The organism is Stappia sp. TSB10P1A (assembly GCF_900185725.1).
Taxonomy (GTDB): domain Bacteria; phylum Pseudomonadota; class Alphaproteobacteria; order Rhizobiales; family Stappiaceae; genus Stappia.
The window spans coordinates 280307-335274 of record NZ_FYAU01000029.1; the positions used below are offsets into that span (position 1 = coordinate 280307).

55 protein-coding genes, 1 tRNA gene and 1 pseudogene (1 of these 57 cut by a window edge) are annotated in these 54968 nt (G+C 63.2%); 27 read left to right on the forward strand and 30 right to left on the reverse strand.

Annotated elements, in window-relative coordinates; all coding sequences use genetic code 11:
- Positions 1–345: 345 nt before the first annotated feature.
- Both cmk and aroA read right to left on the reverse strand, forming a co-directional pair.
- Positions 346–972, reverse strand: coding sequence for a (d)CMP kinase (gene cmk / locus TSB10P1A_RS15125; RefSeq protein WP_186388760.1), 627 nt, complete (start codon positions 970–972; stop codon positions 346–348).
- On the reverse strand, positions 969–2324 hold the full coding sequence (aroA, locus tag TSB10P1A_RS15130) for a 3-phosphoshikimate 1-carboxyvinyltransferase (RefSeq protein WP_186388761.1): 1356 nt from the start codon (positions 2322–2324) through the stop codon (positions 969–971). The genes cmk and aroA overlap by 4 nt, the downstream gene beginning before the upstream one ends.
- A gap of 255 nt (positions 2325–2579) precedes the next feature.
- On the opposite strand from aroA, the gene TSB10P1A_RS15135 reads away from it, so the two are divergent.
- From TSB10P1A_RS15135 to TSB10P1A_RS23780, 3 genes are all read left to right on the forward strand, one after another.
- Positions 2580–2972 carry a TIGR02300 family protein gene (locus tag TSB10P1A_RS15135; RefSeq protein ID WP_186388762.1) on the forward strand — a complete coding sequence of 131 codons (393 nt, stop codon included), beginning with the start codon at positions 2580–2582 and terminating at the stop codon, positions 2970–2972.
- A gap of 192 nt (positions 2973–3164) precedes the next feature.
- A tRNA-Ala gene (locus TSB10P1A_RS15140) sits at positions 3165–3240 on the forward strand.
- A gap of 145 nt (positions 3241–3385) precedes the next feature.
- Positions 3386–3766: a hypothetical protein gene (locus TSB10P1A_RS23780; protein ID WP_244293133.1), complete on the forward strand. Its 381-nt coding sequence runs from the start codon at positions 3386–3388 to the stop codon at positions 3764–3766.
- Positions 3767–3787: 21 nt separating this feature from the next.
- Here the strand turns inward: TSB10P1A_RS23780 and TSB10P1A_RS23785 are convergent.
- From TSB10P1A_RS23785 to TSB10P1A_RS15160, 4 genes and pseudogenes are all read right to left on the reverse strand, one after another.
- Positions 3788–4783: pseudogene (locus tag TSB10P1A_RS23785) on the reverse strand (recombinase family protein); the annotation flags it as partial.
- A gap of 5 nt (positions 4784–4788) precedes the next feature.
- Positions 4789–5151, reverse strand: coding sequence for a hypothetical protein (locus tag TSB10P1A_RS15150; RefSeq protein WP_186388763.1), 363 nt, complete (start codon positions 5149–5151; stop codon positions 4789–4791).
- 182 nt (positions 5152–5333) lie between these two features.
- Positions 5334–6173 carry a hypothetical protein gene (locus TSB10P1A_RS15155; RefSeq protein ID WP_186388764.1) on the reverse strand — a complete coding sequence of 280 codons (840 nt, stop codon included), beginning with the start codon at positions 6171–6173 and terminating at the stop codon, positions 5334–5336.
- Positions 6174–6402: 229 nt separating this feature from the next.
- Positions 6403–6915, reverse strand: a complete 513-nt coding sequence (locus TSB10P1A_RS15160; RefSeq protein WP_186388765.1) for a hypothetical protein — start codon at positions 6913–6915, stop codon at positions 6403–6405.
- A gap of 29 nt (positions 6916–6944) precedes the next feature.
- On the opposite strand from TSB10P1A_RS15160, the gene TSB10P1A_RS15165 reads away from it, so the two are divergent.
- Positions 6945–7232, forward strand: a complete 288-nt coding sequence (locus TSB10P1A_RS15165; RefSeq protein ID WP_186388766.1) for a hypothetical protein — start codon at positions 6945–6947, stop codon at positions 7230–7232.
- A gap of 23 nt (positions 7233–7255) precedes the next feature.
- On the opposite strand, the gene TSB10P1A_RS15170 is transcribed toward TSB10P1A_RS15165, so the two are convergent.
- The 9 genes from TSB10P1A_RS15170 to TSB10P1A_RS15210 form a co-directional block, all read right to left on the reverse strand.
- Positions 7256–7564, reverse strand: a complete 309-nt coding sequence (locus TSB10P1A_RS15170) for a hypothetical protein (protein WP_186388767.1) — start codon at positions 7562–7564, stop codon at positions 7256–7258.
- Positions 7565–7643: 79 nt separating this feature from the next.
- On the reverse strand, positions 7644–9146 hold the full coding sequence (locus TSB10P1A_RS15175) for a type IV secretory system conjugative DNA transfer family protein (RefSeq protein WP_186388768.1): 1503 nt from the start codon (positions 9144–9146) through the stop codon (positions 7644–7646).
- Entirely contained in the window at positions 9143–9532 is a 390-nt protein-coding gene (locus TSB10P1A_RS15180) for a hypothetical protein (RefSeq protein ID WP_186388769.1), read from the reverse strand. The genes TSB10P1A_RS15175 and TSB10P1A_RS15180 overlap by 4 nt, the downstream gene beginning before the upstream one ends.
- The gene (locus TSB10P1A_RS15185) at positions 9529–10005 is read right to left on the reverse strand and encodes a hypothetical protein (protein ID WP_186388770.1); all 477 of its coding nucleotides are present in this window, start codon (positions 10003–10005) and stop codon (positions 9529–9531) included. Before TSB10P1A_RS15185 ends, TSB10P1A_RS15180 begins: the two co-directional genes overlap by 4 nt.
- Positions 10002–10634: a hypothetical protein gene (locus TSB10P1A_RS15190; RefSeq protein ID WP_186388771.1), complete on the reverse strand. Its 633-nt coding sequence runs from the start codon at positions 10632–10634 to the stop codon at positions 10002–10004. Before TSB10P1A_RS15190 ends, TSB10P1A_RS15185 begins: the two co-directional genes overlap by 4 nt.
- Positions 10635–10746: 112 nt before the next feature.
- Positions 10747–11538, reverse strand: a complete 792-nt coding sequence (locus tag TSB10P1A_RS15195; RefSeq protein ID WP_186388772.1) for a hypothetical protein — start codon at positions 11536–11538, stop codon at positions 10747–10749.
- Between the two features lie 185 nt (positions 11539–11723).
- The gene (locus tag TSB10P1A_RS15200; protein WP_186388773.1) at positions 11724–12902 is read right to left on the reverse strand and encodes a hypothetical protein; all 1179 of its coding nucleotides are present in this window, start codon (positions 12900–12902) and stop codon (positions 11724–11726) included.
- A 546-nt stretch (positions 12903–13448) separates the two neighbouring features.
- Positions 13449–14198, reverse strand: a complete 750-nt coding sequence (locus tag TSB10P1A_RS15205; protein WP_186388774.1) for a GNAT family N-acetyltransferase — start codon at positions 14196–14198, stop codon at positions 13449–13451.
- Positions 14198–14515, reverse strand: a complete 318-nt coding sequence (locus TSB10P1A_RS15210; RefSeq protein WP_186388775.1) for a hypothetical protein — start codon at positions 14513–14515, stop codon at positions 14198–14200. Before TSB10P1A_RS15210 ends, TSB10P1A_RS15205 begins: the two co-directional genes overlap by 1 nt.
- A gap of 722 nt (positions 14516–15237) precedes the next feature.
- Between TSB10P1A_RS15210 and TSB10P1A_RS15215 the strand changes: the two genes are divergently transcribed.
- From TSB10P1A_RS15215 to TSB10P1A_RS15255, 9 genes are all read left to right on the forward strand, one after another.
- Entirely contained in the window at positions 15238–16377 is a 1140-nt protein-coding gene (locus TSB10P1A_RS15215) for a hypothetical protein (protein WP_186388776.1), read from the forward strand.
- Between the two features lie 5 nt (positions 16378–16382).
- Complete coding sequence (locus TSB10P1A_RS15220) at positions 16383–17369, forward strand: pentapeptide repeat-containing protein (RefSeq protein WP_186388777.1); 987 nt, start codon at positions 16383–16385, stop codon at positions 17367–17369.
- A 359-nt stretch (positions 17370–17728) separates the two neighbouring features.
- Positions 17729–19717: an ATP-dependent endonuclease gene (locus TSB10P1A_RS15225; protein ID WP_186388778.1), complete on the forward strand. Its 1989-nt coding sequence runs from the start codon at positions 17729–17731 to the stop codon at positions 19715–19717.
- Positions 19717–21585: a UvrD-helicase domain-containing protein gene (locus TSB10P1A_RS15230; RefSeq protein WP_244293134.1), complete on the forward strand. Its 1869-nt coding sequence runs from the start codon at positions 19717–19719 to the stop codon at positions 21583–21585. The genes TSB10P1A_RS15225 and TSB10P1A_RS15230 overlap by 1 nt, the downstream gene beginning before the upstream one ends.
- A gap of 756 nt (positions 21586–22341) precedes the next feature.
- Positions 22342–24273, forward strand: coding sequence for a ParB/RepB/Spo0J family partition protein (locus tag TSB10P1A_RS15235; protein WP_186388779.1), 1932 nt, complete (start codon positions 22342–22344; stop codon positions 24271–24273).
- Positions 24274–24659: 386 nt separating this feature from the next.
- Positions 24660–26141 (forward strand): N-6 DNA methylase, encoded by a 1482-nt coding sequence (locus TSB10P1A_RS15240; protein WP_186388780.1) that lies wholly within the window; start codon positions 24660–24662, stop codon positions 26139–26141.
- A complete protein-coding gene (locus TSB10P1A_RS15245; RefSeq protein ID WP_186388781.1) occupies positions 26141–27715 on the forward strand; it encodes a restriction endonuclease subunit S in 1575 nt (524 codons plus the stop codon). Before TSB10P1A_RS15240 ends, TSB10P1A_RS15245 begins: the two co-directional genes overlap by 1 nt.
- Positions 27712–29340, forward strand: a complete 1629-nt coding sequence (locus tag TSB10P1A_RS15250; RefSeq protein ID WP_186388782.1) for an AAA family ATPase — start codon at positions 27712–27714, stop codon at positions 29338–29340. The genes TSB10P1A_RS15245 and TSB10P1A_RS15250 overlap by 4 nt, the downstream gene beginning before the upstream one ends.
- On the forward strand, positions 29327–30181 hold the full coding sequence (locus TSB10P1A_RS15255; protein ID WP_186388783.1) for a hypothetical protein: 855 nt from the start codon (positions 29327–29329) through the stop codon (positions 30179–30181). Before TSB10P1A_RS15250 ends, TSB10P1A_RS15255 begins: the two co-directional genes overlap by 14 nt.
- Before the next feature lie 433 nt (positions 30182–30614).
- Here the strand turns inward: TSB10P1A_RS15255 and TSB10P1A_RS15260 are convergent, their stop codons facing one another.
- The 3 genes from TSB10P1A_RS15260 to TSB10P1A_RS15270 form a co-directional block, all read right to left on the reverse strand.
- Positions 30615–30902, reverse strand: coding sequence for a helix-turn-helix domain-containing protein (locus TSB10P1A_RS15260; protein ID WP_186388784.1), 288 nt, complete (start codon positions 30900–30902; stop codon positions 30615–30617).
- Positions 30899–31219, reverse strand: coding sequence for a type II toxin-antitoxin system RelE/ParE family toxin (locus tag TSB10P1A_RS15265; protein ID WP_244293135.1), 321 nt, complete (start codon positions 31217–31219; stop codon positions 30899–30901). The genes TSB10P1A_RS15260 and TSB10P1A_RS15265 overlap by 4 nt, the downstream gene beginning before the upstream one ends.
- Before the next feature lie 232 nt (positions 31220–31451).
- Positions 31452–32045: a recombinase family protein gene (locus TSB10P1A_RS15270; RefSeq protein ID WP_186388785.1), complete on the reverse strand. Its 594-nt coding sequence runs from the start codon at positions 32043–32045 to the stop codon at positions 31452–31454.
- A gap of 201 nt (positions 32046–32246) precedes the next feature.
- Here TSB10P1A_RS15270 and TSB10P1A_RS15275 point away from each other — a divergent pair, with 201 nt between their 5' ends.
- From TSB10P1A_RS15275 to TSB10P1A_RS15300, 6 genes are all read left to right on the forward strand, one after another.
- Positions 32247–32564, forward strand: a complete 318-nt coding sequence (locus TSB10P1A_RS15275; RefSeq protein WP_186388786.1) for a hypothetical protein — start codon at positions 32247–32249, stop codon at positions 32562–32564.
- Positions 32561–33292: a hypothetical protein gene (locus TSB10P1A_RS15280; RefSeq protein ID WP_186388787.1), complete on the forward strand. Its 732-nt coding sequence runs from the start codon at positions 32561–32563 to the stop codon at positions 33290–33292. The genes TSB10P1A_RS15275 and TSB10P1A_RS15280 overlap by 4 nt, the downstream gene beginning before the upstream one ends.
- 106 nt (positions 33293–33398) lie before the next feature.
- Complete coding sequence (locus TSB10P1A_RS15285) at positions 33399–33689, forward strand: DUF1778 domain-containing protein (RefSeq protein ID WP_067217549.1); 291 nt, start codon at positions 33399–33401, stop codon at positions 33687–33689.
- Positions 33686–34177: a GNAT family N-acetyltransferase gene (locus TSB10P1A_RS15290; RefSeq protein WP_186388788.1), complete on the forward strand. Its 492-nt coding sequence runs from the start codon at positions 33686–33688 to the stop codon at positions 34175–34177. Before TSB10P1A_RS15285 ends, TSB10P1A_RS15290 begins: the two co-directional genes overlap by 4 nt.
- Positions 34178–34277: 100 nt before the next feature.
- Positions 34278–34454, forward strand: coding sequence for a hypothetical protein (locus TSB10P1A_RS15295; protein WP_186388789.1), 177 nt, complete (start codon positions 34278–34280; stop codon positions 34452–34454).
- Positions 34455–34990: 536 nt separating this feature from the next.
- Entirely contained in the window at positions 34991–35905 is a 915-nt protein-coding gene (locus TSB10P1A_RS15300) for an ArdC family protein (RefSeq protein WP_186388790.1), read from the forward strand.
- Between the two features lie 271 nt (positions 35906–36176).
- Here the strand turns inward: TSB10P1A_RS15300 and TSB10P1A_RS15305 are convergent, their stop codons facing one another.
- The 3 genes from TSB10P1A_RS15305 to TSB10P1A_RS15315 are packed head-to-tail and all read right to left on the reverse strand — an operon-like array spanning position 36177 to position 38980.
- On the reverse strand, positions 36177–37208 hold the full coding sequence (locus TSB10P1A_RS15305; protein WP_186388791.1) for a CBASS cGAMP-activated phospholipase: 1032 nt from the start codon (positions 37206–37208) through the stop codon (positions 36177–36179).
- On the reverse strand, positions 37198–37692 hold the full coding sequence (locus TSB10P1A_RS15310; RefSeq protein ID WP_186388792.1) for a hypothetical protein: 495 nt from the start codon (positions 37690–37692) through the stop codon (positions 37198–37200). Before TSB10P1A_RS15310 ends, TSB10P1A_RS15305 begins: the two co-directional genes overlap by 11 nt.
- Positions 37682–38980, reverse strand: coding sequence for a nucleotidyltransferase (locus TSB10P1A_RS15315; protein WP_186388793.1), 1299 nt, complete (start codon positions 38978–38980; stop codon positions 37682–37684). Before TSB10P1A_RS15315 ends, TSB10P1A_RS15310 begins: the two co-directional genes overlap by 11 nt.
- Positions 38981–39113: 133 nt before the next feature.
- Between TSB10P1A_RS15315 and TSB10P1A_RS15320 the strand changes: the two genes are divergently transcribed.
- The 3 genes from TSB10P1A_RS15320 to TSB10P1A_RS15330 all read left to right on the forward strand — a co-directional run bounded on the left by TSB10P1A_RS15320 (position 39114) and on the right by TSB10P1A_RS15330 (position 40992).
- Positions 39114–39467, forward strand: a complete 354-nt coding sequence (locus tag TSB10P1A_RS15320; RefSeq protein ID WP_186388794.1) for a helix-turn-helix domain-containing protein — start codon at positions 39114–39116, stop codon at positions 39465–39467.
- Positions 39464–40348 (forward strand): ImmA/IrrE family metallo-endopeptidase, encoded by an 885-nt coding sequence (locus TSB10P1A_RS15325; protein WP_186388795.1) that lies wholly within the window; start codon positions 39464–39466, stop codon positions 40346–40348. The genes TSB10P1A_RS15320 and TSB10P1A_RS15325 overlap by 4 nt, the downstream gene beginning before the upstream one ends.
- 71 nt (positions 40349–40419) lie before the next feature.
- Positions 40420–40992 carry a hypothetical protein gene (locus TSB10P1A_RS15330; protein WP_186388796.1) on the forward strand — a complete coding sequence of 191 codons (573 nt, stop codon included), beginning with the start codon at positions 40420–40422 and terminating at the stop codon, positions 40990–40992.
- A 26-nt stretch (positions 40993–41018) separates the two neighbouring features.
- Here TSB10P1A_RS15330 and TSB10P1A_RS15335 read toward each other — a convergent pair whose 3' ends face one another.
- Positions 41019–42299 carry a relaxase/mobilization nuclease domain-containing protein gene (locus tag TSB10P1A_RS15335; protein WP_186388797.1) on the reverse strand — a complete coding sequence of 427 codons (1281 nt, stop codon included), beginning with the start codon at positions 42297–42299 and terminating at the stop codon, positions 41019–41021.
- Entirely contained in the window at positions 42296–42712 is a 417-nt protein-coding gene (gene mobC / locus TSB10P1A_RS15340; protein WP_186388798.1) for a plasmid mobilization relaxosome protein MobC, read from the reverse strand. Before mobC ends, TSB10P1A_RS15335 begins: the two co-directional genes overlap by 4 nt.
- Before the next feature lie 785 nt (positions 42713–43497).
- Between mobC and TSB10P1A_RS15345 the strand changes: the two genes are divergently transcribed.
- The 3 genes from TSB10P1A_RS15345 to TSB10P1A_RS15355 all read left to right on the forward strand — a co-directional run bounded on the left by TSB10P1A_RS15345 (position 43498) and on the right by TSB10P1A_RS15355 (position 45721).
- A complete protein-coding gene (locus TSB10P1A_RS15345) occupies positions 43498–43938 on the forward strand; it encodes a hypothetical protein (RefSeq protein ID WP_186388799.1) in 441 nt (146 codons plus the stop codon).
- A gap of 139 nt (positions 43939–44077) precedes the next feature.
- The gene (locus TSB10P1A_RS15350; RefSeq protein ID WP_186388800.1) at positions 44078–44899 is read left to right on the forward strand and encodes an alpha/beta fold hydrolase; all 822 of its coding nucleotides are present in this window, start codon (positions 44078–44080) and stop codon (positions 44897–44899) included.
- 54 nt (positions 44900–44953) lie between these two features.
- Complete coding sequence (locus TSB10P1A_RS15355; protein WP_186388801.1) at positions 44954–45721, forward strand: alpha/beta fold hydrolase; 768 nt, start codon at positions 44954–44956, stop codon at positions 45719–45721.
- 105 nt (positions 45722–45826) lie between these two features.
- Here TSB10P1A_RS15355 and TSB10P1A_RS15360 read toward each other — a convergent pair whose 3' ends face one another.
- The 4 genes from TSB10P1A_RS15360 to TSB10P1A_RS15375 form a co-directional block, all read right to left on the reverse strand.
- Complete coding sequence (locus TSB10P1A_RS15360) at positions 45827–47239, reverse strand: pilus assembly protein TadG-related protein (RefSeq protein WP_186388802.1); 1413 nt, start codon at positions 47237–47239, stop codon at positions 45827–45829.
- Between the two features lie 259 nt (positions 47240–47498).
- A complete protein-coding gene (locus tag TSB10P1A_RS15365) occupies positions 47499–48497 on the reverse strand; it encodes a helix-turn-helix transcriptional regulator (RefSeq protein ID WP_186388803.1) in 999 nt (332 codons plus the stop codon).
- A gap of 277 nt (positions 48498–48774) precedes the next feature.
- On the reverse strand, positions 48775–50460 hold the full coding sequence (locus TSB10P1A_RS15370) for a methyl-accepting chemotaxis protein (RefSeq protein WP_186388804.1): 1686 nt from the start codon (positions 50458–50460) through the stop codon (positions 48775–48777).
- A gap of 16 nt (positions 50461–50476) precedes the next feature.
- Positions 50477–51085 carry a hypothetical protein gene (locus TSB10P1A_RS15375; protein WP_186388805.1) on the reverse strand — a complete coding sequence of 203 codons (609 nt, stop codon included), beginning with the start codon at positions 51083–51085 and terminating at the stop codon, positions 50477–50479.
- 422 nt (positions 51086–51507) lie between these two features.
- Here TSB10P1A_RS15375 and TSB10P1A_RS15380 point away from each other — a divergent pair, with 422 nt between their 5' ends.
- Together TSB10P1A_RS15380 and TSB10P1A_RS15385 are read left to right on the forward strand one after the other, a co-directional pair.
- Complete coding sequence (locus TSB10P1A_RS15380; RefSeq protein ID WP_067223553.1) at positions 51508–51936, forward strand: Hsp20 family protein; 429 nt, start codon at positions 51508–51510, stop codon at positions 51934–51936.
- A gap of 77 nt (positions 51937–52013) precedes the next feature.
- Positions 52014–52271, forward strand: coding sequence for a DUF1150 domain-containing protein (locus tag TSB10P1A_RS15385; protein ID WP_186388806.1), 258 nt, complete (start codon positions 52014–52016; stop codon positions 52269–52271).
- 148 nt (positions 52272–52419) lie between these two features.
- On the opposite strand, the gene ptsN is transcribed toward TSB10P1A_RS15385, so the two are convergent.
- From ptsN to rpoN, 3 genes are all read right to left on the reverse strand, one after another.
- Positions 52420–52884, reverse strand: a complete 465-nt coding sequence (gene ptsN, locus TSB10P1A_RS15390) for a PTS IIA-like nitrogen regulatory protein PtsN (protein WP_186388807.1) — start codon at positions 52882–52884, stop codon at positions 52420–52422.
- Positions 52885–52972: 88 nt separating this feature from the next.
- Positions 52973–53551 carry a ribosome hibernation-promoting factor, HPF/YfiA family gene (hpf, locus tag TSB10P1A_RS15395; protein WP_186388808.1) on the reverse strand — a complete coding sequence of 193 codons (579 nt, stop codon included), beginning with the start codon at positions 53549–53551 and terminating at the stop codon, positions 52973–52975.
- A gap of 456 nt (positions 53552–54007) precedes the next feature.
- Positions 54008–54968, reverse strand: the 3' portion of a protein-coding gene (rpoN, locus tag TSB10P1A_RS15400; RefSeq protein ID WP_186388809.1) for an RNA polymerase factor sigma-54. The gene runs 599 nt beyond the window's last position; the window shows 961 of its 1560 coding nt (coding positions 600–1560); its start codon lies beyond the right edge, outside the window; its stop codon occupies positions 54008–54010.

Sequence of the window (54968 nt, forward strand, 5' to 3'; positions counted from 1 at the left end):
CAGCCAAATCTGGCTTGTCGCCGGCGGGTTTGTGTTGGTCCCAGGCGGTGTCCCCATCCGGCAGCCCCCGTTTCGGATGCTGCTTCCGCGCCAGTCCCGGACCTGTCGGTGCGAGCAAGGGGCGGGCCGGCGAGGCGGAAGGTGAAACCGCACGCTCAGTCATGTCTTAAAGCGGGAGATCCGTAGCCGCTCTTCGCCGGAAGGGAGAACGCGTCCGTGGTCCGCCAGTCGTCGCCCCGGCCGGTCGCGGGCGAGCCGGACCTTGACGCCGATGGGCGCGGATGCCGCGCCAGGCGGACAATCCGGCTCTCCGAAGCCACGGAAAATGCGCCGATCTCGTGACCGCTACCTTGCGTTCACGCTATCGACGATATCCACAGCCGCCTTGAACGCGGTTTCTATATCCATTTCCGACGTGTCGAGCAAGTCCGCATCGTCCGCCGGCTTCAACGGCGCCACGGCGCGGCCGGCATCGCGCCGGTCGCGGCGCTCCAGATCCGCCAGCACCCGCGCATAGTCGGCGTCCTGCCCCTTGGAGATGAGCTCCTGGGTGCGCCGCCGCGCCCGCTCGGAGGCGCTCGCCACCACATAGAGCTTCACGTCCGCATCCGGGCACACCACCGTGCCGATGTCGCGCCCGTCCAGCACGGCGCCCGGCGGCTCCTGCGCGAAGCGCCGCTGCGCCCGCACCAGTTCCTCGCGCAGGCCCGGCAGCACCGCGATGCGCGAGGCCGCCTCGCCGATCTCATGCGCCGACAGCACGTCGCGGTCGAGACGCGACAGATCGAGATTGCGCGCCGTCGCCACCGCCACCGCCTCGTCGCCGAGCGGCAGGCCGCGCGCCAGCAGCGCGGCCGCGACCGCGCGATAGGTGAGGCCGGTGTCGAGATGGCGCAGTCCGTAATAGTCGGCCAGCCGGCGTGCCAGGGTGCCCTTGCCCGAGGCCGCAGGCCCGTCGATGGCGATGATCATGCGGCCTGCTCTCCCGTCTCGCCGATGTCGCCGCCGAGCTCTGCAAACAGCGCCTCGAAGGTCGGGAAGCTGGTGGCGATGACGCCGCCGTCGTCGACCGTGACCGGGTGGTCGGCGGCAAGGCCGAGCACGAGGAAGCTCATGGCGATGCGGTGGTCGAGATGGGTGGCGACCGTGCCGCCGCCGACCGGCCCCTTGCGCCCGTGCACCCGCAGGCTGCTCTCGCCCTCCTCGCAGTCGATGCCGTTGGCGCGCAGGCCCGCGGCGACCGCCGCAAGGCGATCCGATTCCTTGACCCTCAGTTCTTCCAGACCGAGCATGGTCGTGGTGCCTTGCGCGAAGGCCGCGGCAACCGCCAGCACCGGATATTCGTCGATCATCGAGGGTGCGCGGTCCGCCGGCACCTCGACGCCGGTCAGCTTCGAATGGCGCACGCGCACATCGCCGAGCCGCTCGCCGCCGGTCTCGCGAATGTTGGTGATCTCCAGATCCGCGCCCATTTCCTGCAGCGTGGTCAGGAGGCCGGTGCGGTGCTCGTTGAGCAGCACGTCGGCGACGGTCACCTCGGAGCCCGGCACGATCAGGCCCGCGACGATCGGGAAGGCGGCGGAGGAGGGGTCGGCCGGCACGGTGACGTCCTGCGCCTGCAACTCGCCCTGGCCGGTGACGGTGATCACCCGCCCGCCGGCGTCGTCGTGGTCGACCTGGATCGTCGCGCCGAAGCCGGCCAGCATGCGTTCGGTATGGTCGCGGGTCGGGATCGGCTCGATCACCGTGGTCTGGCCCGGTGCGTTGAGGCCGGCCAGCAGCACCGCCGACTTGACTTGGGCGGAGGGCACCGGCACCCGGTAGCTGATCGGCGCCGCGGTGCCGGGACCGTGCACCGACAGCGGCAGCCGGTCGCCGGAGCGCGAGATCACCCGCGTGCCCATCATCCGCAAGGGTTCCAGCACCCGGCCCATCGGCCGCTTGATCAGCGAGGCGTCGCCCGTGAAGGTGGCGGAGATCGGATGGGTGCCGACGATGCCGAGGGCCAGGCGTACGCCGGTGCCGGCATTGCCGTAGTCGATCACCGTCTCCGGCTCGATCAGGCTGCCGAGCCCGGCCCCGTCGACGCTCCACAGGCCGGTGTCGTCGCGCCGGATGCGGGCGCCGAAGGCGCGCATGGCGGCGGCGGTGTTGAGCACGTCCTCCGATTCCAGCAGGCCTGAAACGGTGGTCCGGCCGACGGCCAGCGCGCCCAGCATCAGGGCGCGGTGCGAGATGGATTTGTCGCCGGGCACGGTGACCCGACCCTTGAGCGCGGCGCCGGAGCGGGCCGTCAGCGGCCGGGCGGAGGTGGACTGGGACATGCTGGATTTCCGGAAGCTTGAAGCCGACTGTTGCGTTGCACCTCGTATCATGCTGGAACCGATACGTCACCGTGGGTGTTGTCCTCGCCGTGGCTCCGCCGGAGGGGTCTGCAACCGCGTGGCGGTCCGGCGATCGCAAACCGGTTGCGGCCGTGCCCATAAAGGGTTTGACGAAGCAGGGCGGATTAGGCTTTGACAGGAAGCCGGGCAGCCTTTATGCGAACGCCCGATTACCAGCAGACAAGGGTTGGAAACGTGGCAAAACCCGAACTTGGCACCAAGCGGCTGTGCGGCGGTTGCGGCACGAAATATTATGACCTCAATCGCGACCCGATCACCTGCCCGAAATGCGGCACGGTGTTCATCCTCGCCCAGGCGCTGCGGGTGAAGACCGCGGCCAAGGCTGCGGCCGTGGTCGAGGAGGACGAGGACGACGTCGAGCTGGATGACGAGGCGGCCGAGATGGTCAGCCTGGAGGAAGCGGACGCCGAGACCGAGGGCGATGCCGCCGTCGTGATCGACGACGAGGAAGTCGACGAGGAGATCGCCGACGACGATGCCGATGACGTGTTCATCGACGTCGAGGACGAGGAAGACGACGACGTCGGCATCGTGCTCGAGCGCGACGACGAGGACACCGACCGCTGATCGCGGCGTTGTCCACAGGCCTGGGGACCTTTCCCCGGCCTGTTCGGGCAAGCGGATTATTCCGCTTGACTTGAGGGGCGGAAGACGTATTTTCCGCCCGCACCGGCAAGACGAACCCAAGCGTCGCCGGATCGTTCGCACCGCGGCACCGGAGGTTTTCCGGAGCCCTGGTCGGACAAGACACTGGAAGACGGGGCCATAGCTCAGTTGGGAGAGCGCTTGAATGGCATTCAAGAGGTCAGGGGTTCGACTCCCCTTGGCTCCACCACTTCTTCCATTTGCATGTTTTTGTCTCCTAACAGTTTGAATATCAAGGCGGTTTGGACGGTTCGATAACCGCTGCCGCGCTGGTAGGCGAGACGCTCCGCGAAGACCAGTCGCAGCACGGCGCGGCGGTCCTCCAGACGGGGCGAATGCCAGAGATTGCAAGGGTTTGCGATGAAGGCGAAGGCGGTTCGATAGGTTTCCGCGAACGACGCCTGCGGCTTACCGATCGATGCGGCCTTTTCGCTCAACGCGGCCTTGTGTTCGTGCAGCTCGCGCAGACGCGCTTCATAGGCTTCCGCGAGCGCGCTGGTGCTGGCCCCCATCACCCGGTCGACCAGTTGACGCACCTTCACCTCGACGCGCTGCAGCTCGCCGGCAACGGCACGGGCCATTTCCTCGCTGCGGGCAAGACGGTCGTTCCACTGATCACGCAGCATCTCGTAGATCGCGTGGAAGAGATGCGCGCTCGGCTTGAGCGATGCCAGCAGCGTCTCGAACTCGCCCTCGATAATCTCCTTGCGCACTGATTTTCGGCGATCCGGGCAGTCGCGCGTATCGCACAGATAATAGGCGTAGTGCTTGGTGCGGCCCTTCGACCAGCAGGCGGTCATCGGCTGGTTGCACGAGGCGCAGCAGACGAAGCCGCGCAGCGGGAAGTCCTCGTTGAGATCCTTGCGCACGGGAGCCTTGGGCGTGCCCTTGAGCCGCTCCTGCACCCGCTGCCAGGTAGCAAGGCTCACCAGGGGCTCGTGCTTGGCCGGAATGAAGGACATGCCCCATTTGGGCACCTCGATATATCCGGCATAGAGCATGCGGTTGAGCAGCTCGGCGACGCGCTCGAAGTGCACCTCGCCGCGATGGTCGCGCGGATAGGCGGGCTGGCTTTCCAGGAAGCGCTTCACCTCGGCAACGCTCTCCAGCCGGCCGCAGGCGAAGGCCTCCAGCGTCTCCTTGATGATGCTGGCAAGCGGTTCCTTGCGCACCAGGAGCTTGCCGTGTCCGGCGACCTTCTTGTAGCGATAGCCTTTGGGAGGCGAGAAGCACCAGTAACCGGCGAGCACCCGCGCCTTCATCTTCTGGACCACCTGGCGGCTGTTCTGTTCGCGCTCCAGCTCGCCCTGGGCGGCGAGGATGGTTTCGATGAACTTGCCCTCGGGCGTGTCCTCAAGCCGGAAGTTGAGGCACTCGATGCGGGCGCCGCGCATGCGGAACGCTTTTCGGAGCTTGATGTGGAACTCGGTGTCGCGGGCGAAGCGCTTCAGATCGTCGAAGATGACGACATAGTTCTTCCGGTCGGGCTGGGCGTCGAGATAGCTGAGCAGCGCCACCATGCCGGGCCGCCGCATGAAGTCACCGGCACCGGAGACGTCATCGGGGAACACCGCCTCGACCTCATAGCCCATGTGGAGCGCATGGGACCGGCACCGTGCCTCCTGCGAATCGAGGCCGTGGAATTCGGTGGCCTGCTTGCTGCTCGAGACGCGGCAATAGATCAGCGCCTTGGTGGGTGCGGTCTCGGGTGATTGGGGTGTGTGTGCCGGCATGTCTCTCACTTTCTCCCGCCGGCACTTCCGCTTGTCGTGCGGAAGGAAGCGGCAAGGTCCTTCTTGTCTGTCTCCGTTGTGGTGGTGGTCCCGGATGAGCCTATCACAGGGCGGGAATCGATTGCATCTTTAGGTCCCGGCTTGGCCTCGGGACCATCGCCCGAGGGCGGCAGCGCGGGCACCGAGGCGTGCTCAGCGGGGCCTGACAGGGACCCGCTGACCTGCTGAACCGGATCAAGGCCGAAGGCGCGGTCGACGAAGCTCTGGGCAATCGTCCACAACACGCGCAGCATCTCGTCCTTCTTCTCGTCGGGCAGATCGAGATGGTCGACATGGCGGCGGTAGCGGGAGAGATCGAGGTCGCTCATTGTCCTGTCTCCTCAAACCGGTCGGACCGGCCAGCGCAGGGCGCACGTCCTGAACCCTGTCTTGAAGTGTCGGAGACGCGGCGCGAGCCATGGACAGACACGACAGGCGTGCGGGGCATCGTGTCCCGCGCGCGATTGCCGATGGTCGTCTCTGTCCGCTCGTGCCGCATCTCCATCTCCGTTCAGCGGTCGTAGCTCATGCGGGAGCGGCGCTGATAGCGCGGCGGCGGACCGTCGCTGTCCTGCCTCATGCCGTCGCCGGCCCCGGTATCGCGCGCGGCGCGGGTGTAGCTGCTGCGGGTCGCGCTCTCGCCGGCAGAGCCGGCGGAGGCACTGTCGCCATTGCCCTGACGGGTGCGCCGGGCAGTGCGGCTGCGGGACGTGCCGGAGGCCCCGTTCTCCTGCCGGCGGGCCTCGGCTTCAGCGCGCTCCGCCTCGATCTGAGGACGGTAGAACTCTTCCTCCAGATGCTTGCCCCACTCATAGAGGTCGGCCTGTTCCGCCGCCTGGAACTCCTCGCGCATCAGCCGCTTTGCCGCCGCATCGGTGATGCCGAGAGAGCGGGCCAGCGCTTCGCCTTGATGGGCGAAGGCCCGGTGGAAGGTGATCTTGTCGCCGGTCTCGATCATCGCGCCGACGCCAAGAGCGTGCTCCAGCGCCTGCTGGCCGGCCTCCTGCGGCAGGGCCTCTTCGCGGGCGACCAGCTCCTCACGCAGCTGGTTCATCGAGCGCCCGGTGCGGGAGCGGAAGAGATCGCGCAGGATCGTCTCGGCCTTGGCGGTGTCGAAGTTCTCGGTCCGCGCATAGGCATGGGCGTAGTCGGCAAGCTTCTCCTTGAAGGCGCCGCTGCGCAGGATCTCGCGTTCGAGAATGCGGGTGATCGTCACCGCCTCGTCGAACTGGGGATTGCTGAGCAGGCGGCCGGAGAAGCTGGCGCGGGCCTGCTGAAGGCGCTCCTGCTCGGAAGGCGCGTTGGGGTTGGCATTGGGATTCTGGTTGGAGTTGATGCTGTTGGTCGACATGTCCTGGTCCTTTCTGTTGGGTGTGTCTGTCTTTGACGTCCTTTGCTGTGTTGGTGTGTGGATATGCAAGAACATATCAAGAACAATAGGACAATTGTCCTATTTGAAGCAAGGATTACGCGCGACAGATTCTTTCGTTTTATTTGCGATAACAGAGGCTTGGCTGGCGCAGGCAGCGCGTCGCGGACCGGCCGCCCCCAAACGGCAGGGCCGGCCGCGACGTGGCGCGCTAGCTGTCGCGGCGACGAACCCAGCCGCCGCGCCGCTCCATGGCGGGAGAGCGGGTGCTCGCCTGCGCGAAGGTCTCGCGCGGCGAGGTGCCGGGCGACGCCTCCCGCGCTGCCTTGCGGATCAACGCGTCGAGCTGGCTCTGTTCCTCCCGGTCGATCTCCTGCATGCGCTTGTCGTGCGCGGCCTCGACCTGACGATGGGCCTCGTGCTCGATCGCATCGCGCGAGAAGCGGTCCTTGCCCGTCCAAGCCGGCTTGAAGTCGCGGGGCCTGCTTGCCGCCTCGTCGATTAACCGCTGGCGGGCCTCGTCGACCCGCTCGTCATAGGTCTCGGTATAGAGCTGTTCTTCCTCCTTGCGGCTGTCGCGGGCCTGCCGGTCGATGGCCGTGCGCTCCCCCCAGTGTCCGGTGGTCTTCAGCGCGTCGGCCATGCGGCGCATGGTCACCAGTTCGAACTGATTGCGCAGTTCGTCCTCGATCGGCGGCAGCTCCGGGGGCGTCTTGCTGGTCATGGCTGTTCTCCTGAAGCGGGAGGGCAAGTTTGCGTTTCGGCGACACGATCCGGCACACTGTCGGCATGGTGTTTTTTGAAGATCGGAATGACGTGGAGGAGTGGCTCGAGCCGCTCGGTTACGATGCCTTTTGGCGCGAGGTGGCGGTGTTCGAGCCGGACATCGACACGCGCGCACACTGCGAAGCGATGATCGCTGCCGGGATCGTGAGCGAGGCGGAGGTGCTGAGCGCGCTGAAGTCGGATGTACGCCGCGACCTGGTGGCGCGGTTCCGCCTGCCATGCCGCCATCCGCGCAGGTGGAAATCGGTGCACTGACCCCCTGGTCTCACCGGCCCGCCTCATTGCGCGCCCCCACCGGACTGCGCCTGCCGGAAGACGATCAGCGGGCAGCGGCCGTCCGTGGGGCTGAGCAAAGCTGCGCTGCCATGGAAGCCGATATAGCGGCACTGCGTGTAATAGCGGGCACTCCAGTCCCAGCGGTCCGCGCCGGATGTCACATAGCTGTAGGACCACAGGAGGTGCGGCAGGCCGTGGGTGCTGTAGCCCCACCAAAGGAGGCCGATAACGACCAGCCAGAGCGCGTGGCCGGGGCGCAGCAGGCGCGGCGGCCTGGGCCGGCCATGGTGATGCGGGGACTGCAGGCTCATGGGCGTGTCTCCATCTTGCGAGGGTGGACGGGAGGCGTTGGAGGTGTCGGTACATGCCGTCCGGAAGCGGTCGCACGCATCACCCATTCCTCGCGATGACAACGCGCGGGTCCGGCGGCAGCCGGCCGCCCTCCAGCGGATTGGCGGCAAGTTCGAAGCAATAGGGCGCGAACTGGTTCTGGTAGAACTTGCGGCAGTGGATGAAGCCCACCCCGTCGACCTGCAGGATCTGTTCGTCGGGCGGCAGGCGCATCAACTCGTCGGCCGTGAACACCCGGCCCTGACCGGTCGAGTAGTTGCTGTTCCAGCCGCTCTGGTTGCTGGCAAGGCCAAGCCCCGGCGAGATGACGATGGTCTCGCCCATCGCCCGAGAGATGCGCTCCGCCTCCTCATAGTTGGAGAACTTGAGGTACTGGATGATCGAGCAGTTCTCCTCCAGCAGCGCGGTCTCCTTCTCCCCGTATTTGCGGACGATGTCCTGGCGCGACTGGGCAATGAAGTGCGAACGAGCGCCGAAGGCCCGCTGGATGGTCACCCGGTTGAGCGCATCCCTGAGCGGGGCGTTGCAGAACTCGTCCAAGATGAACTCCGACCTGCCCGCCCCGTGACGCAGCTGGGCGTTCATCAGGGCAAGGAAGTGGAGCGCGTAGAAGGGGCCGAGCCGATCGGTGAAGCGGGCCGGATTGACGAAGCAGACCACAGCGCCTTTTTCGATCAGCTCGGCATGTGTGGTCTGTGCCAACCGTCCGGCATTCTTGAGCGGACCGGTGGCAAAGATCTTCAGGGAGGTGAGAGCCGCCCGCATGTGCTGGGAATAGTGTTCGGGATTGTCCTGCTTCATCTCCAGCAGTTGACGGGCCGATGCGCTCAAGCTCGCATCGAGACTGTCGGCAGCCTCGCGCAAGGCCCGTGCCCATGTGTCCGGATCGGCGAGCAGCGCGGCGAGCGCGCCTGGAAAGCACCGGCGCGGGTTGAGCTCCAGCAGGATGAGGATGCCGAGCGTCAGGATCTCCCGGGGAGCTTCCCGCCAATAAAAGTTCTTCTGGTCGTCCGACGGCTCCTCGATCAGGGCATGGACGATGTTGGCGATGACGAAGGGCAACTGCTCGGGGTCGACCTTCAGCGCATGGACCGCCGCGCCGAACGGATTGAGGGTGATCCGTGCGGGGTTGTCCTCCCCGAGCGCGGCGAACTCGTCGACGACGGCAAAGAGCCGCCCGTGCTTGCGGCACATCGCGGCGACCTGCGCCGCGATCTCGCCGTCCTTGCTGTCCGAGGTGAACACCGCCCTGGAGGTATCAGCGAGCATCGACATCAGGGCCGGCACCGAGACGCAGGTGGTCTTGCCGCCGCCGGCGGCAGCCAGCGTCAGGGAGGAACCGGCGTTCTTCGGTTCGAAGATCGGCCGGCCGTCAAAGGTCAGGCCGAGAATGCGGCGGCCGATCATGTGCTCGGGTACGGGCACCAGCTGATATTGCGGCGACGCCGCGCGCTTCAACCAGTGCCTGATCCAGCGACGCAGCCGACGGGAGAGATCGGATCCCGCCCAATGCGGCGGACGGCGGTGGAATGGCATGGTCATTCGAGCATCCCCGCCTTGCGCAACGTCTCGTGATCGGCAAGCGGGGCCGCCTTTTGCGGTGTGCCCTGCACGAGGAAGCGGTGGACCACACGCCGGCGCTGCCAGGAGGCGCGCAGGCTTCCAAGAGCGGCGATCAGCGAGGCGACCGCCCCCATGCCGAACAGCGTGCTGGTGACGGCCAGCCCCCACCATTGCGGGCTGGTCGGCCAGATCGCCCAGGCGCAGCCGCCATAGATCACCGTCGCCACCATGCGGGCGTTGAACGCGGTCGTCTCACCGAGGCTGGCATCGCGGACGGATACAGTGGGATCGCCGGGCATCCGGTCGCTGGCACGACTGCCTTGCGTGCGAGCGGTGTCGGACATGGTCGGCTTGAGCCGTCTCATGCCCCGTCCTCCCGGCGCTCGCCGCGCGCGGCCATCGCCATCTCCACCGCCTGCCGCACACGGCGCAGCGTGGTGATCAGGCCGATATTCGAGGCGACCTCCTGATCCCTCAGGGCAAGGCTGTGCACCTTGAGGGTGCCCACGGTCAGCGACGCGATCAGCGCCGCAATCCCGAAGGCGCCGACGAAGACAAGCTCCGCCGGCCACAGATAGCGGTGGAAGGCCACCGCAAAGCCCGCCAGCCCCAAGGCCGGCGGCAGCAGGAACAGGGCGAGCGGCCGCTCGACCGAGATGTATTCGATGCGCTCCAGCGCATAGCTCTTGCGCGGCGTGCGCAGGATCCGGTCGGTGACGAGGAAGCCGCCGCCGGCAAAGCGCACCGTCTCCCCGGCAGGCTCCAGGCTGGAGCCATCGGCGCGCGCGCTTGTCTGCGTCTCGGGAGTGTCGGGGTGGACGTGGAGGCGGTTGGTCACGACGCACCTCCCGCCTGCCGTTCGCAGGCCCCGGAGCGCGCCGCCTGCGCCATGCGGCCGGCAAACCCGTCGATGGAGGCCGGGCGATAGAGCGTCAGGCTCCCGGTATAGAGCGCCCAGTCCATCCGCGTCTCGGCAATGGCCACATCGGCGATGCAGCCGCAGATGTCGTCCGAGGCGGCGAGCCGGCTCGCCGTGCGTGCCAGCACCTGATCGCGCGAGCGCTGCCAGGTCTCCATCGCCGCCTGCTTGCTGCGCTCGTAAGCGCGGCGCGCATCCGCGACCTGCTGGCGCGGGTCGAAGTCGAAGACAGAGCCAAGACCGCCCCGGCCGCTGTTGGCGGCATCATAGGCCCAGTCCGCCAGCGGATTGTGGAGCATCCCTTCGGCCAGGATGAGAGCCTGTTCCGCCGCAACGTCCACCTGCGGCAGCGGCAGCGCGGAGAGCTGTTCCTCGCCCGCCCGTGCCGCCAGCGCCGCCACATTCGCGGTGCAGGCCGGCATATGATCGGCCGCCGCGACCCGCTCCGCCAGCTTCGGGCCGATCAGCACGTAGTTGACCGCGCCCCAGGCGAGGCCTCCGGCAAGCAGCGCCCGAGGCACGACATCCGTCAAGATATTCGGGATCATTCCTGTCTCCTGTTCAGGTCGGTGGAGGGGGGAGAGGGTCGACGCGCGCAGTGGCGCCTTTGGCGAGTGACCGCTTGCGGCACCCTCGGGAGGGCTTGCCGCCGATGCAGCGTCAGCCGAGCGGTGCGAGGCGATCGAAACGGCAGTGGGAGCGGCCCAGGCGCGAGAGCCGGCCGGGGTCGAGGCGATGTTTGGCCAAGACCGCCTTGTCGAAGACCTGCGGAGGCGTGAGAACAGGTGCCCGCGTCCCGGACTGGCTGCCGAGATTGATGCGTGGAACGACGCCTGCCTTGGGCGTGAGCAAGACGTAGCACCACTGGCTCGCAGGCCGGTTCGCTTCGACCGCTGCAACGTCGGCATAGGCACCGCCGGTGATGATCATCAGGTTTGTGCCCTTGACGGGCACCCGTTCGAAGAAGTGCAGCTCCTTGGAGGGACGGAAGCCTGCATCACCGTTGCCCTGCGAAGAGGCCTGCGCCTTCCCCGTGTCATTCGCCTGCCGGTCAGGGCGGGTATCGCCGTTCCGTTCGGTACGGTCAGGCGCCTCTTGAGGCAGGGGGATACCACTGCTGCGGATGACCTCCTTGCCGCCGCGATACGGCGGAAGGCCGCCGCCCGTGTCGATACTGCCAAGGCTCCCTGCATGATCCTGCCCGGAGCTGTCGGTAGCGCCCAGAGACCGCCTCTTGTCGGGATTCGCGTTGTCGGCGCGGCGAACCGGGCCGGACGGCTGCGGGACCACTGATGCGGCCGCAACCGCTGGGGTGCCGGTGACAGCCAGCCTGTCCCACAGGCGTGCCATGCCCTGTGCCCCGACAAAGTCGTGGGCAATGAGAGCGGCAATGCCGCTGATGACCGTGAAGGCGAAGATACCGGCAAGGCCGAGACCGAGAATGCGGGTCATGGGAATCTCCTTCGCAGGATGCGGGACGTCGAGTTTGGGAGGGAGGTTCGGGGGACTGGCGCTGTCGCCGGAGCGCTGCAGCGGAGAGCCCCGAGAGACGCGATGCAACGGGGGCGCTGGTCCGGGTCGATTGACCCGATACGCTGCCCGTCCTGCCCTCAAGCAGGTCTGGCAGAGGGAGAGCCCTATTCGGCATCCCCGGCACGGGACGTGCCCGCCGCTTGCGAGGCCGCGTGCCCGGCAGGCTGGTGATCGTGTTCGCGCCAGGCGCTGACGAGGATGATCAACAGGATGGCAGGGGCGAGATCGATGAACAGCGCCGCCGCCCACTCGGGCAATAGGGCGCGCCAGTAGGTGCGCACCGCCTCATGCGGCCCCTGCGGGCGCTTGCGGGTGGCCGGCTCGCTCTTGACCGTCGCAAGGCTGGACAGACCTGCCTGAAGCGCCTCGGCAACCGGCTTCACCATCTCCGAAATCGCGCGCACTTCGTCGTTCTGCACCTGCTGGAACCCGGTGCCGGCCTGCGTGGAGGCGGGGAAGAGCGTTGCAAGGCTCTTCAGCGTTGCCGCGATTGACACGCCGTAGTCGTGCTGGGCCATCTGCACCAGCAGGTCGTCGATGCGCTCTGCGGCTACAACCGCCGCCTCGACCCGGGGGCGGATCGGACCCGGACGATAGGTCTGAGCCTTCAACTCGGCGAAGTGCCGGCCGAGTTCGCCTTGCAAGGCGCGCGAAGCCTCGACGCCCTTGCCGATGTCATCGGCAAGGCTGTTCAGCAGGCCCGCCACCTGCCCCAGGGCGTCCGACACCTTGCCGGGCTTGGGGCGACCGGACTGGGTGCCATGATCGATCTCGCTCTGCTGCAGGGCGGCGAAGCGCTGTGCCTGGGCGCGAATGGCCGGCAACAGGCGCTGTGCGGCAAGCGAGTTCGCGAAGATCTCGTCCTTGCGCCATTCGGCACTGGCGGTGACATCGTCGAGCGACATCTGCACGGCGGTGCCGCCTGCAATCGCCATCATGTTGAAGGGGGCGTCGATTGCCGCGAGCGTTCCGACATAGAGGCTGGCAGCCGACAACGCCACGGCAAGACGGGTGCCGCGCAGCCGGTAGATCAGGCCGAACAGATAGAACCAGCCGAGCCAGGCAAATACCCCGATCGACAGGGCCACCGCCAGGGCCTGCCCCTTCTGGACAAAAGTGGCGCCGGTCTCGCCCATGGTCACGGACAGCCCGTAATAGGTGAGCATCATCGTCGCGCAGGACGGGGGCATTAGCAGGATCTCGGTGAGATGCTCGCGCAGGACAGTGCGCCCCTTGAGATCGAAGCGGTTCTGCTGGAAACGGACGTCGGCCGGCGACGGCATGGCAGATCTCCTGTGGCTGGAGAAGGCCGCAAGACGGCTGGGCCTTGCGGCGGGTCCCGCACTCCGGGCCAACTGCCGAACGACGAACCGGCAACGTCACGAGGCGAGATGAGACGAGGCTGGCCGGCGGAGGCAGAAAGAGCGAGGACGGGGAAGACGAAGCGGGAAGATGATCAGTGGGAGAGTGTCCAGGCGCGCCCGGCGCAACTGGCAGCGCGGGCAGGACCCAAGCCGGACATCCGGCAAGCCCGCCAAGGCAGTCGGGTGGCCCAAGGCGGTGGCGGTGCGCTCACCGGAACGGGCGGATGTCGTGCCTCAGGCCAGCCTTGGTGGAGCGCTGGATCGTCTTGTTCGAAGAGATCCGTCCCCTTGAGCTGCGCTCGGCGGCTCAGGTGCCACGTGGGCGCCTTGCCCAGCTTGCGCAGCGCTGCAATGCGCCTTTGCGCAAGGTGGCCGATGCCAGTCTGTCGATGAAGGGGATACACTTGATCTGGGGATGATCCGCGCGGGTTCAAGCCCCGCGCGGATCGCAATCATCGATGCTGCTTACGACCGCCTGCCGCCAGTCACCGGGAGCACTGCCTCCGACCAGGCCGCAAGGAAGGCCCGCGCCCTCGGCAGGATCTCCGGCCCGGCAGTCATCTGCCGGTAGCGGATGAAGGGCACTCCATCGGCATCCTGCTCGCTGCTGTTCAGAAGATGCCGGTCCCGGAACGTCCCGGTCAGGGCGGTGCGGCCCGCCTGGGTCTCCAGCAGAAAGCCCAAACGTGAGAAGCTGATCCGGGAGGCCTCGTTCAGCCGCCCGCTTCCCGTCTGCCGGACGGCAAGGCAGATCTCCCGCACCTCGCCATTGGCAACGAAGTCGTGCAGCATGCCAAGGGCACCCATCGCGCTGGCGATCTTCAGCCCCGCATAGTCCGGATGAACCACCGCGCCTCGCAGGACAAGACGGTCCCGATCATCGCGATGGAAGTGCATCGTCCCGACGACACGCGTCCCGTCGCGGGCGCACACCACATGAGCATCGCGCTCGATCAGGTCGCGCGGTTCGAAGCGGAACAGCATCGCACGGCCCGCATCCGAGGCAAGCACCTCGTTGAACAGGTCCAGGCTTGCCGCAGTCAGGCGTAGCGCCTCCGCATCGCTCATCGGCCGCGCGCTGCTGAGTTCGATATTCGCATGCCGGTTGCGCACCGACACGGTGCTGAGCGGCAGGCGCGGGGTCGGGCCCTTCGGGGCGGCAACCGCCGCCCCGTCAGGTCCCTGTCCGCCATGGTGGTCGAACAGTGCCGTCATCACATCTCCTCCCGTCCGGGGGCGAACAACTTCGCCCATTCCTTCGCCTCGTCCGCCCTCTGCGCCTGCAGCGCATGGATCTGCGAACTCAGCTCCAGCACCGTCTTCACCAGCGCTTCGGCGAGGCAGCACCCGCCGGCATTCGGCAGCACCTGCCGGACCGCGAGAGCCTCAGCATCGCTTGCGCCGGATGCGTCGGTGGTCTCCTCTGTCGCCGCAGGTGCCACCCGGTACGGGCAGCGCCGGCAGATCGAGAACGCGCCGTCCGACACAAAGGGCCGGCGGCAGGAGGGGCAGTTGGGGGAGTGGTCGCTCATATCGGCTCTCCTGTGTCAGAGCGGTGTGAATGACACAGGAATAAGTTTAAATCCCCGAGTAATAATAGGTTACACTAATGATTATCGATGGATTATTTTGGTAATTAGTAATCCAATATGGATTAATCAAAAATTTATTGACATAAATCTATGAATGAACTAAGTTTTACGAGTTATGAAATGCACTTTTGAAAAATTATTTCATGTTGAAATTGTCCGAAACGCTGAAAACAATCAGGTCATTCGAGAGGCTTGGCGGAATGCTAACGGCGAGTTTGATAGGGATGGAGATGAGCCTGCCTTCGTAAGCTACGATGCGCTTTCCGGAGAGGTAGCTGTGCGGCAATGGTGGCGTGACGGGAAACTGCACCGAGATAACGGCCCCGCTTACGAGCGTCTCGCCCGGGGATCCTGCGTGGTTGCAAATGAGTATTGGTACACAAACGGCGTCCTCCACCGGAAAGACGACAATCCTGCGCGAATATTCCGCTGCCGCGAAACAGGCGCGGTCACTCAAGAAGTTTACATGAAATGGGGGCTCCGCGACCGAACTTCTGGGCCGGCCGTCATCCATTATGACCCTAACAGCGGACGCGTTTGGAGGTCAGAATATTGGCGCCAAGGTCAGCGCTTGCAGAGAAAATGCATAGCACCTAATCTCCGCTGAGTTTTCATTCACCCATGCGTGGTGGAGCTGGTCCAGGACAGTGGGTTGATATCGTATGAGTGACCCTGAACTTGCGGCGTTCGATAGTGTCGTTGCCGATTTGCTTGAGCTTAAACCTGGCGAAGCGCGCGATCGGACTGTGGCCATAAGGAAAAATATTGCAAAAAATATTGATGCTAAATTTAAGAACATGCCGCGTGGATCAATAGAAAAAAGCAAAATACTTTTTTTTGAGGCGGCGGCAAGTCTCGCTGGAATCGAAATAAAAATTGGTCATCCATCAAAATTTCTTGCGCCACTGAAAAGCAATGGCGCGGGAAGCGAAGAAATTCTCCGCGCTATATGTTTTTTGTGCTTCAAAACGCACGAGTTCCGTGAGGTGCGTGAGGAGATTTGCAGGTTACTTGAAGTATTTTATGGTGGAAGTATAGATGATCCTCATTGGCCTCCAAAGATTGTTTTCAGATTGGGAGATATCGTAAAGTCAGCCCTGATTAGTTCAGCCTATGTTAATTATACAGGAAATATAAATAAGGCGAAATTGGAAATGGAGGGCTTGCTCGGAGGGCATACTTCCAGTTCTGATCGCGATGATTCGACGGAAATAGAACTTTGGGGGCTTGTTACCGTTGAGAGCGTGTCCGTAAACAGAGATTCGTACTTGTTTGGGCTCTCGGACCACCAACAGCGCGTACACGCGGGAAATCCCGTTGCTCCTTTGGTGGAGTTGGTTATGTCGCCAGAATATGACGCTAGTGGTTACGAGTTTGGATTCCGCTGCGTCCGAATAGCTACAGATATCGTGACCACCGATCTTTGTGAGGTGGTGGTAGAGAAGCAATATGAGAACGAACGCGCCATCGGAAATAATGGGCAAGTTGTTGTTCGCCGAGGTGGGGCTGCCTGCTTCGTGGAAATAAAAAGCCGCCACGAGTGCCTGAACGGGGGCTATTATATGGATCAGCCCTTCTGTTATATTACGCCACGCTCTGTGCCTTTTCAGTTTACTGGCGAATTAAAGGTTTCGCTTGTTGAGATGAACATCTGGAGGGTTGATGGATCTGAAATTCCGAGTAGCAATAAAAAAGCTGTCATCGCGGCTTTGCTAGCAAAAAAACTGACCGGCGACGGGGTTGCCGAGCCGTGGTTTACTTTATCTCGACTTACATTTGAAATACGTAGTTTCGCTGGTTAGTGCGCATGAGCAACGCAATTGAAGCTCGTATTCGACTAGTAGAGGGAGCTAAGACCGACAATTTCGTTGAGTTGGTGCATCTTTCGGGCCTAGATCCGTCCAAAGATTTTAGATGTAGAAACCTGAGCTACGTCGATTTTTCAACGTGTGATTTAAAGGGGTTTGATTTTCGTGGCGCTAAGCTCGAGGGCTGCAATTTCACCGATGCTTTGGTCGCAAATGCACTATGGGATAGTGATGTATCTATTCCCCCTATATTGTCAAAGTCTAGAGATTTTTCCGTATACGTTCAGAGGAACTTAAGTTTATTTACGCAGATAGCGACGAAGGAATCTAAGTTAAGCGAAGATATAATGTTCGAAAACGAGGCCTTCTACGAAGAAGCATCGCAAGTTGCGCTTCATCCTAGAGGGCCACAGCGTCTACACCGCAAGGCGGTGGGAGTTGAAGATGCTGATGCCATGTTCGCCCTTGGTGTCGGCTACCAGCAAGGCACAGGCGTTGAGGTCGGTCCTGCAGAGGCGGTGCGCTGGTATCGCAAGGCAGCGGAGGCCGGGGACGTCGCCGCCATGTTCAACCTCGGCGTCTGCTATCAGAAAGGCATAGGCGTTGAAGCCGATCCTGCAGAGGCGGTGTGCTGGTATCGCAAGGCAGCGGAGGCCGGGGACGTCGCCGCCATGTTCAACCTCGGCGTCTGCTACCAGAAAGGCATAGGCGTTGAAGCCGATCCTGCAGAGGCGGTGTGCTGGTATCGCAAGGCAGCGGAGGCTGGGGACGTCACCGCCATGTTCAACCTCGGCGTCTGCTACCAGAAAGGCATAGGCGTTGAAGCTGATCCTGCAGAGGCAGTGGGCTGGTATCACAAAGCGGCAGGGGCTGGGGATCGTGTCGCCATGAATTATCTCGGCTTTTGCTATCTGCTAGGCATAGGTGTTGAAGCTGATCACGAAGAGGCGGTACGCTGTTTTCGCGAGACAGTTGAAGTTATTTAAATATCCTTGGCTCTGAACCTCACGATCTAGTGTTGGAAGCTCCGGCCCGGTGCCTCGGGCCACTTGCACTTGCAAGGTGTGCCTGTATTACAGGCGACCTTGCCAAGGGAGGCCCGCTGCGCGCCTCCCGTTGAATCCCTCCCGGCCGATTGCGGCAATCTCTTGCTGTGAGTAAACGAGCCGGCTGTTGAAGAGCGCTATTTCCGTCTTTCGCAGTAGCCGGCCGATCCAGCTTGTGCATATTGCAAAGAGATAGGTCGATATGGAATACTCTGCCAATTGACGCGAGATTGTAGAATAGACGTTATTTTCTGCGCTCTTAGGTGAGTGCGGAATGATCATTTTATTGGAGCGGTTTAATGAGGATCGAAAATATTGCGGTACGCAATTTTCGCTGCTTTGGCCCCGAGCGGGTGGAAGTTAGTCTGCAAGAGCAGGTGACTGCCTTCGTTGGAGGGAATGGTTCTGGGAAGACGGCGCTCTTCCAGGCACTTTCCCGCCTTTTCGGTGTGACGAGGACCGACAGGGCCGTTACAAAGAAAGACTTTCATATCGCTCATGGCGAAGAGGATCTTCCGGATGGTCGGGCGTTGGAGGTCGAGTGTCTAATTGGCTTCCCAGAGCTGGATGACGAAGAGAACGAAGACGCTCAATCAGTCCCCGATTTTTTCAATCACATGGCTGCCTCGGGGCCAGGCGAACCGCTAAAGGCGCGTATTCGGCTTGTCGCCAGATGGATCGAAGATGGAACGCCGGACGGGACCGTCGAAGAAGACCTCAGGTGGATCACGACGCTCGACGACGAATTCGAATGGGAGACCTGTCCCAAAGTTTCGGCTGTGGATCGCGCGAGCATACAACTCGTCTACGTTCCGGCCCTTCGCAATGCGGCCGACCGTGTCACAGAGCTTCTGAAGGGACGTCTTTGGCAGGCGGCGCTTTGGTCTGCAGATCTTGGTGCTCGTGCGAAGGAAGGGGCGGAGCTTGTCCAGAACCAGTTCGATCAGGAGGCACCGGCAAACTTTATCATCGAGCGTCTGACGCACAGGTGGCAGCAGGTCTATGAAGGCGACACGGACACTTCCCCCAATCTTCGGCTGATCGAAAGCAGGATCGAAGAACTGGTGAGGCGTGCGGAGTTCGTTTTTCATCCTGACGAGGCCGGTCGAAGCCGAAACCTTGCTGATCTCAGTGACGGTCAGCGCTCGCTTTTTCACATCGCTCTGACGGCTGCAACCCTGGAAACCGAACAGGCTGCGCTTGCTCTCCCTGCAGCAGAGCGCCCGTTTGATCAGGAAAAGCTGCGCCGCACGCATCTGACCATTCTCGCGATTGAGGAGCCTGAAAACAGCCTTTCCCCGTTCTTCCTGTCCAGGATCGTGACGCAGGCGCGGGAGATCGGCAGAATGGGTACCGCGCAGTCGCTGATATCAAGTCATAGCGCGAGCATCCTCTCCCGCGTCGAGGCGGACGAAGTCCGCTACTTCCGGCTTGACCGTCAGACGCGTCGCGCCTCCGTCAGGCTGCTCACTTTGCCTGAAGACGATGCCGAAGCGAGCGCCTATGTACGCCTTGCAGTTCGCTCCTATCCGGAGCTTTATTTTGCGCGGTTTGTGATCTTGGCGGAGGGGGACTCGGAGCGGATCGTCCTGCCCCGGCTTGCCGAAGCCCGAGGCGTCCCCCTTGATCCGTCATTTGTGCCGGTAGTGCCGCTGGGCGGACGCTATGTCTCGCACTTTTGGAGACTGCTCACAGATCTCGGCATCCCTCATGCCACGTTACTGGACTTTGATCTTGGCCGTGCTCATGGCGGAGCCAACATGATCCGAACTGCGTTCGCGGCTCTCGAAGACGTAGGCCGCGATCTGACCGCAAATCCCCTCGTCGTTGACGGTACGATAGACCTCGACGATCTCGAAGGCCTCGCCGATGAGGATGTTCTGGGCGACTGGGAGGACAATGGCTGGCTTCAGGCGCTCCGGCATGAAGCTGTCTTCTTTTCCGACCCCATCGACTTGGATTTCGCAATGCTGACGGCGTTTCCTGACGCATATCAGCATCCGAACCCGGGCGGGCGCGGTCCCAGGGCGACACCGGCGGCGATCGCCGAGAAAAAGAGGGTGGTCTTAAAAACCAACGGCAATCCCGACATCTACGATGACGATCACTGGGACGCGAGCTTCGCCTGGTATCCCTATCTTTTCCTCAGCCGCAGCAAGCCCGAAACCCACCTCGCTGCGCTGAGCAGGATCACGCAGGACAACCTCGCTCACCTTGCCCCGCCGGAACTGTGCGCACTGACCGACCATGTGAGAGACGTTCTGTTTCCCGAGCCGGATGAAGACTGATGCCCGTTGCGCCGGAAGATTGGCGACCGCAGGGCGTCGATGATCTTGAACCGCGAGCCTGGAACGCTCTTCGAGAGACCGCACAGAGCGTTTGCGTTACCGCCGGTGCCGGAGCGGGCAAGACCGAATTTCTGGCGCAGAAGGCTGCCTATCTTCTGCAGACCGGTCTTTGTCCCCAGCCAAAGCGCATTCTCGCGATCAGCTTCAAGCGCGATGCCGCCCAAAATCTTGCGGCGCGGGTCCGTCAGCGCTGTTCTGAAGAGCAGGCACGCAGGTTTCAGTCGATGACTTTCGATGCGTTCACGAAGCATATGCTGGATCACTTCCGCCTCGCGATCCCCGAGGCTTACAGGCCGCCTGCTGACTACAGCATCGCTTTTCCCTCCAGGCAGGACATAGAGCTCTTCCTGCGAAGGCACGGCCGCCCGGACGTCAGTGCAGACCGGTTTGAACGAGCGGTCGCACGCACGGCGCTGCCGCTTGAAGAAACCGTCGAAAATCCGCGCGCACGAGAGCTGCTTCGGGCCTACTGGGAGGAGCAGTACACCATGCCCGATGGCGCACTGCTCTCGTTTCCGATGATCAATCGTCTTGTCGAATACATGCTGCGCTCAAATCCAACCATCAAGCGCGCTTTGCGTCTGACCTACCCCTTTGTTTTTCTCGACGAGTTCCAAGACACGACCTATGCGCAGGACAGCCTCGTGAAGGGCGCTTTCAGAGACAGCAATTCTGTTCTCACCGCTGTTGGAGACGACAAGCAAAAGATTATGGGTTGGGCGGGCGCAATGAACAACGCGTTCGACGAATTCGTCATTGACTTCAATGCGGTTCGCCATGCGCTTCTCAGAAATTGGAGATCACATGAGGCGCTTGTTGCCATCCAGCACGTCATCGCACGGCAGATCGATCCCGACGTCGAGGAAGTCGAGGCGCGCGGCGAGCTAGCGGTCGAGGGGGATACAGCGGCGATCTGGCGGTTCGACAGCCGCGAACAAGAAGCCGAGCAGATAGCGCGATGGATTCGAAGCGAAGTCGATGCCGGCCGCATTGCACCGCACGATGCTGCAATCCTAGTGCGCATGCGGGCGAACAATGTTGAGGACGAGCTCGCACCTGTTCTCCGCGAAAACGGTCTGATACTGCGAAATCTTGCAAGAAACGTCGGCGGGATCGCCATCCAGGATCTACTCGCCGAGCCTCTTACTGAAGTGGTCCTTTCGCTCTTAAGGCTTGGGACGAGTGCGCGTGACCCGGACGCCTGGAACACGACGCAGGACCATCTGCAAGCGTTGGCTGGCACCAGCCCGGATGACGAGACTGGGCAGGAGCGTTTGCAGCGCGAGATCGCGGTGTTCTCCAGGAACCTTCGGCAGACCATGCGTGACGAGCCGCCTGATCCGGCAGTGGCCGACCGGCTGTTCGCGCAAACTCTAGAGTTCACTGGGGTAGAGCGGTTGCGTCAGACTTACCCCGAGTATCGTCGCGACGCGGATTTTCAGCGCGTCCGCACGGGCTTCCAACTCCTTTTGCGTGAATGTACTGAGAATGCAGTGGACTGGATTAGCGTTCTCGATCGCTTTGAGGGCAAGGGTCAGGTCCCACTCATGACAATCCACAAGAGTAAGGGCCTCGAATTCCATACGATGATCTTTTTCGGGCTTGATGCTCAGACATGGTGGAGCCTGCTACCGGATCACGATGAAGAGCTTAAATCATTTTTCGTTGCGTTTACCCGTGCCAAGCAACGGGCATTCTTCGCTTATTGTTCCGAACGGGGCAATACTATTGGTTGGTTGGAACAGCTTCTCCTGCCCGCAGGTGTGGTGCAGGTCGATGGAGCTGATATCATGGGGCCCGATCCATAGGAACGGGACGTTTGGGGATCAGGGAACCAAATCCGCAGCGGCGATAATGGTGCGCGCGCCTGACCTGGTGGTACGCCGCAGAAACAAGCCCCGCATCCGTCGACGTGACGTAACCTCAAGCAACGCCTCCGCTTAGTTTCGGCGCCCCCCACGAGGAGCGTTATCCGGTATGGATAGCTTTCTTCCCTTCGTGACGCTTGTCTTCTCGCGGCTGTCCACCTCCTTCGGACCGGGCTCTATCGCTTGGGCCTGCGCCCCTCGCGACCGAACCCCTTGGCGAACGCGGCGGGTTTCGGCCCATGCGGGTGACAATCCCTGGGCGGGGAGTGGACGGCCGCCAGGCGGCCGGCATGTGAGTGGGTGTTTCTTTCGTTCGGCAGGCGGCCTTCCGCCGCCTGAGTGATGTTCTCCTGCGCGCTGGTTGCGCGCGTGATCCCCTTGTTCCAGCTTGCACCGACGGCGGGGCTCTCCGCCAATAGCCGAAGTCCGGGCGGGCCCGCTCCTTCGCCGGGTGCGCTTCGCTGTGCTCGGCTGCCCGTCTCCCGTGTGGCCCGGACCGCGTGACGCGCCGTTGCACGGTTCGTCTTTGGCCGCCCCGCCTTTCGGTACGACCGTCCCTTATGTCGCCGCCGCCCGCCTGTCGGCGGCGGCGAGGTTTCTGTCTGTCTTCTTGGGGACGCTCGGCGCTGGCCAGGGGTTCATGCGCGGCCCTTCGGGGTCGTGCCCTCAACCCCCAACCGACAGGAGACTACCCCCATGAAACTCATTCACCTTACCCTTGATCAATTGTCCCCCTCGCGGGTCAATGTCCGCAAGAAGGGCGGCAAGGAGATCGCCGATCTGCTTCCCTCCATCCGGCGGCTCGGCATCCTGCAACCGCTTCTGGTGCGTGCCGGCGCGGACGGCTACGAGGTGGTTGCCGGACAGCGGCGGCTGGCCGCGCTTACTGCGCTGGCCGCAGAGGGGATTGCCGACCCCGTGCCCGTCATCGTCATGCAGGACGGGGACGATGCCACCGCGATCGAGGCCTCGCTCACCGAGAACATCGCCCGTCTGCCGATGGACGAAATCGACCAGTACAAGGCCTTTGCCGCCCTGCGCGGCGAGGGGCTGGAGATCGGCGACATTGCCGCACGCTTCGGCGTGAGCGAACGGCTGGTCACCCAGCGGCTCGCGATTGCCGGTATCATCGAGCCGGTGCTCAACGCCTATCGCCGCGACGAGATCAGCGCCGAAACCCTCCGCATCCTCACCATGGCAACTCCGCGCCAGCAAAGGGACTGGTGGAAGCTGTTCAAGGACAAGGAGAGCTACGCGCCCCAAGGCAGGCAGTTGCGAGGCTGGCTGTTCGGCGGCGGAGAAATCCGGCTGGACCGCGCCCTGTTCGATCTGGAGCAGTATACGGGGCCGATCATCTCCGACCTGTTCAGCGAGGCGCGCTACTTCGGCGATGTGCAGGCCTTCTGGACCCTGCAACATGCGGCCATTGCCGCGCGGCGCGAGGCCTATCTCGCCAAGGGCTGGGAGGCGGTGGTCGTACTCGACATCGGCCAGCACGTGCCGCGCTGGGACTATGTGAAGGTTCCCAAGGCGCGTGGCGGCAAGGTCTATGTCTCCATGACCGCAGACGGCGAGGTGAGCTTCCTTGAAGGCTACCTGCCCGAGCGCGAGGCGCGGCGCAGGCAGAAGCAGGAGGCCGAGGGCGGCAGGCCTGATGGCGCACCGCTTCCCTCCACCGTGGCACGGGGCGAACTGACCAAGTCGATGCACAACTATATCGGCCTGCACAAGCATGCGGCGGTGCGCACCGAACTGCTGGCCCAACCACGCATTGCCCTGCGGCTGACGGTGGCGCACATGATCGCAGGGTCCGGCCTGTGGAAGCTGGAGGCCGACCGCCAGAAGGCGGCGAGCCCCGCCATTCAGGAGAGCCTTTCCGCCTCGCTTGCCGAGCAGGGCTTTGCCGAGGAACGCCGCCGCATTCATCTGTTTCTGGGTCTGGACATGACGGACGCGGAAGACGATGCGGACAGCGAAGCAGAGGACACGGATGCAGAGGCAAACGCGGACAGTGGAGCCGACGAGGACGGGGCTGCAATCGACGGCGACAGCCAGACCGTCCGGCGGGACGGGCCTGTCGTCTTCCACGGTCAGGGGCACTGGCTCGAGGGCCGTTGCCTCGCGCGCATCTTCGAAAGCCTGATGCATATGGAGGACAGCACGGTCATGCGCATTCTCACCTTTGCCATGGCCGAGACGCTGGAGGCGCAGACGGGCACGGTGGACGCGCTGGGGCTTCTGCTCGGCACCGACATGCGCAACTGGTGGACACCGGACGAGGTCTTCTTCGATCTCCTGCGCGACAAGCAGGCGATCAACGCTATGGTGCGCGAGGTGGCCGGAGACGTGACCGCCGGAGCGCATGCACTCTCCACCGCGAAGATCCAGAAGAAGATCGTGGCCGATTGCCTCAACGGGACGCGCACCGGCGAGGTCAAGGCAGGGGAGTGGATTCCGCCCTACATGGCCTTCCCGCCGAGGGGCTACACCACCCGCTTCGAAGGCCCCATCACGCCGGACTGGTCGCCGAAGTCATCGAGCCGTGAGGCAGGCACCGAGGGCGACTCCGCCGCCGAGGTCGAAGACCCCGATCTCGATGATTGCGGCGATGTCAGCGAAGCGGCATAGCGCGAAAATTTTCGCTCCGCCGGACGCAGTGTCCGGCGGAGCGGTCTGCACAAAAACGCTATGATCTTGGTTCAATTTCGAACGTCTGGGTGGGTGGTAAGGGGTCGGTCCGCTTCTCGGGGCCGGAATTGGGACAGCTGTCATTCAGGGAGCCGCCGCACTTCGACCGCAACGCGCCCTCATTGCTGTCGCAAAGATGCGCCGACCTTTTCTCCAAAAGCGGACTTTGCCTATGATATGTTGTGTGTCAGTCGCGGGTGAACTCCCGGCCTGCCACTTCGCTGCTGTTGCGCGCTCGGACTGACCACCGATCGATTGCCACTCCACTCTTAGTCCGCTATGCCACTAAAACTCAGACAAACGCTGGGGCGCAGGGCAAGAATGATATGATCGAACGCCAGATAACCGACATACGCGATACGGCCACGCGAATTAGCGGCGACGCCGCCCGCGGGTTTGTTGCCCGTCTGTGGTCACTCTGCAATATTCTTCGAGGCGACGGTGTAGGCTACAATCAATATATCTCCGAACTGACCTATTTGCTTTTCCTCAAATTGGCGGAGGAAACGGAAGCGGAATCTCTGCTGCCAGACGGCTATCGATGGTCTGATCTAGTCCGCTACGACGGCCCTAATCTGCTCGGACACTATCAAGAATTCCTGACCCACCTTGGTGCCGCGGCCGAGTCTGAGCTTGTCCGCTCCATCTACACTTTCCCAACTACAGTCTTCTCTCATTCGGAGAACTTGAAGGCTGTCATCGCCGGTATCGATGCCTTGAATTGGCATTCTCTGACCGCGGATGCGATCGGCGTGGTCTATGAGGGGCTATTGGCGAAGAATTCCGAGGACTCCCGTTCCGGAGCCGGCCAGTATTTCACGCCGCGCGCACTGGTGGACAGCATGGTGGCCTGCACACGGCCAGATCTAGGAGAAATTATCCAAGACCCATCAGCCGGGACAGGCGGTTTTCTGATCAGCGCCGACCAATTCATTCGCAACAAGCGCGGTATGGCTGCATACCAGGCCAATCCACCTCGGTACGAAGGCATGGAGATAGAGCGGGGCACTCATCGGCTGTGTCTCATGAATGCCTTCCTGCACGGCATGAACGCGAAGATTTACCTGGGCGACACGCTGACAACTGATGCGGAGAAGCTGAGTGAGGCCGACGTCGTGCTGGCCAACCCGCCCTTTGGCAGCCGCACTGCCGGGATGCGGAGCGCGCGAGAAGACATCGCCCACACGTCGTCGAACCGCCAGCTACAGTTCCTTCAGCACATCTATCGTGCCCTTCGCCCAGGTGGCCGAGCGGCCGTCGTGGTACCAGACAATGTGCTGTTCGAAAGGGGACTAGCCCAGAAGGTGCGGGAGGAATTGACGGAGCTGTGCGATCTCCGGATGATGCTGAAGCTGCCAACTGGGATTTTCTATGCTCAGAATGTCAGCACCCACGTTCTTTACTTCGAGCGCAGCGGAACCGCGTTCCCAGCGACGCGGGAGGTCTGGCTCTACGATCTGAGAAGCGGTATGCCCCGCTTCAACAAGCGGCGGCCCCTTGCTCGGCAGGACCTTGAGACTTTCGAGCGCGCATTCGAACAGGTTCGGGGCGGTGGCGAGCTCAATGGCACGGAAGACGATAGGCTTAAGCGATTTACTCGCGCTCAGGTCGTCGAACATCTCGATGAGGTTGCAACGGGGTGGCTCGACGCGGACAGGGATATCGCAGGTGACCTGGCGCAGGAAGACGTTCACGAAGCGCTTCAGCAGATGTTAACGTCCCTAGACTGGATTTCCGGAGAGCTTGGCGAGGTGTTGGAGGCGCTCGCCGCCGGCCCGGGTATCAAGCCTGAACGCCAGAAGCCCTAATGGCCGAGCTCCCAGCCAACTGGGCTTCCACAAAGCTCGGCGCGTTCAGCGATCTTGTCAACGGTCGGGCGTTCAAGCCTTCGGACTGGTCCACCGTTGGATTGCCCATTATTCGTATCCAGAACCTCCGAAACCCCGATGCACCCTTCAACCGGTTTGCGGGCGCAACGGAAGAACGCCATCGGGTCAGTGACGGCGATCTACTTTTCGGCTGGTCTGGCACACCGGGGACATCGTTCCGAGCGCACATCTGGTCGAGAGGCGAAGCCGTTCTGAATCAGCACATCTTCAAGATCGTCTTCGATCCCAAGATCGCCAATGCCCAATTTCTAAGAATTGCGATCAACGCTTACTTGCCGAATTTAGTAAAACAGGCAAAAGGGGGAGCTGGCCTGAAGCATTTGACTCGTTCTGCAGTGGAAGGAATCCCCATCCCGCTTCCGCCGCGATCGGAGCAGGATCGCATTGTGACGGCGCTGGCGAACACCGCGGGCCGCCTTGCTGCGGTCGATATCGAACTGAAGGCGATGATCGAGGGACTCCCCTACGTTGAACGACAGGTTCTGGTCAGGACTATCACCGGCGGCCTGTTGCGGCCCGATCAGGATCGTATGATTTCCACTCCGCTTCGTGAAGGTGGAACGAGTATTATACGTATCCAAGATGTTGGCGAACTTCAGATCGGCCGACAACGCTCGCCGGATGTGCACAAAGGTCCTTCGATGCGTCCCTATCTTCGGGTCGCGAATGTACTCGATGACCACATCGACGCGGCCGACCTCATGACGATGAATTTCGAAGACGCGGAGTTCGAGCGGTATCGCCTGCTGCCGGGCGACATCCTAATCAACGAAGGTCAGAGTTTAGAACTGGTCGGTCGTGCCGCCATGTATCGTGGCGAACCGGGTGGCGTCGCCTTCACCAACACCTTGATTCGGTTCCGGGCGGGCCCTCTTGTCGATCCGGAATACGCATTGGTCGTCTTTCGCGCCTATCAGCATATGGGTCGGTTCCGCGAGATAGCGAAAATTACGACGAATCTGGCGCATCTTGGCCTTCGTCGGTTTGCTGGGCTCGACTTTCCGCTTCGCCCGTTGACGGAGCAGCAGGATATCGCTCGTATCGCACGGAGCCTGATCACGAAAATTCGCAACTCCGCGGAAGCTCTCGCCCTTCTGAGAACCGATACCAGAAATCTAATAGACGCGTTTGAGGCCAGGGCCCTAGCCGGACGCCTTTCGCGGCAGTCGGAACTGGAAGTCGCGCCCACGATCGCGCGACTACAGAAAGCGATTCGCAGTAAGCCGCAAGCTATAGGATCGTCGCGACCGCGCGTCGGAAAAGCTGGGAGGACGAAGGTTATGCCAACGAAAACGCTGGTCGAAGCCCTTGCGCAGGCTGGGCAACCTCTCGACGGGCAGTCGCTGTTCAGCGCAGCCGGCTATCCTGATGACGCCTCTGTGCTTCAGATCGAAGAGTTCTTTTTAGAACTCAGAAGAGCCCTAGCAGAGGGAAGCATCCGGCGCACAGTGACGGACGGCGAGCGCTTCTCAATGGTGGAGCCTGACCGATGAAAGTCGACGTCCTCGAAATCCGGTCCCGGTTCAAGAATCTGGAGGGCGTCTGCATCGACTTCGACCAGACCAACCTTATGACGGTTGTCGTCGGCCGTAACGGCTCGGGCAAGTCAAATGTCCTGGAAGCGCTTGTTGCGATTTTTCGCAACCTCGACTTGGGCGATCCTCCGCCCTTCTCCTACCGCCTAGTCTACCGACTCGGGACCGGAGACTCCACTGTGTGGGTTCGCATCGACGCCGATCCTGATCGCAAGCCGGCCGATCAGTATGATGCCCGCCATGCGCCCAGCCTAGAAGCTCTGGAGGCCGGGGGGGAGGCGATCAAAAAGGCCCGCCTCCATCGCACACGTGACGGCAGGGCGGAGTTCCTGCCCAAATACCTGTTCGCCTACTACTCTGGGCCAAGCGACCGACTTGAGGATTATTTCCGTCGCCACCGCACGGACTTCTATCGGCGTCTGCTCAGAAACCAAGTTGATTTGGCCGGTGACATCAGACCGCTCTTCTATGCCAAGCCAATCCATAGCCAGTTCGTCTTACTCGCCTTTTTCCTGAGCCATATGGATGAAGATGAAAGGGCCTTTTTGAGAACCCATCTCGGAATCACCGGTCTGGACTCCGTCCATTTCGTAATGAGACGGCCCGCGTGGGTGAGAAAGCCACGCGAGCGCTTCTGGGGTGCTGACGGGGTAGTCAGAGAGTTTCTCGACCGTCTATATCCTCTGTCTCTGGCACCTGTGCGCGTCCGAAGACCCGAGACCACTTCGCTGACAGGTCAGGGCGTGAGGAACGAGTTTGTGCACTTGTTCCTACCAGACTTAGACAGTCTGCGAAATTTTGCGCGCGATCTCTCTCCGGATGTTTTCTTTAAGATGCTGGAAAGTACACTCCTTTCTGAGATTATCTCAGAGGTTCGGGTAACTGTCGGGTTGGATTCTAGTGATACCCCGCTGTCTTTCCGCGAACTCAGCGAGGGCGAACAACAGTTGCTGACCGTGCTGGGCTTACTAAAATTTACCGGTGGTGCGGACTCTCTGTTCCTGCTGGATGAGCCCGATACCCACCTGAACCCGGCTTGGGCGGTCAAATATCTCGGCTTCCTGCGAGATTTTGTTCCGAACCATGAAACGAGTCACTTGCTGATGGTCAGCCACCATCCCTTAGCCATCGCGGAACTTGAAAAGGAGCAGATACAGGTCATGTGGCGCGACGAGGGCGGTCAGGTTCGTGCGACGGAGCCGGCGTATAGCCCCCGAGGCATGGGGTATGCCGGCATCCTGACGAGCGACATGTTCGGGCTCTACACTACCTTGGACGCCCCGACGGAAGAATTGATCCGTCAACGCCGCACCCTTGCAGAGAAGACTGAACTCGACGAGGCAGAGAAGGTACGGCTCCGCGAATTGGACCAGGAACTCGCGATCCTAGGCTTTTCCTCACGCCACTGGGATGGAGACTACCAGGAGTATTTGCAGATTCGGAGTGAACTAGAAACAGACCACGAGCGCGGCTCTGCGAACGACAACCCTGAGCTTCACAAGCGCCGGCGCGAGATCGCGGCTCGGATCGTCAAAGACATGATTGCGCGGGGCGAGATGGAGGCGCCGGATGCGGCGCATTGAGTATGATCCGGCTAAGATCACTTACCCGGCGGGCTGGAAGGACAAAGCGGCGAAACTCCTGCAGGAGCTAGTGGACGCCGCTGATGGTCCGGCGCGACAAAAAATCCTAAGCGACCCGAACAACCGGATCTGGTCGGAACTGAAGCTTGAACTACGCAAGTTATCCCACGGCAAATGCTGGTACACTGAAGCGCTGCAAGCTGGTACGGATGTCGATGTCGATCACTATCGACCGAAGGGCCGTGTGGCCGAATTGATCGCGGCCGAACTCCCTCATCCCGGTTATTGGTGGCTCGCTTATGACCCCTCCAACTATCGCTTTAGCTGTATAGTCGCCAATCGCCGTCGTCAGGACGTTGAAGCAGGTCGGACCGGAGGCAAGGCCGATCACTTTCCAATACAGCATGAGGCCGAACGCGCCTACGCCGAGGATGTGGACTATGGTGCCGAGAAACCGCTGCTAATTGACCCTTGTGTCGCTCACGAGCCGGAACTCATCACCTTTAAAGAGGATGGCGAAGCCATGCCACGTTTCCCGGAGGACCAAGCGTATAAGCACGGCAAGGCCGCGAGGTCGATCGAACTCTATAGCATCAACCATTCGGAGTTCGTGACGGCCCGGCTAGAACTAAGGGATCGCATCGAGAAGCTTAAGAGGGACGCGAAACGTTTCTTTGCCAAGCTGGAAACCGGCGACGCGGATCATGAGAACGGATATGCGAGCGCCATCGCAGAATTGGCCCGGCTCCGCTCTGCGCCAGCCCCGTTTTCAGCTTTCTGTGCCGCCATGATTGAACCTTCTTCACATGAAGACTATCTATTTGGGTTGCGGCATGCCTAAGTTCCCTGCGCGGTGGGAGTGTGCTGAGCGCTAATCGCGTGGAGTTGCACGTAGTCATCATCATGGGCGGCAAGGCACGACCATGATACTTCTTACCTTCCAAAAAAAATTAACATATCGGAGTGGCCCAGCGGAAAGGAGGCATACCGCGAGCGCATAGTTTGAAAGTCTGCTTATTCAATTTTGCCTTCCGAAAGACGACCGTCTCTGAATGGCCCCGCTTGAGCCGAAAGCAAGTGCTGAATGAATGGCAAGTTTCGAGTGCCCTGAAGTCCGGTGTGAAAGGCTCACTTGGGACCGGAAGCGGACGCCAAACAGAATTCGTAATTCTCTTTCAATTGCCGACCTGTCGCCTCACGCTCTCGCTTGAGTGTCCCTGCAAGCGTCCAGCGGGCCACACCAAGAGTGCGGGCCGCCGCCGCGCTGCTCGGTGTTACGGCGTCGTCGCATGCTCGAGGCTGATCCTCAGCCGCGACCCCGTCGCCGCCGCATAGCGCTGCAGGGCCTTCATCGACGGGCTGACGCGGCCGCTTTCCAGCTTGGCGATATAGGACTGCGAGGTCTGCATCTTCCGGGCAACCTCTTCCTGAGTCATATCCGCCTCGGCGCGGGCGCGGATCAGCGCCTCGGCAATCGAAAACTCTTCCGCCAGGGCTTCGTACTCGGCGCGCACATCGGGGCGCTCCAGTAACGTCTTTTTCAGCTCATTCAGCTTCGTCATGTCACGTCCTCCGCCCGCTTCAAGGCGAGCTCAATCTCACGGCGCGGGGTCTTCTGCGTCTTCTTGGCAAACACCCGGACCACGACCACCCGCTTTGGTCTTGCCACCACATAAAGGGCGCGGGAAACGCCATCTCTGCCCTTCATCCGGATTTCCCAGAGCGGGCCTTCCAGATGCTTCACATGGGGTTCGCGAACGCGCTCCAGACCCAGCGACTGGATCAACTCGCCAATCCGCAGGAACTTGGCGATCTGATCGGCCGGGAGCGCTTCCAGCTCCGCATCGACCGTCGCGTTAAGCGTTTCAACAGTCCACATGATCAATATATCAAATCTGACATGATTTTGCAATCATAACGGTTCTTCCCGCTGGTCGTGCGGTCCCGTTCCGATAGAGCGGCACCAAGATCGGGGACGGCCATTCTACCGCGCGTGGACCGGGTAAGAATGTGCCGTTCCCTGACGTCTGCGAATGCGCTGCCGGGCGAGGATTTTAAGCGTGTTCTCATACGGTTAAGGCTAGCGGATTCGGCTGCTTTCCACCAGTCGTTCAACACGAAGCGACTACCGCCTCCTGCCGCCGCAGGGTGCGCACGAGCGTCCAGCGGGCCACGCCGAGGGTGCGCGCTGCCGCACTTGCCGATAAACCCTTCTGCTCGATCAGGTGCCGCGCCTTGCGGATATCGCGCTGGCTTAAGGCGGGAGGCCGCCCGATCCGCGCGCCGCGCTTGCGCGCGGCAGCCATCCCCTCGCGGGTGCGCTGCGACAGTGTCCGCCGCTCGAACTCGGCCAGGGCCGAGATCATCGTGTAGACGAAGATGCCTGCCGGTGTGGACGTGTCGATGTTGAGATTAGCGATGCGGAAATGCACCCCGCGCGCCCGCAGCGCCTCGGCATGGGTGAGTGCATCGACCACCGAACGAAAAGCCCGGTCGAGATCCCACACCACCAGCGTGTCGCCGGGAGAGAGGCGCGCCAGCACCTTGTCGAGGACGGGCCGGCTGTGGCCGCAGGCGGAGACGGTCTCGATATGGAGCTCGTCGCAGAACTGGCGCAGGCCCTCGACCTGGCGGTCATGGCGCTGCTCGGAGGTGGACACGCGGATGTATGCGATCTTTTTGTTCTTTTTCAATGGCTTGCTCACTTCCCGTCTGTCTCGAAACCGTCCCCTATTGCTCCTGCCGCCGTGCCTGGCGGGTGTGATCGGTCACAGGCTCTCAAGGCCCTGATTTCTATAAAAGTATACCAAATTTTGGGCGTATTATTCAAATAATCACAAAACGGGACGGTTTTGAGCGGTATTGGAAAAGTAACAAGAGGTTTGAAGGCAGGTCTTTCCGGAGTCTTGTTCTTTCTCGCGACTGGTGTTCATCCGAGCTACGCCACCAACATGACGGCGGGTGTCGTCATGGAGAAAATGCCTGCCCGCGAGCGCGCCGCCTTTGTCATGGGGATTGTCGAAGGACTGGCCTATGCCCGGTTCCGAAAGGACACAATTGCTGCCGGGTCCAAGGACGAACGCGGCATGACCTGCATCTATGACTGGTTCTACAAGGACACCGCCGTGTCGTTTGCGCGTGTCGATGCCGTGTTTCGGCAGCACACAGGGCATTTCCCCTCGACGTTGCTGGCGGTCATGGTGAAGGAGGCATGCGGCGAATGATGCATCCGCCTGGCATTGGTGATCTCGGTCGCGTCTTCCGCACAAGCGCCGGACTTGCCGCGCACTTGCGGGCGTTCCAACGCCAGCAGGAAGAAGAGCGTCTGCGCCGCGACCGCCGTCAGGATGCGCAGGGCGATGAAGCCGAGTTGATGGACTTTGCCATGGTGATGGTCTCCGCCAGCGAGATGGAGACATTCCGCGTTGAACTCGACAGCTATGACACCGCCACCATTGCGGCGCTTCAGGAGAATGAGCGGAACCTGATGCAGGCGCGCGAGCGACTGGATGAGCTGTTCGCCAAGGCCCACGTACTCCCCGACGGTCGCCGCGTGTTTAAGACAGAAGACGGACTGCGCGTGTTCGACGAACATGGCCAGGAACTGTCCGACACCACCATTCATCCAACTGAGATTGACGACAAGCGTCCGCGTTGGGAAACGGCACGGGACGCGATCGATCAGTATGAAGCGCTGACGCAGGAGCGCGAGGCTATCCTCACTTACCAGCAGAAGCTGGACGCAGCGCGCGAGCGGATCGATGCGGGCGAGATCTCACGCGAGGAGTTCGACGAGCTGCGTGACGAGCTGAAGACCGCCATGCCCGAAGCCGTGCGCGCGCAAGCTCCAGAGCTTGCATCCGAGATCGCGATGGACACAGACCTTGCCATCGAGGACGACATGATCCCGTCCTCCTTTACACCTGCCTCCATCCCCGGCCTTACCCGATAGAGGCGGCGGGCGGTCGTATGAGGACCTGCGTAATGTTGGTCGAGACGATCAGAATTGTCGTGACATTGTCTGGCAAATTCTGATAAGGTGAACATAAGAGGCTGACATGACCACACGCACCACCCGATCCGAAAAGCTCGACCTGCGCCTGACGCCGGAGGCCAAGCGCATATTGATGGCGGCGGCCGCCGCCGAACGGCGCACGGTCAGCGACTATGTGTTGCAAAGCGCCCTTGGCCATGCCGAGGAGACGCTCGCCGACCGCCGCCAGTTCGGGCTCGACAGCGCGCGCTGGGAAGCCTTCCAGAGCGCGCTCGATGCGCCGGTGCGCGACATGCCGCGCATGCGCAGGCTGCTGAACGAGCCCGGCATCTTCTCCGGCAACGAACCGGCGTGACGGTCTTCCGCGTCGAGAAGCTGACACGACGCCACGCGGTCGACCCGTTCGACTGCGGCGAGCCGGCACTCAACCGCTTTCTGGCGCGCTTTGCCTTCCCCAATCAGCAGGCCAATGCCTCCCAGACCTATGTTGGCCTGGCGGATGACACTGTCATCGGCTTCTACGCGCTGGTCGTCGGCGAGGTCGCCCATGCCGAGGCGCCGGAGCGTCTGGTCAAGGGACTGGCCCGTCATCCGGTGCCGATCATGCTGCTCGCCCGGCTTGCCGTCGCGCGCGACTGGCAGGGCAAGGGCGTCGGCGCCGGCTTGTTGCGTGACGCGGTCCTGCGCACCCTGCAGGCCGCCGACATTGCCGGCATCCGGGCGCTTGCCGTGCATGCCAAGGACGATGCCGCCCGTGCCTTCTACCGGCGCTTCGATTTTGTCGAGTCCCCCACCGATCCGCTGCATCTCTTTGCCCTGATCAAGGACCTGCGCGGCCTGTAGACCCAGCGCAGCACAACGAGCGAACATCCACCGGAGCCTGCCTGTGAGTGGATTGGCGCTTTGTCTGGGCGGGGACTGACTGCTGTGGCAAGCTGGAGCCATGACGGATCGATCCCAAAATCCCGACACGCCTGATCGCCCCCTCGATGCCGACGCCCGGCGCGCGGCGTGGAGAGCCGGGGTCCGCGAGGGAATCGAGGATGCCGACAAGGGCCGCTTCGTCACCGAGCAGGAAATTGCCGCCGTGCTCGGCAAATACGCGCAGGCCTGTCGTTGAGCAACGCGGCGCTGCAGGTCCTGCCTCTCTACAGGCCTTGCCCGCAAAAATCGTCTCGCGCGTGCCCTCGGCCTGATCTCCCGCATTGCCACTGACCGCAACCGGCCTCACCACCTCGCTGGTGTTCCGGTCCCGATAGCACCCACCCGAGCAGCGATGATGATGCCGCAACCGTCTCCGGGGCAGAGACGCGCTTCCCGTCGATCCGCAGTTCGTCCCTGGCGGTTCCAGCAGTGACACCGTGAACGCCGCCATCTTCTGAGCTCGATCCGTTTCCCGCTCTCCTCCTACCGCCACTGTCCCCCGGGCCATGCCTCCTTGGTGCCCACCATTCTGGCCGCGCCGCCTGCGGCCTTTGCTGGCGGTCCTGGCAGGGGAGGAGCGTCCTTGCAACGGCATGCGCCGTCTTTCCGCTTCGCCCGCCCGCTCGCTGGCCGCTCCGCTCGCTCGGGGTGCAAGGGCGCGCCTCTCCCTGCCTCTCCGGACGCCGTCAGGCCGCAGTGGTCGCGGCCTCAACAGGCACAAGGAGATACATCATGGCCCGTATTCAGAAGTTCGATGTCCACCAGGAGATCACCAACCGCATCGTCGACGCGCTCGAGAGCGCCGGCGCGTTCAGCCTGCCCTGGATCAGGAGCAAGGGCGGCTCAATGAAGCGCCCCGTCAACATCGCCTCCGGCAATCCCTACAACGGCGTCAACATCGTCTCGCTCTGGGTGGCCGCGCAGGTCCAGGACTATCCCTCGCATCTGTGGGGCACCTATCGCCAGTGGCAGGCGCGCGGCGCGCAGGTGCGTCGCGGCGAGAAATCCTCGCTGGTGGTCTTCTACAAGACGCTGTCGGTCGAGGAGACCAACGAACAGACCGGCGAGAGCGAGCAGTCCGAGCGCTTCATGGCCCGCGCCAGCTTCGTCTTCAACGCCGCCCAGGTCGAGGGGCTCGATCTTGCCGCCGAGGAGCGGCCCTTGCCCAATGAGCCCGTCTTCGACCCGATCGCCCGCGCCGAGGCCTTCGCCAGGGCAACCGGCGCCAGCATCGAGGAAGGCGGAGACCGCGCCTGCTATATCCCGTCCGCCGACATGATCCGCATGCCAGAGCGTCGCCGCTTCACCGGCACCGCCACCACCTCACCGGCGGAGGGCTTCTACTCGACCCTGTGCCATGAACTGGTCCACTGGTCGGGCGCGCCGGACCGTCTCGACCGCAATCTCGTCGGCCGGTTCAATGCCGAGAGCTACGCCATGGAGGAGCTTGTCGCCGAGCTTGGCGCGGCCTTCCTGTGCGGCGATCTCGGCATCACGCCGGAGCCCCGTGCCGACCATGCCCAGTACATCGCCCACTGGCTCAAGGTCCTCAAGGACGACAAGAAGGCTGTCTTCACCGCCGCCTCCAAAGCGTCCGAGGCCGCCAACTGGCTGATCGCGCGGGAGGCGGAACAGGCTGCGGCGTAGCGTGGGTGTGAGGCTTCAAGGCCGGCCCCGGTCGCTCGATCACCGAGCGGCCGGGGTAGCGTGTTCTGGTTGGGGTCGTGGGCGGCCTGTCGGCTCTTGGCGATAGGGCAGCGCGAACTGAACATTCGGATGCCTCCTTCCGTCGAGAGCATGATGCTCGTCGCCCCCTTCGGTTCAATCAAGAAGGCCCTCTCGATTCAGCTTTTGCTAAACGCGATCGACGAAGCGCTGTACCAGTTCATATTCGTTGTCCGCTTTTAGCCTGGACAAGCTACTTTCGGGAAAAATGCCTTTCCCGCGGCAACACCTTTTCTCTGAAGAATGAGGAAATCTCGGCGCGCTTGCGATCGAAATGCTCAGCTGCAAGACCCGGCAAGCATGCAAACGCTTCGTCGTAGTCGTCCATTTCAATCGCCGAATCCCCTTCGAAGGGCTCGATACGCAGGCAACGGTCAGGTCCAAGCAACAACTTCGCCTGGGCGGTCGCGTTGTCGGTGGTCAGGAACATCGCCGCCTTGATTGCTTCCCGCCACGCGATCAGGCCCCGGAACACGTCGGGTTTGCGCAGGGAGAAGGGCGCATTGCCGGTCCCGATGCTGAAAATCTCCACTTGGTCGAAACTTATGTCGTAGGCGGTGATGGCATCAACGAGTGCGACCATGACCGGATTGTTGGCCCACACGCCGCCGTCGATGAAAATCCGGCCGCTTTCGTCATGTTCAAGGCCCTTGAGATACGTCGGCGCTGCCGAGGTTGCCCGGGCCACCTTCCACATCGGGGTCGCGTGATCGTTCCTGAAGTCCTTGTGATGATCGGTCTTGAAAACAACGATTTCCGTCTTCGGCATCATGAAGGCCGGAATGACCAACCGGGTCATGGAGTCGCCGAGAAAATGATCGGTAAACCGGCGCTTCAGGGCCTTTTCCAGTTCTTCGTGGATCAGCTTCGGGCCGTTGAGGGATCGCAGGAACCGGCGGAACCGGCCGATCCATCCATCCGGCAGCGGCGGAAATATCTTCCGGCCGTCATCGCGGTAGAAGCCGGTGATCTCGGTGGTCGGAATGCCGAGCCCCAGGCCGAGAGCGATGATGCCGCCGGTGGATGTTCCGGCGATCATGTCGAAATACTGCGCCAGCGGCGCGCCACCGCAGAAATTCTCTTCACAACGCCGCAGGACTTCGGCGGTGTAGATCCCCCTGATCCCGCCGCCGTCGAGCGAGAGGATTTTGAACGGCCTGTCCGACGGCCACGCCTGGCGCGCGCGGCGAGTCGGCAGGCTGTTGGCGCGGCGGTCAGTGAACATCGGCCTTCACTTCCCGGATGATCTGCGCGTCAGCGGCGTGCATACGCGCCACGCTTTCGTGGCCGACACCGGGCGCGAGCCATGCGCCCGTCAGGTGCCACAGCTCGTAATAGGCGAGCCATTCGGCGGTCCAGTGGATAGTCGTCTCCGCGATCAGGCTCGCGGCGGACCACTCTCCGCCCTCGGGATCAAACAGGCAGAGGCCGGAGCTGGGGGGATCGCTCGTATCGTAGATCAGGTGCGGGATTTCAGCGAAAGTGCCACCCGGCCGCGGCTCCAGTGGCGGATCGATAACCATTACATAGGGCAGCGTCATCGCGCCCGGCTTCCAGAAGAGGAACACTTCATACAGCCGGGCTTTGGGCCGCAGCGGGCCCCGCCACACCAATGTGCCGTCTCCCAGTCTCTTGCCATGGAAGTCCGGCCACTGGCCGGCCATCGCCTTGAGTTGGGCGTCGGGCGAGCGCGCGCCGTCAGTTTTCATCCGGGTCGTCCGTCGGAGCGCCAAGGATGAAGGGATGGAAATTGTGCCGCGGCACCTCACGCCAACGCTCCGGCGCGGCAACGACGGCTGGGGCATAGATGCCGCCGGTGCGTGGCGCGGAAAGTACCGGCGCAGCCCGGTCCCGTCGGTCGTAGCGCTCCATCAGGATGGCGCGCTGTTCCTGGCCGATCCGCTCGCCGAACAACTCGTCGATCGTGTTGGCGATATCGGTCAGCGACGCACTCGCCATGAATTTCAGCCGTGCCGCAAGGTGCTCAAGCGCTTCGGCCAGCGCCTTCATGTCTGCAAGGCCGGGGGCTTTGGGCCGGGGCCAGCGGTCATTGATGTGGTCCGGCGGATAGGAAGGGTTTACTTCGCGTGGGCGGGTGTCGTTCGCAAGATGCTGGCGCATGATCTTCGCTGTGCTGTCGGCCAGGGCATAGAGCTGCACGGTGAGGCCGAGCGGGATGTACCCTACACAGCCGGCGCGCTTGGTCAGGTAGATCGAAGGTGGCCGCGACAGCGGCAAATCATCATAAAGCAGATTGAGGTATCGCTTCAGCAGCTTGAGCGCGACGGCCTCCTGCGCGTCGATCGCACTGGGGATGACGGGCGGCAACTCGTGCTGCTCGGCCTTGGCGAAGACCAGCCGCTCCTCCTCGTCGAGATAGCGCAGGCGATCTTTGGAAACCGCACCGCGGTGGCGCCGAAGGGCTTCCGCGAAGAGCTCCTGACCGACGCCGACCTGACTCCGAAACCAGTTGGTGAACCCCCACGGGTTCGACGGCACCCGCAGCGCCGGGCCAGTGTCGGGCGAATGGAAGATTTCGCCGGCCCTCTCCACGGCGAGGCGTTGCCGCCGGTCGAGGATCGTGACGTCCATGTGCATGAACGGAAACTGGAGCTGTACGCAGCGGGTGCAGCGCACGATCTTGTTGACGCCCGGAAACCCCTGCAATGACTCTTCCAGAATGTCGAGCGCTCGGCTGTTGTCCCAGTCGGTGGGCACGTCGATCTCGACGATGGCGTCAACGTCGAAGCGGTCGTCATCCGTCCCGCTGAGGATGGTCGTGCTCGTGGCGATCGAGCCCTGCGCGTAGATCAGGCTGACGCCGTCGATCAGGTATGGCGCAAGGGGGCTGCCACGGCGCTCAAGATGAGTCTTGAGGCGGCGGTAGCGGTTTTCGGCGACCTCGCGGTCGTGCGGGCTGAGTTCGATCAGCGCCGCCACATCGATAAGCACCTCATCGAGGGCGTCAGTCTTATGAAAAGGATCCGGTCCGGACATGTCTTTAAGTTCCTTCTGGAGTGGCGAGGGCCGCTGGGATTTAGCTTGCCCATGTCGGGGAAGACATGAGATACATGTCTATAAAAATAGGACATCTATCAATAGGCGTCAAGATTATCATGACGGAGAAGACATGACCGATAGTGAAAGCCCCAGCGACATCTTCCGCCAAAGGCTGAAAAATGCCCGTGAATTAAGGGGTTATAGCCAGGAGCAGCTTGGTGCACGCGCCGACATGCCAGCCAGCTCCATCGCCCATTTCGAGACAGGGCGTAAGCCGTCCTTTGATTCGCTGCGGCGACTCGCCAATGCGCTGGAGATTACCACGGACTATCTGCTGGGGCGCGTGGACAGCCCGGAACTGGCGCAGGCGGGCGACCCCCTTTTCCGTGACATCGGCAAGCTGACCGGGAGTGACCGCGAGATCGCCAAGGACTTTCTGGAGATGCTCGCCAAGCGCAACGCGAAGAAGGACAAGGACCCGTGAGCCGGATATTCAGCCTGAAACTCGCCCGGCAGACGGCAGAAGCGTTCCTCCGGGATGAAGGCATTTCGACGCTGCCGGTCGATCCTTTCGCGATCGCGGAGAGCCGTGACATCGTGGTCCAGGGCAAGCCTGCGGAACATGACGGCGTATCCGGGATGCTGCTGCGGCACGGCAATGATTTCGGCATCGTCTTTGCCACTCACATTCCCGGCCCCGGCTTTCAACGCTTTAGCGTCAGCCATGAACTCGGCCATTATTTCCTGCCGGGCCATATCGACCAGGTCGTCAAGGACGGTATCCATGTCTCGCGCGCCGGGTTCGTGACCAACGACCCCTATGAGCTGGAGGCCGACCATTTCGCGGCCGGGCTACTGATGCCGGAAACGCCCTTTCGCAAGGCGATGGGCCGGTTCGACCCCGGCCTGGATGCAATCGACCAGATGGCCGAGTTGTGCGTAACCTCGCGCACGGCGACGGCCATTCGGTTCGCGGAACTGTCCGACGCTGCGGTCGCCGTCATTGTCAGCACGGGCGGCATCATCGATTATTGCTTCATGTCGGACGCCATGAAGGCGCTGCCGAAGCTGGACTGGATTCGTAAAGGTACGCCGCTGCCGACGGGCACCGCGACGGCAACGCTCGCAGCGGACCCCGAACGCGTCGCCGCCGGCGATCGACTGAGCAACGAAACCGATGTGCGGGACTGGCTCGGCGGCACTACACGCGCGGCCATCTGGGAGGAGTCCATCGGTCTGGGGCGCTACGGAAAGGTTCTGACAGTTCTGTCTTCAAACAGCATCGGTCAGGACGAGGATCCCGAGGACAGCGAAGATGATGAAGACAGTCTTGTCGAGAGTTGGACGCCTCGTTTCCGGCGATGACCAATTAGTTACGCTAGGTACAATCGGCACAGCAGCAATCAAAGTTCGGAGAATTGGAGGCCGTATTGGTCATGATGTATTGGGACACAGGGGATTCAGTCGTTGATTGTATCCTTCAAAAAATTGAGATTTTGAGTGATTGGAAAGAAGATTCGGATGCGAGTCAGGTCCAAAGCCTGCTTGTGGCGCTTATCGACATTGAGAGAATGCTTCCGCAAGCCGTATCTCGCCACTTCAAGATTCCGCATCTTTTTGTGGGTGATGCCCACTTCACAGGCGGAGATGAATATCGTCGGCGTTTGGTGTCTAACATCACCAATGCCGTTAAAGAGGGCCTGGGGAAAGCAACCGCTGATCCGCTGCTGCAACGCAATGGTGGGGCTGTTTTTGATGATCGGCCAAGAAGCCGGGGCGAGGAAATTCTCGATGCTATTGATACTTTTGAATCTGAGAGAACGATCTCGGCCCTGTTGAAGTTGAAAACGGCCACTAGCCCAACACGCCTTCAGAGTCGGGTGAAGAGTATCGAGATGTTGATGAATAGGAAGCGTCCTTATGGAAATCAGGATCCGGAAGTAGCGATGCTCGGCGAATTATACCGACTAAGGCAAGAAGCAAAAGAATATCACTCTCAAATGGCGTGATCCCACGGGTCGTGACCAGGTGCAGGCTAGATACCCAACCTTCTGTGCCTGCTTCTTTTCCGCCGTTCGTTCGAGTCGGCAGTGATCGCCTGATCCTGTTCCTGCACCCTGGTCGTTCGACTGACCTCGCGATGCAGGCGGGCGAGCTCGCGTACATGCTGACGGCGTTCCTCGTCGATCCGCTTCTGGAGGGCAAGGCGTTCCTGTCGCTGTCGGTCGACAAGGGCCTGCCGCTCGGTGGCATCGCGTAAGGCGCAGGCATCGGCCTCGCGCTCGATCTCGTCCTTGAGCTTGCTGTGTTTGCCGGTGAACCGGTCCCACAAGCCAAGCAGTCCTTTGCGGAAGCGTGAGGCACGGTGGCGTGCCTCGTCGTCCGCGCGCCGCCGCTGTGCTTCGTCAAAGGCGCTGCGGTCGCTCCTGTGGCGTTCGACCATCGCCAGCCGCTGCCCCTCCAGATGTGCGGCGGCGCGGACGAAATCTTCCGTGACGCTGCCGATGAAACCGGACAGCCTGTCGCGAACAAGGCTGGCGACTTTGCGCCTCGTGTCCTCGACCGAGGGCAGAGTGTCGGGATCGCCGATCCGCTGGCGTACGTCCTTCGTCTTTAGCCCGATCCACCGGGCAAGGGCATAGACCTCGCCTTGCGTGTCGACAGCGACAAGGCGGCCGCGATCACCCCGTGCGAGGTAGTAGCCGCGCGCTTCGAGCGCGTGGGAGAGAGCCTTGCCGGAATCCGAGGCCGCCCAGCATTGCTGGAGCGCCGCCTTGATGTCGCGTGGGTCCTTGCCCGCCCGCTGTGCCTGGAACCACTCCTTCCGGTCGAAGTTGAGCGGATTGCGCAAGGCCGGATCGATCAGGCCCTCCGGCATCTTCCAGCCATGTTCCAGATAGAGCTCGCGAGACAGAGCGCCGAGCTTTCTCCGGTCATGCGACATCCGCACTGCCGTCATCGTGTCGGCATCGATGCGCGACCAGACGCAATGAGCATGGCGGCGGCCCTTCTTCTCGTGAAACACGACCACCCGAGGGTGACCCGAAAGACCGAGCCTCTCCTCGATCCGTTCAATCGCCGCCTCGAACACCGAAACGGGAACGTTCTCCGTCTCCGGCGGGCTCAGGGACAGTGAATAGAGGTGCTGACGACAGCGTGTGCCCCGGCTGACGGCCTCGGCTTCCCGCAAGGCGCCCGAGACCGTATCGGCCATGAAGCCCCGGACTTCGTGAACCTCGACATGCTCGTTCTCCGGCTTCATCAGGTGAATGGCGAGATCGCGGGCACCGCCGCGCTGATTGCCGTCGAGGATCATGGTTCGCCCCTTTCGACAAAGCCGAGCGCCGCCATCAGGTCCCGGCGCATGCGGGCGACCGTGGCGCAGGCCTCCAGCAGGTCCTGTTCCGTCTCCGGCGTGAGCGGCAGGGTGCCGATATTGGCGGCCCTCGCAAGCTGGTTGAGGTTGTTGGCGATGCGGCTCTTGCCGAGAGCGGCGAGCACACGGGCCAGCGCCTCCTGGTCTTTCACCGGACTTCTCGGTTTGCGCGCCGACGGCCGGGGCGCTCTGTCGCCGGCCGCCAGCACGAGGTTCCGCAGATAGGCGCCGAGCGACAACGTCCCGGCGCGCTGCATCAGCAGGCGCTTCTCGTCTTCGGTTAGCCGGATGGAAAAGGGTGTGGTCTTCGGCCTGGCCCTGTCCGGGCCAGCCAGAGGCGTCTTCGTGGACATGTCGGCACCTCGCTCAAGGTGCCGGAGGAGGTGTCGGCGGACCGGACCGCTTTGCCAGCGACGTGTCCTTCAAAAGCGCTTCCCACTCGGCGAGTTCAGTGAACAATTGGTTTGACGTCTCGCCGAGCACGTCCACCAGTCTTCCCTCTTCCCTGAGCGGGTTTCCGTTTTCCGTCCTCTGCCGGCGCCATCCCGCCGCGCGTTTGCGGCTGATGCCGGCTTGTCGCCAGGCGCCGCATCGGGCCGTGTTGACATCCCCGCTCCCAGCTTCCCGCCTGTCCGGCGAGACACTCCGACGGCTCCTTCTCCCGAACGGCAGCAGCGATGCCTGCTGCGTTTGACCGGCAGATCCGTATACTTGGCCCTGGCCGGTCCTGCGCGAGGCGGGCCGGGTCGGAAAGAGGAAATCGGTCAGGAAAGGGAGAGTTGGATGACAACCAGTACCGACAGATCGTTCCCTGGCGACAAGGCCGGGATGGATCGCCGCCGGCTGGTGGCGTGCTGTCTTGCCGCCGCGACGGCTGCCTTGGTGCCGGCGGCGGCCTCAGCGTCAACGCGAATCCGTGCCGACGCCCGTCAGAAATGCGCGACCTGCGACTTCTGGGGCGGCCGCAGGAGCGTGTCTGCCGATGGCGCCTTCGTCGAGGCGGCTGCGGGGGGCGAGTGCCGCAACCCTCGAAGCCCCGCCTATCGCAAGACGACCCGTCCCGATCAGGGGGCGCCGGTCTGGGTGCGTTGGAAGCGGCTGGGGTAACCGTCCGATGCCGGGCCGATGCAAAACCGCCATGGCCATCGCGGTCCTGCTGTCGATGCTGGCCGGGCCCGCCGCGCGGGCGGGCGCGGACCCGGCGGACGGGGAGGTGGCGGCCGAAGCGCTGCTTGCCGAGCCCGCGGCCTATCTGCTCGTCGATATCCGCCAGTCCGGCGAGACGCCGCACGAGGTGCCGGTCGAGGGATTGGCGCAGGAGCGCCTGACATTCCCGACCGGCGGCAGCGGGCCGATGCACGAAGCCGGGCTGGCCACCTTCTATGCGGGGCTGAAGGACCTGGTGCGGCGGTATCCCGGTCGCCGTCTGGTGCTGGCCTGCGGCATCGCCGCCCGCTCGCGGGAGGCGCTGCGGCTGGCGCCGGGCTACGGACTGCAGGGGCGCCTGTGGCATCTTGCGGACGGGCTGGAGGGCAACGACCGGGGGATCGGCCTGCTCGACGCGGTGCGGCTTCGCTGACGGCAGGCCTCGGCACTGTCGCTGTCTTGCCCGCATAAAATCGTACGCGATCTATTCGTGAGCGATTGACATCGGGTATGCGGTCGCCTATTTAGATCGTGCACGATACAATCGTGAGCGATAAAAACAGGAGACCGCAATGGCCTATTTCACCACCACCGACGGAACCCGCCTCTTCTACAAGGACTGGGGAACCGGCCAGCCCATTCTCTTCGCCCATGGCTGGCCGCTGTCGTCCGATGCCTGGGACCAGCAGATGCTGTTCTTCGGCCACAACGGCTTCCGGGTCATCGCCCATGACCGGCGCAGCCATGGCCGCTCCGACCAGACCTTCGACGGCAACACCATGGACCAGTACGCCGACGACCTGGCGGAGCTGATCGAGGCGCTGGATCTGCGGGATCTGATCCTGGTCGGCCATTCGACCGGCGGCGGCGAGGTCTCGCATTATATCGGCCGTCACGGCACGGCGCGGGTCGCCAAGGTCGTCCTGGTCGGCGCCGTCCCGCCGCTGATGCTGCAGACGCCGGCCAATCCCGAGGGCACGCCGCTGTCGGTCTTCGACGACATCCGCAACAACACCGCGACCAACCGCTCGCAGTTCTTCTTCGATCTCACCGTGCCGTTCTACGGCTTCAATCGCGAGGGCGTCGAAGGCAACGAGGGCCTGCGCGAGAACTTCCGCCGCATCGGCCTGCAGGGCGGCATCAAGGGGCAGTACGACTGCGTCCGCGAGTTCTCGGAAGTCGACTACACCGAGGACCTGCGGCGGATCGACCGGCCGACGCTGATCATTCACGGCGACGACGACCAGATCGTGCCGATCCGGGCCTCCGCTCACCTGGCGGCGCAGATCGTCCCGGACGCCACCCTCAAGATCTACGAGGGCGGCTCGCACGGCCTCGCCGAAACCGAGGCCGGCCGCTTCAACGCCGATGTTCTCGCCTTCATCCGCGGCTGAGCCCGTCCTCGGCCCGCACCTCAACACCGCATCAGATCTGAGAAGGATCCTGTCATGTCCAAGTTTGCTGCAACCCTGGCGCTCGCCGCCGCGCTGCTGTCCGGCGCCGCTGTCGCCGAACCGGCGAAGCCCACCATCGTCTTCGTGCATGGCGCTTTCGCCGACTCCTCGAGCTGGAACGGCGTCGTCGCCCAGCTCCAGAAGGACGGGTACACCGCCGTCGCCGTCGCCAATCCGCTGCGCAGCGTGTCGGACGACGCGCGCCTCGTCTCGGACGTTCTGACCGGCATCGACGGTCCGGTGGTCCTTGTCGGCCACTCCTATGGCGGTCAGGTCATCTCGGCGGCGGCGAACGGCCACGCCAACGTCAAGTCGCTGGTCTATGTCGCGGCCTTCGCGCCGGAGGCCGGCGAGAGCGTGGCGGAGCTGAGCGGAAAGTTCCCGGGCGGGACCCTTGGCGAGGCGCTTGCGCCGCCGGTCCGGCTGGCGGATGGCGGCATCGACCTCTCCATCGACCAGGCGAAGTTCCACGCCCAGTTCGCGCACGACGTTCCGGCCGGGGAGGCGGCGCTGATGGCGGTCGCCCAGCGGCCGATCACCGAAGCGGCGCTGACGGAAAAGGCCGGCGAACCGGCCTGGAAGGCGCTGCCGTCCTACTTCGTCTATGGCGACGGCGACCGGAACATCCCGGCGCAGGCGCTGGCCTTCATGGCCGAGCGCGCCGGGTCGAGGCGCACGGTCGTCGTCGAAGGCGCCTCGCATGTGGTGATGATCTCGCAGCCGCGGACCGTCGCGGAGCTGATCGTCGAAGCGGCCCGGTAAGCGGTTCGGTAAGCGGTTCGGTAAGCTCCGCGCCGGCCGGACAAGGCAAGGCCCCGACGCCGCAGCGTCGGAGCCTGTCTGTTTACCGGCACGCGCGGGGCCGCGTCACCGCAGCAGATAGGCGCGCGAGCCGCCCGACCCGGTTGTGGCTGCGCCGCGCGAGATCGCCACCGTACCGTCGAGGCTCAGCTTGTTGAGGACCAGCGTCATCCCGTCCGAGGCGATTCGGCCATTCCCGTTGAGATGCAGGTTGCGGCTCGGAAGATGCACGCCGCCCCGGATCGTCATCGCGCCGTCGAGAGTGTAGCGCCCCCAGGCATCGACCGGCAGATTCGGCGCTTCGTACAGCGCGAGGCCCTTGTAGGGGCCTGCGGTCGGCGCCGTGAGCTCGAGCTGGGAGTTGCCCTGGACCGTCAGGAAGGCCGAGTTGGCGTCGGCGAGATGAATGGTGACGCCGGCCCCCGAAACCTTCTGGTCGTTGAAGACCAGCCGGCTTCCCTCCGCCAGGACATAGAGCCCCGCGCCCATCTGCACGTCCCGAACCGCCCCGTTGAAGGTGAAGTTGGCGCCCTTGAACAGATAGGTGCCCGCGCCGAAGTCCACCCGCTGGGCGTTGAACGAGACCCCGCTCTTGAACACATAGTCGCCGGGCTCGAACCTGACGCTCTGCACATGGCTATTGATGTTCGGCCAGCGGCAATAGGTTCCCGGCTTGAACACCATACGGCTCAGCTTTTCATCCGGCAGGGCCGCGTCCGGCATGCAGGCGGTTTCGCGCACGATGGTCGCGGAAATGACCGGCAGCTTACCCTTGTAGGGATCCTCGCTGGGACTGCAGTTCTCCTCGAAGCCCGGCGGCCAGGGGCGGGCATTGCCGCCGAACCGGCCGGCCAGGCACAGGCGCTGGACGTCGATGTTCTTCGAATCGATCCAGGTGGCGGGAAGCGCCTTCGAATGCACGTGCATCTCGCAGCCGGGCATGTCGATCCTGCCGCCGCCATTGGCCTTGAAGGCATCGCGGCCATGCCGGTCGACAAGGAAGATGCAGGCCTGCGCGGTCTTCACGGCCACGCCCGACTCCACCGACACCGGGATCATATCGATCCCCACCACCGTCATGAACTTCGAGGGAAGCAGCGCCCTGGCCACGCCGGAGAACTCTCCGGTCCCTTCCGAGAACTCGAAGGAGATCTCGACCGTGCGACCGCCGACGAGATTGGCGGAGAAGAACTCCGTCGCCGCTCTCGACCTGTCGCTTTCCTGGGTCGCCGCCGCCAGCACCGCGGCATCGAGCGCCTGCTGCATCTCCCGCCGAAGCCTGAGGGCGGAGGCATAGTCGATACCGACACCGGCACAGGTGATCAGGACAACGCTGCACAGGGCAAACAGGATCGCGACGCTGCCCTCGGTTGCCCTCCCGAAATTCGACAGGCGGGCAAGCACTGCCCCGGCCGCCGACCAGGCCACCGACCAGGCCGCCGACCGGACCCCTTCCTTTTTCTTTTCGTTGACAATCACTCGCGATCTCCTGCGAAATAAACGCAAGATCGAGGGAGAGCTACAGAAAATAATGAAATCTTAAGCGCCTGGATGACCCTGGGGGATCTTGCGCCAATCGGATAGAGGAGGCGTCAAACGGACAGTCTTTGCGACTTTGGCGCGAAGCATGTGCAAGGTTCAACGCGAGTCCCTCCTCGGTCATGAGGACGGATCATATGCGTAAGGCCGGCGAATTGTCGGGGGCGACGGGAGGTGCGGCGCATGCCGGGGCGCGGGTTTACAGGCCCTGGGCTTTTTTCACCGTGACCGATGGGTGCACGCCATAGGTCTCCCGGTATTGCTGCGCGAAGCGCCCGAGGTGCGAAAAGCCCCATTTGAGGGCCACCTCCTTGATGGGCAGCACGTTCTGGGGAAGCGACAGCTCGACGTGAACGGCCTCCAGGCGGAGGCGGCGCAGATGCAGGATGGGCGTCGTTCCGCAATACTGCTGGAAGCCCGCCTGCAGGGAACGGGCGCTGACGCCCGCGGCTTCGGCGATGTCGCTGACCGTCAGCGGAAGATGCATGTTCGCATGCATGAAATCGACGGCAAGCTTGATGTGCCGCGGCAGCACATCGAGCCGGCTGCCGCGCGCCCGGTGGCTGAACCGGTGGGGAAGGGTTTCGAAGACGAGACGCAGCAGGGCCTCGATCAGCAGGACCAGCGACTTCGGCGACCTTTCCAGCACCCTGTCGCCATGCATTCCCGAGACGATGGTCTGGACGAGCAGCTTGAAGGTCGCGCCGGCGCTGGTTGCAAGATCGAAAAGCGGGGGAAGGGCGAGCCGGCTGAGCACCGCGCCTTCATACAGGGAGGACAGGGTCCGGCTGACCACCCCTTCCTGGACGATGAGCGATGTGGTGACGAGCTGGGGATAGGCCCTGGCCGTCAGGCCCTGCAGCCGCGAGTTGGCGACCAGGATGGCCTGATCCGGGACCGCCGTGATCTTCTCGCCCTCGATAAACGCGTTGGACCGCCCCCCGGAAACCGGAAGGATGATGGTGAGGCCCCCGTCGTTCGCGTCGAGATCGGCGCGCCAGTCGCCGCTATAGGACTTGTTCAGCAGAACGAGGTCCGGGCTGGCGACCACGTTTGTCCACCACTGGAACTTGGTGTCTCGCCCGTATTCGGGCCGCGCCTTGAAGGGAGAGACTTTTCCCCGGAACGAGTCCAGCATGGTTTCGAAGCCGATGCCCGACAGCGGGGGCGCAGCGAAAAAGGGCAGAGTATTCGGCATGTCGCTCCTGGAACATCGATGCGGCCCAAAGCCTGACCGGCGCTGGCCGGCGGCGCGCTCCGCAGGGTCAGCCGATCGGTCAGGAAGTCATGACGGGCCGATTGCCGGCGGGATCGTCACCGATTTGGCCCCCGGGCACCAGCACCATCTACGGAACAATGGGCGGTATCCTCATCAGTCTGCAACTAGCCGAAAGGTTTAGGCCATGGACTCATCTTTGTGCCGGAGCCGGCATCCGGCGGCCCGCCGAAGCGGGCCGCCGGTTGTTGAGGGGCCGTCAGGCGGCGCGGATGGTGCCGAGGAACTCCGTCATCGCGGCCTGCACCCGGTTGGAGCGCGCATGCAGGTCGCGGATGGATTCCCGCATCTCGTTGCTGAGCGTGCCGGTATGGGTGGCCTGGTCGGTGACGTCGACGATCGAACTGCTGACGCTGCGCGTGCCGCTGGCCGCCTCGGCGACGTTGCGGGCGATCTCGTTGGTCGCCGCGTTCTGCTCTTCCGTCGCCGCCGCCATCGCCGAGGTGCGCTGGTGGATGGCGCGCACCATCTCGGCGACCGAATTGGTCGCGACGATGGAATCGTCGGCCGCCAAGCGCATCTCGGAGATCTGGGTGTCGATCTCCTCCGTCGCCCGGGCCGTCTGCTCGGCCAGCGCCTTCACCTCGGAGGCGACGACGGCAAAGCCCCGTCCCGCTTCGCCGGCCCGCGCTGCCTCGATGGTGGCGTTGAGCGCCAGCAGGTTGGTCTGCTCGGCAATGTCGGTGATCAGCTTGGTGACGTCGCCGATCCGGGCCACCACCTGCTGCAGCTTGCCGACCGCCTGGTTCGAGCGCTCGACCTCGCTGGAGGCTTCCGTCACCACCTTCGAGGAGGCATGCACCTGCTCGTTGATCTCGGCGATCGACGCGGACAGCTCCTCGGTGGCGCTGGCGACCGTGTTGACGTTCTCCGTCGCCTGGTGCGAGGCGGAGGCGACCGACAGCGCCTGGCGGGTGGTGCCTTCGGCGATCTCGGCCAGCGCGCCGGCGGTGCCGTTCAGCGTCTCCAGCCCGCTGGTCATCTCGCGGGTGATGGTCATCACCGTTTCCTCGAAGCTGGCCGCCACGCGCTCCATCTCGATGCGCCGCCGCTCGGCCGCATCGAGCCGGGCGTGCTCGGTCTCCGCCTCCAGCTCCCGGGTGCGGATCAGGTTGGCGCGGAAGACGCCGAGCGCCTGGCCCATGCGGCCGATCTCGTCGGACCGGTTGCCGAGATCGATCTCCTCCTCCGTGTTGCCGTCGGCGAGCTTGCGCACCACGTCGGAGAGACGGGCAAGCGGCCGCGAGACCATGGCGAAGTTGAGATAGCCGAGGATGGCGGCGAAGAGGGTGATCAGCAGCCCGCTGCCGAGCGCCACCATCTGCGCCGAGGCAAGCTGCGACCGCTGCTCGGCGAGGAGGGCGGTCTCGCGGCCCTGCAAGGTCGCCTGAAGCTGGCTGACCCCGTCGAACGTGGCGGCGAGCAGGCCGGCGCCGGTCGGCGTCAGCTCCATGGCGCGGGCGAGATCGACCGTCTCGGGCACGCGCATCAGGCGGATCTGCTCGCTGGCGAAGTCTGTGCGCCAACTGCTCCAGGCCGAACGGATCGTGTCGGCCTCGCCGGCAAGCGTGCCGTCGAACGAAGCAAGCTGCCGCTTCAGGTCGTCGAACTGGCCAGAAATCCGGGCCGTCTGCTCCTCGACCTGGCCGACCCAGTCGCGGTTGCCGGTGAGCAGGAAATTCTTCACCCACAAGGCCTGTTCGAGAACGGCCTGCTTGAGGTCGTCGGCGTCGCGCGAGATCTCGGTGACGTGCTCGGCAAGCTCGACCGCATCGGAGGCGGCGATGGTCTTGGACCAGGTGATCGCGCCGCCCGTCGCGCCGATCAGCGCCAGGCAACCGAAGGCGATCGCGCCCTTGGTGGAAACGGAAAGTCTGGAAAACATGGTATCCACCCTCGAATTAGCTGGCCGGAGCCGCGCGGCGCGCGAGCTCGGTAAGGTTGACCTCGACGGTGGCCGCGCCGATCGGCGTGGCATTGGTCTCGTCGGAAAGTGTCAGGTTGAGCTGGACGTGCCAGATCCGCAGGTCCTCGTCCCATTCCGGCTCGTCGATGAAGACAGCGCCGACGCCGAAGGGGAAGGTCTTCTGGAACTTGGCCTCGTCACCCTGCCAGTAGTCGCTGGTGATCGAGCTCTGGCCGACATTCAGGCCGTTGGCGTCCATCACGAAGATCTCGGTGTAGAGCCCCAGCGTCTGCGCCTGGATGCGCAGCAGGTAGTTGGACAGCGGCGCCGACAGGGTGGCGGAAATCAACGGCTTGTCGTCGCTCTTGCGCTCGGCAATCCATTGCGCGTCGAGCGCGTCGATCGTCGCCTGGTCGATATTGCCGCGCAGTTCGTTCTGCGCCTTGATCGACAGCGGCACGATCGGGTTGGCGAGCCATTCCCGGGTCTGGGCGATGAACGCATCGTCGATCAGCGCCTTGACGTCGGGCACCGGTGGCGCGGCGGCCGCCTGTCCGGCGAAGACAAGGGACGACAGCAAGAAAATACCGGCAAGGCGACGCATCTCAGGCTCCTCTCCAGAAATTGGATCGCGTAAGGGTTCCGCTGCGTCGGTTAATGAGGGATTTATGGCAGATTGCTTATTTTTTGTTCAGAAAGTTCAATGAGTTGGCAGGGGGCTGGCGAAGGGCTGCGCGCGTCCTGGCGTGGCCGATGCGATCAGATCTGACAAACCGGGAGGCCTCGGCATATTTTCCAAGGTGTTTCGACGCCTCCTCGCGGGTGGCTGCGGTCGGGCGCGGGAGGGCCCCGCGCGATGCCTTTCTTGAACTCCTCCATTGTCCTCGCCATATATGACGAGAACGGAACCAGCGTGTTCCGGCCGGATGCCGTCAGGGTCCGGCAATTGGGACGCTTCGGTCGCGCCGGGTCCGCCGGCGGATCGGTCGTCTGGAAATGGGCCGCTTTGAAAAGGGCTTGAAGCACATGACGCGCATGTCTGCGTTTTCCTCGCCATTGCTTCTGGGGTTCGAGGATCTGGAACGGATGCTCGACCGGGTCAGCAAGGGTTCGAACGACGGCTATCCGCCGTACAATATCGAGCGCCTGCCCAAGACCGAGACGCGCGGCGAAATCATCCGCATCACCCTGGCGGTCGCCGGCTTCACCCGCGACCAGCTCGACGTCAGCGTCGAGGAGAGCCAGCTCGTGATCCGCGGACGCCAGGAAGACGACAAGACGCGTCAGTTCCTGCATCGCGGCATTGCCGCGCGGCAGTTTCAAAGAGCTTTCGTTCTGGCGGAGGGGATCGAGATCCTCGGCGCGGAACTGAAGGACGGCCTGCTTTCCATCGATCTGATCCGCCCCGAACCCGAGCGGATCGTGCGCCGTATCGAGATCGACGCGCGGGACTGACCCCGGCCTCGGACCCGGCGGCACACGGACCGAAGCGGCGGCGCGGCGCAGGCCGGCCGCCGAGAAGGAGCGATGCCATGACACATGACCACCAGACGTTCACCATGAAGCCCGGAGAATTCCAGGCGCTCGGCACCGGGCAGATCGCCTATGTCAAGCCCATGACCTCGGACGACCTCAGCACCCTGTTTCCGCAGGCCCCGCGCATGCGTCCCGGCCTGAACCTGTGGGTGCTGCTCAACGCCGACGGCACGCCGATCATGCTGTCGGACAGCCGCGAGATGGCGCTGGCCAATGCGGCCGAACATCAGCTCCACACGGTGGCGCTGCACTGAGCCTGCAAACGGCCCTCAGGTGAGAGACGGGACGGGCGCCTCGCGCCGGACAATCCCGACACGCAAAAGCCCCGGTTCTTTTCGGAACCGGGGCTTTTGGTGTGAGGTCTTTGATGCTGGGGCAGGGCGCCTCGCCCGCTCCCGCCGGTCAGGCGGCGTTGGAGGCGACCGGCTGCGTCAGGATCGAATAGAGCGCGTCGGGATCGCTGGTGGCGCGCAGCTTGGCGACCGTGCCGGGATCGCGCATGCGGCGGGCGATGCGGGCCAGCGCCTTGAGATGGTCGGCTCCCGCCCCTTCGGGCGCAAGCAGGACGAAGACGAGATCGACCGGCTGGTCGTCCAGCGCATCGAAGTCGATCGGGCGCTCCAGGCGGGCGAACAGGCCGACCAGCTTGTCCAGGCGGACGAGCTTGCCGTGGGGAATGGCGATGCCGTTGCCCACCCCGGTCGAGCCGAGGCGTTCGCGCTGCAACAGCGTGTCGAACACGTCCCGCTCGGGCAGGCCGGTGACGGCGGCCGCCTTGGCGGCCAGTTCCTGAAGCGCTTGCTTCTTGCTGTTCGCTTTCAGACTCGGAACGATCGCTTTCGATGTGATGAGATCGTTGAGATCCATAAGGCGACTCTTGGTTCGAGAAACGGGAGGCAACCGGCGTAACGCCGCATCCCGCTGGGGGACGCGGCGTGCCGGACAGGCTGCCTGTCTATCTGGCTGCGTTTTCCGGGTCGATCCAGCCGTAATTGCCGTCGGCCCGGCGGTAGACGACGTTGACCGCGCCGCTGCCGGCATTGCGGAACACCACGACGGGCGCTTCCGCGAGATCGAGCTGCATCACCGCCATGCCGACGGTCATGGTCTTCACCTTGGCGGCGGTCTCCGCGACCACCAGCGGGGTGAAGTCGGCGGGAACCTCCTCTTCCTCCTCCACGGACGCAAGGACGTAGGAGGTCGCCTCGAACACCTCGCGCCCATGGGCGGCGCCATTGGCGTGGTGGTCCTTCAGCTTGCGCTTGTAGCGGCGCAGGCGCTTCTCGATCCGCTCGGCCGCAGCATCAAAGCTCTGGCGCGGGTCCTGGCTGTCGCCCGACACCTGCAGGTCAATGCCGGTGTCGAGGTGAAGCAGGCATTCGGAGCGGAAACCGGACCCTTCGCGCCCGACCGTGACATGGCCGGTATAGCCGCCGTCGAAATATTTCGAGATGGCTTCGGCGACGCGGTCTTCGATATGCGTCCGCAAAGCCTCGCCGACATCGACGTTCTTTCCCGATATCCGCAGTGTCATGAGAACCTCTTCTTGTTCTGGTCGTACCGACCCCATCGATGAGTATGGCGTGAGTCTCGCCAGTTTCATCAGGGGCAAACCCACTGTGACAAACCGCGGGCCGGATTGATATCCGCAACCCGACCTATTGCATCCCGGTTCGCGGTCGTGCCCACAGGTCGAAACCCGTCGGCCGGCTGTCGCGCCGGGGTCGCATGCAACACGCCGTCCTTCCGCGCGATACGACCATGCGCGCCGTTTCCGGCACGCATGAGCGCGGGTCTATAAGCGTGCGGCTGCATGAAGTCAAATGGAGTCCGGGCTGCGGCAGCGCGGCTATGGCCGGCCTGGAGACCGGAGTCGCGGCCAACTGCCTGAAGAAACAAGGGCTTCATTGTCACCCTTCCTTTCCCTGCTGCCCCCGGCTTTCCCTGCCGCCCCCGGCCCGACGCCGCGTCCGCGGCGCCCGTGCGGGTTTCAGCCCCGGCCCGCCTTCTTCTCCCGCCGTCTTTGGACGGAAGAGGCAATGCGCAGGGACTCCCGGTATTTTGCAACCGTTCTGCGGGCAATGTCGATCCCCTCGTCCTTCAACATTTTGACGATCGTGTCGTCGGAGAGAATGTCGTCGGGGCTTTCCGCGTCGATCAGCACCTTGATGCGGTGGCGCACCGCCTCGGCGGAATGGGCATCGCCCCCGCCGGACGAGGCGATGGCGGCGGTGAAGAAGTATTTCAGCTCGAAGATGCCGCGCGGCGTCGCCATGTACTTGTTCGAGGTGACGCGGCTGACGGTCGACTCGTGCATGGAGATGGCCTCGGCGATGGTCCTCAGGTTGAGCGGCCGCAGATGCTGCACGCCATGCACCAGGAACGCATCCTGCTGGCGGACGATCTCGCTCGCCACCTTGAGGATCGTCCGCGCCCGCTGGTCGAGGCTCTTGGCCAGCCAGTTGGCGGTCTGCAGGCATTCGCTGAGGAAGCTCTTCTCCGCCTCGTCGCGGGCCTGTCTGCTGATATGGGCATAGTAGGTCTGGTTGACCAGCACCTTGGGCAGCGTGTCGGAGTTGAGCTCCACCGACCAGCCGCCGTCGCGCGCCGCGCGCACGATCACGTCCGGCACCACCGGCTGGATCAGTGTCTCGCCGAAGGAACTGCCGGGCTTGGGATCGAGCGCCTTCAGCTCGGCGATCATCTCCTTCAGGTCCTCGTCGTCGACGCCGCAGACCTGGCGCAGCGCCGCGTGGTCGTGGCGCGCCAACAGGTCGATATTGTCGATCAGCTTTTCCATCGCCGGGTCGAAGCGGTTCTTCTCGATGAGCTGCAGCTTCAGGCATTCGGCGAGCGAACGGGCGAAGACGCCGGTCGGTTCCAGCGTCTGCAGCACGGCGAGAATGCCGTCGAGCCGCGCCCGATCGATGCCCATCCGTTCCGCCGTGTCG

Bases quoted from the DNA above. Each gene is read 5' to 3' on its own strand.
- TSB10P1A_RS15255 (WP_186388783.1), top strand. From the start codon at position 29,327: ATGCGGCGCATTGAGTATGATCCGGCTAAGATCACTTACCCGGCGGGC.
- aroA (WP_186388761.1), bottom strand. From the start codon at position 2,324: ATGTCCCAGTCCACCTCCGCCCGGCCGCTGACGGCCCGCTCCGGCGCC.
- TSB10P1A_RS15235 (WP_186388779.1), top strand. From the start codon at position 22,342: ATGAAACTCATTCACCTTACCCTTGATCAATTGTCCCCCTCGCGGGTC.
- TSB10P1A_RS15265 (WP_244293135.1), bottom strand. From the start codon at position 31,219: ATGTGGACTGTTGAAACGCTTAACGCGACGGTCGATGCGGAGCTGGAA.
- TSB10P1A_RS23780 (WP_244293133.1), top strand. From the start codon at position 3,386: ATGCCAGAGATTGCAAGGGTTTGCGATGAAGGCGAAGGCGGTTCGATA.
- TSB10P1A_RS15350 (WP_186388800.1), top strand. From the start codon at position 44,078: ATGGCCTATTTCACCACCACCGACGGAACCCGCCTCTTCTACAAGGAC.
- TSB10P1A_RS15310 (WP_186388792.1), bottom strand. From the start codon at position 37,692: ATGAAAACTGACGGCGCGCGCTCGCCCGACGCCCAACTCAAGGCGATG.
- mobC (WP_186388798.1), bottom strand. From the start codon at position 42,712: ATGTCCACGAAGACGCCTCTGGCTGGCCCGGACAGGGCCAGGCCGAAG.
- TSB10P1A_RS15375 (WP_186388805.1), bottom strand. From the start codon at position 51,085: ATGCGTCGCCTTGCCGGTATTTTCTTGCTGTCGTCCCTTGTCTTCGCC.
- TSB10P1A_RS15315 (WP_186388793.1), bottom strand. From the start codon at position 38,980: ATGTCCGGACCGGATCCTTTTCATAAGACTGACGCCCTCGATGAGGTG.
- TSB10P1A_RS15200 (WP_186388773.1), bottom strand. From the start codon at position 12,902: ATGCCGTCGCCGGCCGACGTCCGTTTCCAGCAGAACCGCTTCGATCTC.
- TSB10P1A_RS15305 (WP_186388791.1), bottom strand. From the start codon at position 37,208: ATGTTCACTGACCGCCGCGCCAACAGCCTGCCGACTCGCCGCGCGCGC.
- TSB10P1A_RS15365 (WP_186388803.1), bottom strand. From the start codon at position 48,497: ATGCCGAATACTCTGCCCTTTTTCGCTGCGCCCCCGCTGTCGGGCATC.
- TSB10P1A_RS15385 (WP_186388806.1), top strand. From the start codon at position 52,014: ATGACACATGACCACCAGACGTTCACCATGAAGCCCGGAGAATTCCAG.
- TSB10P1A_RS15180 (WP_186388769.1), bottom strand. From the start codon at position 9,532: ATGAGACGGCTCAAGCCGACCATGTCCGACACCGCTCGCACGCAAGGC.
- TSB10P1A_RS15215 (WP_186388776.1), top strand. From the start codon at position 15,238: ATGAGTGACCCTGAACTTGCGGCGTTCGATAGTGTCGTTGCCGATTTG.
- TSB10P1A_RS15225 (WP_186388778.1), top strand. From the start codon at position 17,729: ATGAGGATCGAAAATATTGCGGTACGCAATTTTCGCTGCTTTGGCCCC.
- TSB10P1A_RS15380 (WP_067223553.1), top strand. From the start codon at position 51,508: ATGACGCGCATGTCTGCGTTTTCCTCGCCATTGCTTCTGGGGTTCGAG.
- TSB10P1A_RS15280 (WP_186388787.1), top strand. From the start codon at position 32,561: ATGATGCATCCGCCTGGCATTGGTGATCTCGGTCGCGTCTTCCGCACA.
- TSB10P1A_RS15320 (WP_186388794.1), top strand. From the start codon at position 39,114: ATGACCGATAGTGAAAGCCCCAGCGACATCTTCCGCCAAAGGCTGAAA.
- TSB10P1A_RS15285 (WP_067217549.1), top strand. From the start codon at position 33,399: ATGACCACACGCACCACCCGATCCGAAAAGCTCGACCTGCGCCTGACG.
- TSB10P1A_RS15370 (WP_186388804.1), bottom strand. From the start codon at position 50,460: ATGTTTTCCAGACTTTCCGTTTCCACCAAGGGCGCGATCGCCTTCGGT.
- TSB10P1A_RS15170 (WP_186388767.1), bottom strand. From the start codon at position 7,564: ATGAGCCTGCAGTCCCCGCATCACCATGGCCGGCCCAGGCCGCCGCGC.
- hpf (WP_186388808.1), bottom strand. From the start codon at position 53,551: ATGACACTGCGGATATCGGGAAAGAACGTCGATGTCGGCGAGGCTTTG.
- TSB10P1A_RS15300 (WP_186388790.1), top strand. From the start codon at position 34,991: ATGGCCCGTATTCAGAAGTTCGATGTCCACCAGGAGATCACCAACCGC.
- TSB10P1A_RS15175 (WP_186388768.1), bottom strand. From the start codon at position 9,146: ATGACCATGCCATTCCACCGCCGTCCGCCGCATTGGGCGGGATCCGAT.
- ptsN (WP_186388807.1), bottom strand. From the start codon at position 52,884: ATGGATCTCAACGATCTCATCACATCGAAAGCGATCGTTCCGAGTCTG.
- TSB10P1A_RS15210 (WP_186388775.1), bottom strand. From the start codon at position 14,515: ATGAGCGACCACTCCCCCAACTGCCCCTCCTGCCGCCGGCCCTTTGTG.
- TSB10P1A_RS15330 (WP_186388796.1), top strand. From the start codon at position 40,420: ATGATGTATTGGGACACAGGGGATTCAGTCGTTGATTGTATCCTTCAA.
- cmk (WP_186388760.1), bottom strand. From the start codon at position 972: ATGATCATCGCCATCGACGGGCCTGCGGCCTCGGGCAAGGGCACCCTG.
- TSB10P1A_RS15245 (WP_186388781.1), top strand. From the start codon at position 26,141: ATGGCCGAGCTCCCAGCCAACTGGGCTTCCACAAAGCTCGGCGCGTTC.
- TSB10P1A_RS15150 (WP_186388763.1), bottom strand. From the start codon at position 5,151: ATGAGCGACCTCGATCTCTCCCGCTACCGCCGCCATGTCGACCATCTC.
- TSB10P1A_RS15205 (WP_186388774.1), bottom strand. From the start codon at position 14,198: ATGACGGCACTGTTCGACCACCATGGCGGACAGGGACCTGACGGGGCG.
- TSB10P1A_RS15295 (WP_186388789.1), top strand. From the start codon at position 34,278: ATGACGGATCGATCCCAAAATCCCGACACGCCTGATCGCCCCCTCGAT.
- TSB10P1A_RS15190 (WP_186388771.1), bottom strand. From the start codon at position 10,634: ATGATCCCGAATATCTTGACGGATGTCGTGCCTCGGGCGCTGCTTGCC.
- TSB10P1A_RS15220 (WP_186388777.1), top strand. From the start codon at position 16,383: ATGAGCAACGCAATTGAAGCTCGTATTCGACTAGTAGAGGGAGCTAAG.
- TSB10P1A_RS15155 (WP_186388764.1), bottom strand. From the start codon at position 6,173: ATGTCGACCAACAGCATCAACTCCAACCAGAATCCCAATGCCAACCCC.
- TSB10P1A_RS15250 (WP_186388782.1), top strand. From the start codon at position 27,712: ATGAAAGTCGACGTCCTCGAAATCCGGTCCCGGTTCAAGAATCTGGAG.
- TSB10P1A_RS15240 (WP_186388780.1), top strand. From the start codon at position 24,660: ATGATCGAACGCCAGATAACCGACATACGCGATACGGCCACGCGAATT.
- TSB10P1A_RS15345 (WP_186388799.1), top strand. From the start codon at position 43,498: ATGGCCATCGCGGTCCTGCTGTCGATGCTGGCCGGGCCCGCCGCGCGG.
- TSB10P1A_RS15260 (WP_186388784.1), bottom strand. From the start codon at position 30,902: ATGACGAAGCTGAATGAGCTGAAAAAGACGTTACTGGAGCGCCCCGAT.
- TSB10P1A_RS15195 (WP_186388772.1), bottom strand. From the start codon at position 11,538: ATGACCCGCATTCTCGGTCTCGGCCTTGCCGGTATCTTCGCCTTCACG.
- TSB10P1A_RS15160 (WP_186388765.1), bottom strand. From the start codon at position 6,915: ATGACCAGCAAGACGCCCCCGGAGCTGCCGCCGATCGAGGACGAACTG.
- TSB10P1A_RS15335 (WP_186388797.1), bottom strand. From the start codon at position 42,299: ATGATCCTCGACGGCAATCAGCGCGGCGGTGCCCGCGATCTCGCCATT.
- TSB10P1A_RS15355 (WP_186388801.1), top strand. From the start codon at position 44,954: ATGTCCAAGTTTGCTGCAACCCTGGCGCTCGCCGCCGCGCTGCTGTCC.
- TSB10P1A_RS15230 (WP_244293134.1), top strand. From the start codon at position 19,717: ATGCCCGTTGCGCCGGAAGATTGGCGACCGCAGGGCGTCGATGATCTT.